Genomic DNA, 42531 nt, shown 5'->3' on the forward strand with positions numbered 1-42531 from the left:
CGGCATGTCGAGGCGCAGGTCGACCACGCCGTGTTTCAGGCGGTTGATCAGCAGACGGGTCAACTGTGGCAGTTCGACGGCGACGCCTCGGCCCAGCTCCAGGCCGTCGAGGCCCAGGCGGCGGGCGAGTTTCCAGCTGAACTGCTGCTTGAGCATCTGGCTGATGGCCGGGCGCGCGGTGGCCACCAGGTCCAGTTGCGGGTCGAGACGGGTGAGCACGCCATCGGCGGTGATCAGCGCCTTGAACAGCACCAGCAGGTCAGCCGGCAGCAACAGTTGGTATGCGCGCATCAGGCCGAGGAAGTCCTCGATCATCGCACTCATGTTCAGCGCCTTGCCGCCGTGCCGGCCCATGAATTCCCGCGCAGCCTGTTCGATGGCGGACAGGTCGCGCACCTGCTCGCCGCTCCAGTCGATCAGCACCGCCACCAGCGCTTCGGTACTGCCCTCGGTCATGGCCCGCATAAAGCCCATGACCTCCAGGCGCCGGCGCTCGTCGAGGCGCCCGACCATGCCGAAGTCGATAAAGCCGACGCGGTTGTCGTCCATGGCCCGCAGGTTGCCGGGGTGCGGGTCGCCGTGGAACAGGCCGTCTTCCAGCAGCATCTTGATAAAGGCCTGGGCCCCGCGCTGCGCCAGCAGGCTCGGGTCCAGGCCTTGCTCGATCAGGGCCTGGCGTTCCAGTGGTGTATGGCTGGGGAGGAATTCCTGGACCAGCAGGCGCTCGCTGCTGTGCAGCCAATGGATACGCGGAATGGCGATCTGCGGATGCTCGGCGAAATTCGCCGCCACGGTGTCGCAGTGCTGGCCTTCCTGGGTGAAGTCCAGTTCTTCAAGCATCGCCCGGGCCAGTTGCCGGACCATCTGCCGCGGCTGGTAATGAGCCAGGGCGGCGTTCTCTTCCACCAGCATCGCCACGCCTTCCAGCAGTTGCAGGTCGGCGCTCATCTTGCGCCGCAGGCCGGGGCGCTGCACCTTGACCACCACCGCCTCGCCGCTGAGCAGGCGCGCGCGATAAACCTGGGCGATAGAGGCCGCGGCCAGGGGCTCGGTGTCGAACTCGGCGAACACCTGGGCCAGCTCGCAGCCCAGGTCGTCGCGTACCTGGTCCTCCAGCTCGCTCCAGGGCAAGGTCGCGGCGCTGCTGTGCAACGACTCCAGTTCGCTGATCCAGTGCGGCGGCAGGATATCGCTGCGGCTGGCGAGGATCTGCCCGAGCTTGATAAAGGTCGGCCCGAGTTTTTCCAGGGCCAGGCGCACCCGTTGCGGCGTCGAGTCCTGCGGCTGCGTTTCAGTACCGGCTTGCGACTCGCCCAGCAGGCGCCCAAGGCCCAGGCGCAGCAGCACATCCTGGGCACCGAAGGCCGCGAGCACGGCGACTATCTGATGCACCCGCTTATGGTGTTTGAGTGCCGTCCAGGTGGGTTCGAGCATGGTCGGGATGATCCTTCACAAGGTGACGCCCGCGGCGTGGCCGGCGGGCTCAAGGTTGGGTGGCGCGCCTGCCGGGGACTCCGGGATCGACGACGAGCCATGCAAGGTCCGACCACAACGAGCGGCAATCATTCAGAACGCGGCAGCGCCGATTGCACGCGCCTCCTCGTCCGAGGTGCTGCCGAAGACCGCATGCCGGCGGTTGCCCATGGCGGCGCCCGCGATAAATTCGGTTACCATGGCGCCCCCCTGAAATCCGCACGCCGATAAGGACATCCGTATGGCTGTTTCAACTATTGTGGTTCTGCTCGTTCTGGCCCTGCTGGTGGTCTACGTCATCACCGTCTACAACGGCCTGGTGGCCCGCCGGAACCGCTTCAAGAACGCCTTCGCGCAGATCGAAGTCCAGCTCAAGCGCCGTTACGACCTGATCCCCAACCTGGTGGAAACCGCCAAGGCTTACCTCAAGCACGAGCGCGACACCCTCGAAGCCGTGACCGCGGCGCGCAACGCCGCGCTGGCGGGTCTCAAGGCTGTCGCGGCCGAGCCCGGCAACCCGCAGCACATGGCCCAGCTGGGCCAGGCCGAAGGCGCGCTGTCCAGCGCCATGGGCCGGCTGAACCTGAGCATGGAGGCCTACCCGGACCTCAAGGCGTCGCAGAACATGCAACAGCTGAGCGAAGAACTGACCAGCACCGAAAACAAAGTGTCCTTTGCCCGCCAGGCCTTCAACGACACGGTGATGGATTACAACAGCTACAAGCAGAGTTTCCCGCCGGTGATCCTGGCCGGCCTGTTCGGCCATGGCGCCGACGCCAGCCTGCTGCAATTCGCCGACAGCGCCCTGATCCAGGAAGCCCCCAAGGTCGCCTTCTAAGCCCCTGTCACCCTGGATGGTCCGATGAATTTTTTTGAACACCAGGCCCGGGCCAAACGGCGTACCGGCACCCTGGTGCTGCTGATGATCCTGGCCGTGCTGTGCCTGGTGACGGTCACCAGCCTGGCGCTGAACCTGCTCTGGCTGCAATTTCTCAAGGAGATGAAGCAGTCGCCGAGCTTCGACTGGCAACTGACCGCGATGATCGCCGCGGTGGTGTTCCTGGTGGTGATCGGCAGCAGCATGGGCAAGCATTCCGAACTGAAAGCCGGCGGCAAGGTGGTCGCCAAGCGCCTGGGTGGCCGGCTGATCAACCTGCACCCGGACGGCCTGGAAGAACAACGGCTGCTCAATGTGGTCGAGGAAATGGCCCTGGCCTCGGGCACGCCGGTACCGCAGGTGTACGTGCTGCCCGATGCCGGGATCAATGCATTCGCCGCCGGCTTTACCCCACAGGAAGCGGTGATCGGGGTCACCCGCGGCGCCATCATGGTGTTCAACCGTGAGGAACTGCAGGCGGTGATCGCCCATGAGTTCAGCCATATCTACAACGGCGACATGCGCCTCAACACCCGGCTGGTGGCGATTGTCCACGGCATCCTGGTTATCGGCTTGACCGGCGAGGCAATGGCCAACGGGGTCAACCAGGCCGGCCGGCTGGCACAGAACCGGGTCGGCGGGCTGGCGATGTGGAGTGGCCTGGCGCTGATCCTGCTGGGCTCGGTCGGGACCTTTTTCGGCAATATGATCAAGGGCGCCATCAGCCGCGAGCGCGAGTTCCTCGCCGATGCCTCGGCGGTGCAGTTCACCCGCAATCCGGCCGGCCTGGTCGGCGCGCTGAAAAAAATCGGCGGTTATGCCGCCAGCTCGAAACTCGACAGCGCTTTCAGCTCTGAATACAGCCACCTGTATTTCAGTGAAGGGGCCACCCTCTCCGTCTACGGCCAGTCCGCGACCCATCCGCCCCTCTCGGCGCGGATCCGCCGCCTGGAACCCGGTTGGGACGGCCGCTTGCCCACCGTCGAAGCCGTCGAACTACCGGCCGAGCCCACCCGCGCCGGCCTGGACAGTTCCGGGGAGTTCAGCCGCCAGTCGCAAGCGACCAGCGCCCTGGTCTTCGACCTGAATGCGATCAAGCAGTCGATTGCCAGCATCGGCAGCCCGAACGCGCAACATCTGCTGGCGGCACAAGCGGCGCTGGTCAGCCTCGACCCGGCGCTCCAGCGCAGCGCCCACAGCACCACCGGCGCCCAGGCGCTGGTCTATGGCCTGCTGCTGTCCGCCAACGATTCGATACGCCGCCGGCAACTCGCGCAGCTGGAGGCCAACAGCCCCACCGAGGTCTTCGGTTGCCTGCAAGCCCTGCAAAAACAGCTGGCGGCCCTCGACCCGAACCTGCGCCTGCCGCTGCTCGACCTGTCGATTCCGGCCCTGCAGCAGCTGGACAAGAAAGCCTGCAAGCCGTTCATGGACAACCTGCGACAACTGATCGACGCCGACGACCAGGTCGAGCTGCTGGAGTGGACGCTGCTGCGCATCGTGCAGCGCAATGTCGAAGGCCTGCCGGCGCCCGAATACAAATGGGGGCTGTTCCAGCGCAGCGAAGAACTGGCGATCCTGCTCGGCGCCCTGGCCAGCGCCGGGCAAAAGACCGCGCAGCAGGCCCAGCTGGCCCTGGCCCATGCCTGGACCGGCCTGCCCTTCGCCCAGCCGCAACCGGCGCAGGTCGACCTCGAACACCTGGATGCCGCCCTGGTGCGCCTGCGCCAGCTGATGCCCGAGGAACGGCCGACGCTGCTGCAGGCCATGGCCCGTTGCGTCTGCTACGACGGCCAGGTCACCGTGGCCGAAGCCGAGCTGATGCGTGCCGTGGCCGATGTGCTGGATTGCCCGATGCCACCGCTGCTGTCCTCGGCAGTCGCCGAACCCGTGTCTTCCCCGGCATCTGCCAGCGCCCCCCAGACCGCCACGCTCTGAGTACCGGTCAAGCATGCCTGCCCAGCGCCAGCCTGGGCAGGCACCGCCATCCTTACCAGAGCGCGATCTCGTAGGTGAAATAGAGGCGGTTGCTGTCGCGTCCCCGGGCGAATTCGGAACGGTACACGTAGTTGCGCAGCTTCACCCCCAGCCCCTTGAAGCGGCCTTGCTGCACCACATAGGCCAGTTCGGCATCGCGCTCCCATTCCTTGATCGCCGTGTTCGAGCGGCCGTCGCTGCCGCTCAGGTAGCGGGTGGAAAACGCCAGCCCCGGCACCCCGAGCGCGGCGAAGTTGTAGCCGTAGCTGAGCATCCAGGTTTTCTCGTCTTCCTCGATGAACTTGCCAATGCCCACGTTGCTGAATGAGTACACCGTGGCGCCGCTGATGTAAGGCAACCCGGCATCCCCGTTGAGCACCTGGTAGCCGCCGCCCAGGGTATGGCCGGCAATGGCATAGGACAGCAGGCCGCTGAGCATATCGTTGTCGATGTTGCCGCCGTAGGCCGAACCGCTGTCGCTGCTGTGGAAGTAACGCAAGTCACTGGTCAGTACGCCGGCGCCCAGCTTCAGGTCGTGCTGGATACCGGCGAAGTGCTGCCGGTAGAAGTTCTCGAGCTCGCCGTAGAAGTAGCTCAAACGCAGGTTCTTGCCGAGCTTGTAGTCGCCCCCGGCATAGGTGAAGTCCCCGGACTTGTCGCCGGCATAACCGTCCGCAACGATCGGCACGCTGTCGCTGGAATCGCGCAGCTTGAAGCGATCCAGCCGGCCAGCGGTGAGCGTCAGGTTGTCGATGTCGCTGCTGGTGAGCTGCGTGCCCTGGTAGGTCTGCGGCAGCAGGCGCGCGTCGTTGTAGATCAGCACCGGGTTCCTGGGCAGCAAGGTGCCGTACTTGAGCGTGGTCCCGGCCAGCCTGGCCTTGGCCGTGACACCGGCACTGGCGAACGCGTCGGCGGCGCGGCCGTCGTCATGCACCGGCAACAAGCCGGTACCGCTGCGGCCCCGTCCCGAGTCGAGCTTGACCCCGACCAGGGCCAGCCCGTCGACGCCCAGGCCGAGGGTGCCGGGGGTGAAACCCGACTGGAAATCCAGCAGCAGGCCCTGGGCCCACTCCGTGCGCTCGCTCTTGGCCGTGCGTGCCGCCCGGGCACTCAGGCCATGCTCGTCACGGAAGTTCTCATTGAAATAGACATTGCGCAGTTGCAGCTTGAGCGTGCTGTCGTCGCCGAAGCCTGCCGCATCAACGGTTGTCAGCGGCAACAGCGCGGCCAGGGGCAGCAACGCCCCACGGGTGATCGAAAGGGTCATATCGGACTACTCATTGTTGTTATTCGAGGTGTTGCGCGCGCCACGCCCGTGGCGCGCCGGGGAACCCTTGGTGGTTCAGGGATGGCCCAGGAGAACGGGCTCAGGAAAACAGGGTCAGCGCGCCGGTCAGCAGGGCCAGGGCGGTAATCACCAGGGAGGTCAGCACCGCCCATTTGACGGTGGCTCTCTGGAAGTCGCCGATGTCGCGATCGACCATGCCCACCAGCAGCAGGGTCGAGGCCACCAGCGGGCTCATCAGGTGCACCGGCTGGCCGAGGATCGAGGCCCGGGCGATTTCCAGCGGATCGATGCCATAGGCCGCCGCGGCATTGGCGAGGATCGGCACCACGCCGAAGTAGTAGGCATCGTTGGACAGCACGAAGGTCAGCGGCATGCTGGTGATGGCCACCACCAGCGGGAACAGGTGCCCCCACGACGGCGGGATCCACTCCACCAGGGTCTGTGCCAGGGCATCGACCATCTTGGTTCCGGAGAAGATCCCGGCAAAGATGCCAGCGGCGAACACCAGCAGCACCACCGTCATGGCATTACCCGAATGGGCGAGGATCCGCTCTTTCTGCAGCTCCAGCTGCGGGTAGTTGATCATCAGCGCCAGCACGAAGCCGATCAGGAACAGGATCGCCGAATGCATCAGCCCCATCACCAGCGCCACCATCACCGCCACCACCAGCATCAGGTTGACGTAGGCCAGCTTCGGTCGCTTGCAGGGTGTGTCCTCGACTATGGCCTTGATGTAGCAGTTGCCTCCACCGCTCTGCAGTTGAGTGTTGCCGATGCGCTTGCGCTCGGCGCGGCCCAGCAGAAAGGCGCTGAACACCACCCAGGCCGCACCGCCGATCATGGTCGGCAGCAACGGCACGAAGTACTCGCCGGCATCCAGCCCGAGGGCGGCAATGGCCCGGGTGGCCGGACCGCCCCAGGGGGTCATGCCGCTCATGATGCTCAGGGAGAGCATGGCGATGGTGGCAAGGATCATCGGGTTCATGCCGATGCGCTTGTACAGCGGCAGCATCGCCGCGCAGGTGATCATGTAGGTGGTGGTGCCGTCACCGTCCAGGGCCACCAGCAGCGACAGCAACGCGGTGCCGACGGCGATCTTCACCGGGTCGCCGTTGACCCGCTTGAGGATCTTGCGGATCAGCGGGTCGAACAGGCCCGCGTCGATCATCAGGCCGAAGAACAGAATCGCAAACAGCAGCAGCGCCGCGGAGGGGGCGACCATTTTCAGGCCGTCGAGCATCATTTTTCCGGTGCTGCCGGCAAATCCGCCAATCACCGCGAAGACGATCGGCACCAGGGTCAGGGCAACGATCGGGGACAAGCGCTTGGTCATGATCAGGAACGTGAACACGACCACCATGGCCAGGCCGAGTAATGCAAGCATGTGGGATTCTCTTGTTGTTATGGACAAGCATGGCCGACGCCCAGGCGCACGGCCCCCTTACCCGCCAGGCGGAGCCTGGCGAGGGTTGCAACCGGGTCGAACGGTGTTGTGAGGGCGCCGCGAACGGCTAGAGGTGTTTGCCGGTCTGCACCGGCTCCCAGGCTTCGTCACTGGCCTGGGTATTATTCGCCGCCTGGCCATCCAGGGCCTGCAGCAGCACCTGGCGTTCGCAGGCGTTTTCCGACAGCGAGATCACGACCGTGGCCACGGCATTGCTGGCCAGGCTGGTGAGCGCCCGGGCCTCGGACATGAAGCGATCGATGCCGATCAACAGCGCCAGCCCCGCCAAGGGGATGTCGTGGATTACCGTCAGGGTCGAGGCCAGCGCGACGAAGCCGCTGCCGGTGACACCCGCCGCGCCCTTGGACGACAGCAGCATGATCGCCAGCATCGTCAGCACCTGCCCCAGGCTCAAGTCGATGTTGCAGGCCTGGGCAATGAAAATCGCCGCCAGCGACAGGTAGATGGCCGTGCCGTCGAGGTTGAACGAGTAGCCGGTGGGCAGTACCAGGCCCACCACGCCCTTCTTGCAACCCAGCGCCTGGAGCTTTTCCAGCATGCGTGGCATCACCGGCTCGGTGGACGAGGTACCCAGCACCACCAGGAATTCTTCACGCAGGTAGCGCAACAGCTTCCACAGGCTGAACCCGTGGGCGCGACAAAGGCCGCCCAGCACCACGAAGACGAAGAATCCACAGGCGATGTAGAGGGTCATGATCAGCTTGGCCAGGGCGCCCAGGGAGGTAATGCCGTACTGGCCGACCGTGAAGGCCAGCGCGCCGAACGCTCCGATCGGGGCAAAGCGCATCAGGTAGGAGAAGATCTTGAACACCATGTGCGAGGCGGCTTCCAGCACATCCAGCACCGGCTTGCCGCGCTCGCCCAGGGACGACAGGGCAAAGCCGCAGAGCACTGCGATGAACAAGACCGGCAGCACCTCACCCTTGTTGAAGGCGCCGATAAAGGTCTCGGGAATGATGTGCATGAAAAACTCCACCACACCCAGCTTGGCCGCTGACTCGGTGTACTGCGACAGGCCCTGGGTACTCAGCTGGGTGGGGTCGATGTTCATCCCCGCGCCGGGCTTGAACAGGTAGACCGCCACCAGGCCGATGATCAGGCTGATCACCGTCAACGCCAGGAACAGCAGCAAGGTCTTGCTCAGGAGGCGCCCCAGGGAGCGCTTGTCGTTCATCCCGGCGATCCCGGTGACGATGGTGCAGAACACCACCGGCGCGATCATCATCTTGACCAGCCTGATGAAGGCATCGCCCAGGGGCTTGAGGGCAATGGCCTGCTGGGCCCAGAAGTGCCCGACCACCACGCCCAGCAGCACGGCACAGATGATCTGGAAGTAGAGCGATTTAACGACTTTCATGGCATCACCCATTTTTAGAATTGTTCTGATGCGAACGACTGTCACTGCGGTGCAGGACTATCCGGCCAGGCGTTGTGACGCCGGGGCGTAGACGAAACCGGAGAACAGCCTTCGCGCGGTGCGAACCACCGAGGCGCGAATGGTCTCTCCCTGGTTGCCGGTGTAGGACAATACGACATCGATCCCGCCACTGGGGTGCTCCAGGCGCACTTGCTTCAGTTGCGTGGCTCCGCCCAGCAGTTCGGCGGCGACACTGCCCGCGCTGACACAGGCGGTGGCCAGGCCGATGGAGCCGGTGATAGCCAGCGCGCGATGGCAACTGTGGGGCATGAAATAGCGCACCTGCAAGGTTCCGCCCGCCTTGGCCGGGGAAACCAACACCGGTTTGGGAATCACCTTGTCACTGACGTCGCCCAGTCCCATGGCCAGGCCGGCCTGCAAGCGCAAGGACTCCAGCCGCTCCAGAAAGGCTTTGTCGGCGTCCAGCTCGGCGGGAGACTCATCGCCGCGCTTGCCCAATTGCCCTGCCTCGACGATCAGCATCGGCATGGCCATGTCGATGCAAGTCACCGGTACGCCATCGATCAGGTCCAGGGTGTTCCCGGTGGGAAAGAGTTTGCCGGTCTTGCTGCCCGCGGCGTCGAGGAACGTCAGTTGCACAGGAGCGGCGGTGCCGGGCACGCCATCGATGGCGGTATCGCCTTCGTAGCTGACCTTGCCCGCCGGCGTCTGCACCAGGGAGTGGACGAAGGTGCCGGTATTGAGATTGCGGATCCGCACCTGGGTCTGCTCGCCAGTGGCCTTGACCAGGCCTTGCTCGACGGCGAAGGGGCCGACCGCGCACAGCATGTTGCCGCAGTTGGGCGCCGTATCGACCCGGCGCTGGGACACCATCACCTGCACGAACAGGTAGTCGACATCGGCCTCGGGGTGCAGCGACGGGCTGACGATCGCGACCTTGCTGGTCTGCGGACTGCCACCGCCAATGCCGTCGATTTCCAGCTCATGCCCCGAGCCCATCAGGTCAAGCAGCAGCTCATCGCGCTGCTCGATGGACACCGGCAGATCCCAGGCGAGAAACACCGGTCCCTTGGAGGTACCGCCGCGCATGAGCACACAAGGAATTCGTTGCATGGACATAGACTCTTGTTAATCAATCGGGTTAATTGATGTTCTGGGCACAAGAGTGTCAGGGAACGAACGATGTTTCCAATGCAAAGATCGTAGCGATTATTGCGTTTCACACATGAAAATTCTAAAGTGGCAGCGCCTGCCTTCCTGCCCTCGCCTGAGACGAAAAACATGGAATATGAGCTCCAGGACATAAGATCCTTCGTGAAAATCGCCGAACTCGGCAGTTTCCATGAAGCCGCCGATGCCCTGCACTTGTCCCAACCGGCCCTGAGCCGCCGGATCAAGAAGCTGGAGGAAGGCCTGGGCACCGCCCTGCTCGACCGAACCACGCGCAAGGTCAGCCTGACCAGCGTCGGCCGGGACTTCCTGCCCAAGGCCCGGCGCCTGCTGGATGACTTCGACGATTCGATCCTCAATATCCGCGAACTGGCGGAACGGCAGATCGGCCAGGTGACCCTGGCCTGCATTCCCACCGCGGCCTTCTACTTCCTGCCGTCGGTGATCCGCCTTTATAACGAGCGCTACCCGAAAATCCGCATCCGCCTGCTCGACCTCAGCGCCAACGAAGGGCTGGAAGCGGTGCTGCGCGGCGAGGCGGACTTCGGTATCAACATGATGAGCGGCCAGCACCCGGACATCGAGTTCGTGCCCCTGGTCAACGAACCTTTCGTACTGGCGTGCCGGCGTGACCATGAGCTGGCGAAAAAGACCTCAGTCACCTGGTCGGAACTCAGTGATTACCGGCTGATCGGCGTCGGCCGCCTGAGCGGCAACCGCATGCTGCTGGACCACGCCCTGTCCGGCCTGAGCTGGCGTCCCCAGTGGTTCTACGAGGTGCAACACCTGTCCACCTCGCTGGGCATGGTCGAGGCCGGGCTCGGCGTGTCGGCCATGCCCAGCCTGGCCATGCCCGCGGCCGACCACCCGACCCTGGTGAGCATTCCGTTGAGCGAACCGGTGGTCAACCGCACCCTGGGCCTGGTCTACCGGCGCGGCGCCTCGCTGTCGCCCGCCGCGGAAAAGTTCGTGTCGATCCTGCTCGAGCAGTGGCCGCATTGACGGTTCGTGGCGCAGGCAAGCCAATGTGGAATAGCACGAACACCTGAAACCTGCGCCTGACAACCTGCGGCGTATCGGCCATTAACGGCTGACTGCGCCGGGCCCAGACTTTATGCTGCACAGCCATCCCCCCATGGAACCTGCGGGCCAAACGGTTGCCTGAGGCGCAGCCGTTTTTTCCGTGCACCACCCAATACCCGTTTTCCCAGGAGTAAGCCCATGCCCCATGAAGGCAACCTGTTGCAAGCCGCTGTCGTGTTCCTGTTCGCGGCGGTGCTGACCGTCCCCCTGGCCAAGCGCCTGCAACTGGGGGCCGTGCTTGGCTACCTGCTGGCCGGGGTGATCATCGGCCCGGCGGTGCTGGGGCTGGTGGGCAACCCGCAGAGCATCAGCCATGTGTCGGAGCTGGGCGTGGTGTTGCTGCTGTTCATCATCGGCCTGGAGCTGTCGCCACGGCGCTTGTGGGTGATGCGTAAATCGGTGTTCGGCGTCGGCCTGGCCCAGGTGCTGCTGACCGGGGTGGTGATCGGCTGCGTGGCCCTGTTCCTGTTTGGCCAGCCGCTGAACAGCGCCATCGTGCTCGGCCTGGGCCTGGCGTTGTCGTCCACCGCCTTCGGCCTGCAAAGCCTGGCCGAACGCAAGGAGCTGACCAGCCCCCACGGGCGCCTGGCCTTCGCCATCCTGCTGTTCCAGGACATCGCGGCGATTCCGTTGATCGCCATGGTCCCGGTACTGGCCGGGGTCGACCACAACACCAGCAGCGCCGAAGACCTGCGCCATGGCCTGCAAGTGCTGGGCAGCATCGCCGTGGTGGTGATTGGCGGTCGCTACCTGTTGCGCCCGGTGTTCCGCGTGGTGGCGCGCACCGGCCTGCCGGAAGTGTCCACCGCCACCGCCTTGCTGGTGGTGATCGGTACCGCCTGGCTGATGGACATGGTGGGCGTGTCCATGGCCCTCGGTGCCTTCCTCGCCGGCCTGCTGCTGGCGGACTCGGAATACCGCCACGAACTGGAAGCGCAGATCGAACCCTTCAAGGGCCTGCTGCTGGGGCTGTTTTTCATCAGCGTCGGCATGGGCGCCAATATCGGCCTGCTGTTCAGTGCGCCGATCGCGGTGCTGGGCCTGACCCTGCTGCTGATCGCCATCAAGCTGCCGCTGCTGTTCGTGGTCGGACGCCTGGCCGGTGGCCTGGGGCGCTTGAGCGCGGTGCGCCTGGGCGTGGTGCTGGCGGCCGGCGGTGAATTCGCTTTCGTGGTGTTCAAGATCGGCCGCGACCAGGGCCTGTTCGAGGCGCGTCTGTATGACCTGCTGGTGCTGACCATCACCCTGTCCATGGCCCTGACCCCACTGCTGCTCCTGGCCTGCGCGCGCTTCTTGCAGCCCAAGGCCAAGCCCGTGGAGATGCCCGCCGAGTACCGCGAGATCGAAACCGACGCGCCACGGGTGGTGATCGCCGGCATGGGCCGGATGGGCCAGATCGTCGCGCGGATCCTGCGGGCGCAGAAGATCCCCTTCGTGGCCCTCGACACCTCGGTCGACACCATCGAGCTGACCCGCAGCTTCGGCGGCATGCCGGTGTTCTACGGCGACCCGATGCGTGCGGAAATCCTCAAGGCGGCCAAGGTCGGCGAGGCGGAATATTTCGTGATCGCCACCGACGACCCGCAGACCAACATCAACACCGCCGCGGTGGTGCGCAAGCTCTACCCGCACATCAAGATCATCGCCCGCGCCCGTAACCGCCAGCACGTGCACAAGCTGGTGGACCTGGGTGCCGAGGCGGTGCGGGAAACCTATTACTCGAGCCTGGAAATGAGCCGCAAGGCGCTGATCGGCCTGGGCCTGACCCACGCCCAGGCCGACTCGCGGATCAAGCGCTTCACCGCCCACGACGAACAGGTGCTCGAAGCCCAGCACGCGATCTACGACGACCACGCCAAGATCCTGCAATCGGCCCAGGAAGCCCGGGCCGAACTGGCGCGGCTGTTCGAGGCGGATGCCCAGGACGAGCAGGCCGAAGGCGTGTTGCCGCCACCGCGCTGAGCATCGAGCTATGCGGTGCGGCTGAGATCTTTCGCGAGCAAGCTCGCTCCTACAGAGAAGCACCACGATCCCTGTAGGAGCGAGCTTGCTCGCGATGGCGTCGGGCCTGACTCCATCCCCTGGGCTCCTGACACCATCTGTCAGTCAGTTGCGCTACAGTGCTCGACGCCCCGTCCCGAATGGATACGCCGATGACCGCAGCCAGCCCCAGCGCCCCCGCCCTCAAGGAAATCTTCAACGTCGAACGCCTGGAACACATCGCCCGGGAAATGCTCGCGGTGTACCCGGCGTTCGACCACCGCGGCTTTCTCGCCCAGGCGAAACAGGGCCTCGCTGACCTCTCGGTGATGCAACGCCTGGCGCGGGTCAGCGAAAGCCTGCAGGCGGTACTGCCGGCGGATTACGAGGCCAACCTCGCACGGCTGTACGACCTGGCCCCGCGCCTGAACAGCCGCTTCGTCTGCATGTTCCTGCCGCACTATGTGGCCAGCTACGGCGGGCACGCCTTCGAGCGCTCGATGCAGGCGCTCAAGTATTTCACCGCTTTCGGCTCCTCGGAGTTCGCCATCCGCCCGTTCCTCGCCAATGACCTGCCGCGCACCCTGGCGGTGATGCGGGACTGGGCCCGGGACGACAACGAACATGTGCGCCGCCTGGCCAGCGAAGGCAGCCGCCCGCGCCTGCCCTGGTCGTTCCGCCTGGAGCGGATCCAGGCCGACCCGAGCCTGGCGGCGCCAATCCTCGAACGCCTCAAGGCCGACCCCAGCCTGTATGTGCGCAAGTCGGTGGCCAATCACCTCAACGACATCACCAAGGACCATCCCGACTGGGTCCTGGCGCTGATCGAAGGCTGGTCCCTGGACAACCCGCACACCGCCTGGATCGCCCGCCACGCCTTGCGCAGCCTGATCAAGCAGGGCAATCGCCGGGCGCTGGCGATCGTCGGCGCCGGCCAGGCGCCGCAGGTGAAGTTGCAGGGGCTGCGGGTCGAGCCGGCGGTGATCCGCCTGGGGGAACGGATCAACCTGTCCTTTGCCCTGGAGTCCACCGCCGACGCCAGCCAGCGCCTGGTGGTGGATTACGCCATCGACTACGTCAAGGCCTCGGGCGGCACCAGCGCCAAGGTGTTCAAGCTCAAGGCCTTCACCCTGCCCGCCAAGGCCCGGGAACAGCTCGGCCGCGCCCAGCACATCCGCGAACTGACCACCCGCCGCCACTATCCCGGGCGTCATGAGCTGCATATCCTGGTCAACGGCGAGCGCCTGGGCAGCACGGCGTTCGAGATCCACAACTGAAACCGCAAGGAGCGACCATGCAGCCCCATCCGCTGAAAACCCTGATCGAAGCCGCCGACCGCGCGATCACCGCCGAAGACTTCGACGGCCTGATGGACTTCTACGCCGAGGACGCCACGCTGGTGGTCAAGCCGGGCCTGGAAGCCCGGGGCAAGGAACAGATCCGCCGGGCCTTCGTGGCCATCGCCGAACACTTCAACCACAGCATGGTGGTCCGGCAAGGCGCAATGCAGGTCATCGAAGGCGCCGGCACCGCGCTGGTGATCATGCACACCCTGCTCGACACCCTGGACCGCGACGGCATCGCCAGCACCCTGGAACGGCGCGCCACCTATGTCTTTCGCCATGAGCCGTCGGGCGCCTGGCGCTGTGTGATCGACAACTCCTACGGCACCGACCTGCTCGACGGCTGAGCCCGCGGGCGGCGATCTCGTAACAAATTGTTTCGCAAAATCAGCCGAGCGACTTCTTGCGAAAACAACGGAAAACCACCTGGAAGCGTTCAGCTTGCAGATATGGCTTTGCGCCATATCTGCGGGGACGAAAACCCTGTTTCGAGGAAAAATTCCAGCGCCGCGAACGCCCTCTCCCGCTGTCCAACGATCTCGACTGATCCGAATAAACCGCTCTATCTCGGGCCTTACAGCCGACACTAATTGTCAGACAATGCTGTAAATCCGTATTGCGATAAATTATCATTTGGCGCCTCCCCCGCTAGCCACCCGCCTGTCACGCGCGATTCGCCGTGTGCGAGGTGGCTGATTTCAATGATTCACCCGAGGCGCTCATGTACCGTTTTCCGCTTTACCGTCCCCTGATCTGCGCCGGTCTCGGACTGCTCTCCTGGCAAGCCCTGGCTGCCTATCAACCGCAATCGGAAGCTGCCCTGGCCGCCGACGCCGTGATGGAATGCCAGTTCAACGCCGACCACAGCAGCGACTGCACCACCACCCAGCACTACACCATCCTCACCCCGGCGGGCCGGGAAATGCTTTCGCGCATCGACTTCAGCTATGCCGAAACCGATGGCTTCGAACTGCGCAAAGCCGAATTCACCCAGCCGGGCGGCAAGCCCGTGGCGCTGGCGCCGGCGCAGATCGATACGCGTACCGCACCGAATCCGGAACAGGGTTTCCTGCGCGAGAAACAGACGTCCCTGGCCTTCCCCAACCTGCGGGTCGGCACCCGGCTCAGCTACACCGTGCAGCAGCACTACGCGGCCAAACCGCTGCTGGGGCAGTTCCACTCGGTGCTGCAATTCGGCCCCAAGCCGGTGCGCCAGGACAGCTTCAAGATCACCTACCGCGCCACGCGCCCGATCATCTGGCGCAGCGAGCAGATGGACGACTACCGCTTTACGGCCTCCAGTGACCGGAAAAAACTCACCATCGAGCAGAAGGCGCCGGTCTTCCTCAACTACATCAATGAACCCTCGATCGGCTTTATCCGGCAGGTGCCGCGGGTCGAGCTGGGCAGCAGCACCGAGGTGCAGGACTATTTCGGCCCACTGGCCCAGCGCTACCAGCAGATCCTCGCCACGCCGCTGCCGCCGGCCAGCGCCAAGGCCGTGGCCGGCCTGCGCGAGCTGCCGCCCGCCGAGAAAGTCGCCGGGCTGATGCAGCACATCAACGACAACTACCGCTACCTGGGCGACTGGCGCGCCACCGAACGCGGTTACGTGCCGTTCGAGCTGGAGCAGATCGAACAGCGCGGCTATGGCGACTGCAAGGACCTGGCGGTGCTCCTGGCGGCCATGCTCAAGGCCAGCGGGATCAAGGCCGAGACGGCCTGGGTCAGCCGCGAGAACGTCGTCGCACCACTGTTGATCCCCGGCACCCACGCGCCGAACCATGCCATCGTGCGGGCCGAGGTCGACGGCAAAGTGTGGTGGCTGGACCCGACCAACCCGGTGTTCGACCCGGGCCGCAGCATGCCGGACATCCAGGAGCGCTGGGCCTTTGTCAGCGACGCCAACGGCCAGGTGCGCCAGGACTACATTCCGCTGGAAGCGCCGGACACCAGCATCGTGCTGGACAAGCAGGAACACTTCGACCGCGCCGGCCAGGCCCGGGTCAACGCCCGTATCGAATTCAGCCATATGGAGCTGATGCGACTGATGGTGTCCGACAACCAGAACGGCATCGCCAGCAACGACCAGAGCCTGTGCGAGCGTTTCACCCGGGAACTGCGCGACTGCCAGATCGATCGCGAGCCGACCGCTTTCGTCGCCCCCAGGACCTACCGGGTCAAGGCCTCCCTGACCGACCTCAAGCCACTGGAAAACATCTCCGGCAGCTACTTCTACAAGAGCCCGGCCCTGGAGGGCGACTGGGACTTCCTGGTCAACTATCGCCGCAACGGCCAGCTGGCAGACCTGTACATCGGTGACGCCAATACCCTGCGCTACACCATTACCCTCTCCGGCGCCCAACTGGACAAAGACGTCAAGGCCTGCAACGTGCGCTCGCCCTGGTTCGACATGGACCTGCGCAGCGAACGGGTCAAGGGCGAGTACCGCTATCACTACCGCCTGAGCCAGAAAAAACGCTGGCTGAGCCATGAGGACATCGTCAGCGCGCCGTTCGAGGCCATGGTCAGCCAGGCCAAGGACTGCTCCGAGCAAGCGCGGCAGTTGGTGCAGCTCAAGGGTGCAGCGAAAAAGAGCTGATCCGCCCCCCCCTGTAGGAGCGAGCTTGCTCGCGATGAACGCAAAAGCAACGCGCTCATCCAGGTGATACGCGTCATCGTTGACGCCCATCGCGAGCAAGCTCGCTCCTACAAAAAACAATTGCCCTAGCCGGTTTCCGGCGTCGACTCGGCGAGCAGCAAGCCCTGCTCGGCCGCGCACAGCTCGACCAGGTAATCCCACACCACCCGCAGGCGCACGGATTTGTGCAGGTCGCGCCGGGTGCTGATCCAGTAGGCGCGCTGGATACTCTCGCCGGGCAGCAAGGGCACCAGCTGCGGATCGCCGGCGGCCATGTAGCACGGCAGCACGGCAATGCCCAGGCCGGAGCGCGCGGCCTGTTGCTGGGCGATCACACTGGTGCTGTGGAACACCACCTGGGGGTTGCGGCAGAAACTGTTGAGGAACTTCAGTTCCTGGCTGAACAGCAGGTCGTCGACATAATCGATCCAGGCATGTCGCCCCAGGTCCTCGCGGCTGCGCAGCGGCGGCGCGCGGTCCAGGTACGCCTGGCTGGCGTACAGGGCCAGGCGGTAGTCGGTGAGCTTGCGAGTCACCAGCATGTCGGCGTTGGGCCGCTCCAGGTGGATGCTGATCTCCGCCTCGCGGTTGAGGATGCTGACAAAACGCGGCACTGCCACCAGCTCCACCTCCAGCCCCGGATAACGCTCGAACAGACCGCGCAGGCGGCTGGCGAGAAACATGATGCCCAGGCCCTCGGTGACGCCCACGCGGATCTTGCCCAGGGGCGCGGTGGACTGGGTGATTTCCTCCTGGGCCAGCAAGGCCACGTTCTCCATGGCCTCGGCGTGCTTGAGCAAGACCTCCCCGGCCGGTGTCAGTTCGTAGCCCTGGGCGTGCTGGATGAACAGCGCGGTGCCCAGGCTTTTTTCGATCGCCTCGATATGCCGGGCCACCGTGGCGTGGGTGGTCTTCAGCCGCTGGGCCGCGGTCAGCAGGCGACCGCTGCGTTGCAGCTCGAGAAAGAACCGCAGGTCGTTCCAGTCGAACATGACTCTTCCTTGCAGATGCCGGGGGAAGCCGCTGTTTAAAAACGCACAGCGGCTGAGCAAAAACTAACATTCTTTTAACGAAAGCTAACAACTAGGATGAGCCCAACAAGAACGATAAAGCGAGGTCATGGATGCTGCCTGCCTTCGATCCATACGACTACATAGTGGTCGGCGCCGGCCCCGCCGGTTGCCTGCTGGCCAATCGGCTGTCCGCCAACCCGGCCCACCGCGTCCTGCTGCTGGAAGCCGGTGGCCGCGACAACTACCCCTGGATTCACATTCCCGTCGGCTACCTGTTCTGCATCGGCAACCCGCGCACCGACTGGTGCTTCAAGACCGAAGCCGAACCCGGCCTGCAAGGCCGCAGCCTGAGCTACCCGCGCGGCAAGGTGCTGGGCGGCTGCTCGTCGATCAACGGCATGATCTACATGCGCGGCCAGGCCGGCGACTATCAGCGCTGGGCCGCCGACGGCAATCCCGGCTGGAACTGGCAGGACGTTCTGCCGCTGTTTCGCAAAAGCGAAAACCACTTTGCCGGCGACTCGCAGTTCCATGGCGCCGCCGGCGAATGGCGGGTCGAGCGCCAGCGTCTGTCATGGCCGATCCTCGATGCCTTCCGCAGCGCCGCCGAACAGAGCGGCATCGCCAGCATCGACGACTTCAACGACGGCGACAACGAAGGCTGCGGCTACTTTCAGGTCAACCAGAAAGCCGGGGTGCGCTGGAACGCCGCCAAGGCCTTCCTCAAGCCGATCCGCCAGCGGCCCAACCTCACCGTGCTGACCGGGGTCGAGGTCGATCGCGTGCTCCTGGAAAACGGCCGCGCGGCCGCGGTCAGCGCCCGTCACCAGGGCCAGCCGCAGACCTTCAAGGCCCGTCGTGAAATCATCCTCAGCGCCGGCGCCATTGGCTCGCCGAGCATCCTGCAACGTTCGGGAATCGGCCCCGCCGCGCTGCTGCAACGCTTAGGCATAGGCGTCGCCCACGAGCTGCCGGGGGTTGGTGGCAACCTGCAGGATCACCTGCAACTGCGGCTGATCTACAAGCTGGAAAACGCCCGCACCCTGAACCAGATCGCCGGCAGCCTGTGGGGCAAGCTGGGCATGGGCCTGCGCTACCTGTACGACCGCAGCGGCCCGCTGTCCATGGCGCCGAGCCAGCTGGGAGCGTTTGCCCGCTCAGGGCCGGAGCAGACTTCGGCCAACCTCGAATACCATGTGCAGCCACTGTCGCTGGAGCGTTTCGGCGAACCGCTGCACGCCTTCCCGGCCTTTACCGCGTCGGTCTGCGACCTGCGTCCACAAAGCCGTGGCCGGGTGGAAATCCGCTCCGCCGACCCGCAGGCGGCGCCGCTGATCCAGCCCAACTACCTGAGCCACCCGGAAGACCTGCGGGTCGCCGCCGACGCCATTCGCCTGACCCGGCGCATCGTCGCCGCGCCGGCCCTGCAAGCCTTCAAGCCCACGGAGTACTTGCCGGGGGCCGAGTTGCAGAGTGAGGAACAACTGCACGAAGCCGCTGCGCGCATCGGCACCACCATCTTCCATCCGGTGGGCACCTGCCGCATGGGCCAGGGCACGGATGCGGTGGTCGATGCCGAGCTGCGGGTGCATGGCATCCCCGGCCTGCGCATCGCCGATGCCTCGATCATGCCGTACATCACCTCCGGCAATACCTGTTCGCCGACGCTGATGATCGCCGAGAAGGCCGCCGAGCTGATTCTCACTACCTCGACCAGGAGCCCTGCTGCCGAAAAACAAACCGTTACCCCCGCCTGATCGTTGAACCCTTGTAGGAGCGAGCTTGCTCGCGATGATGGCCGCAAGAGCGATGCAAGGTTCAAGGGCCTATCGCGAGCAAGCTTCGCTCCTACAGAGGCAGGCACAGAAGATAGCGACGCCACGCCGGCGCCGACAGTGGAACAACAAAAACAATCACTGTGAGGGATATCGATATGTCGGAACATGCTCAATCGCTGGACGCGGCCGCCGCCGCGCCCACCAGCCAGGAAAGCCAGAAAGTCATCTTCGCCTCGTCCCTGGGGACGGTCTTCGAGTGGTATGACTTTTTCCTCTACGGCGCCCTCGCGGCGGTCATCAGCAAGCAGTTCTTCGCCGGGGTCAACGACACCACCGCCTTTATCTTCGCCCTGATGGCGTTCGCCGCCGGGTTCGTGGTGCGGCCGTTCGGCGCCCTGGTGTTCGGTCGCCTGGGGGACATGATCGGGCGCAAGTACACCTTCCTCGCCACCATCATTCTCATGGGCCTGGCGACCTTCGCCGTGGGCCTGCTGCCGACCTACTCGAGCATCGGCATCGCCGCGCCGATCATCCTGGTCGCCCTGCGCATGCTCCAGGGCCTGGCCCTGGGCGGTGAATACGGTGGCGCCGCGACCTACGTCGCCGAGCACGCGCCCCAGGGCAAGCGCGGTTTCCACACCAGCTGGATCCAGTCCACCGCGACCCTCGGCCTGCTGCTATCGCTGCTGGTGGTGCTGGGCTGCCGCTACTTCACCGGCGACCAGTTCGAAGTCTGGGGCTGGCGCCTGCCGTTCCTGCTGTCGATCGTGCTGCTGGGCATTTCCACCTGGATTCGCCTGAGCCTGCACGAGTCGCCGGCCTTCCTGAAGATGAAAGAAGAAGGCAAGGCCAGCAAGGCGCCGATCCGCGAGTCCTTCGGTAAATGGGAAAACCTCAAGGTGGTGCTGATCGCCCTGTTCAGCATCAACGCCGGGCAAGCGGTGACCTTCTACGCCGCGCAGTTCTACGTGCTGTTCTTCCTCACCCAGTTCCTCAAGATGGACCCGGCCCTGGCCAACATGCTGCTGATCATCAGCGTGGTGATCGGCGCGCCGTTCTTCATCTTCTTCGGCTGGCTGTCGGACAAGGTCGGCCGCAAACCGGTGCTGATGGTCGGCCTGTTGCTGGCCACCGCGCTGTACTTCCCGATCTTCAAGTCCCTGGCCCACTACGCGAACCCGGCCATCGACCAGGCCAGCCGCCAGGCGCCGATCAGCGTGCTGGCCGACCCCGCCACCTGCACCTTCCAGTTCGACCCGGTGGGCAAGGCGCGTTTCGACAGCCCGTGCGACAAGGTCAAGACCTTCCTGGTCAAGCAGGGCCTGCCCTACACCAGCGTCGCCGCGCCGGCCGGCAGCCCGGTGCAGGTCAACGTCGGCGAGGTGCAGATCGACGGCTTCGACGAAGCCGCCCTGCGCGGTGCCGTGACCCTGGCCGGCTACCCGCAATCGGCCGACATCCAGAACGTCAACAAAACCATGGTCGTGGTGCTGATCGTCGCCCTGATCCTGATCGCCGCCATGTGCTACGGCCCGCTGGCGGCGCTGATGGTCGAGCTGTTCCCGACCCGCATCCGCTACACCTCCATGTCCCTGCCCTACCACATCGGCAACGGCTGGTTCGGCGGCTTCCTGCCCACCGTGTCCTTCGCCCTGGTGGTGTACACCGGCGATATCTTCTACGGCCTGTGGTACCCGGTGGTGATCACCGGGGTCAGCCTGCTCGTCGGCCTGACCTGCCTGCGGGAAACCCGCAACATCGATATCGACAAGAACTGAAAAGCCCCGGAAAACCCTCGCTGGCGATAGCGCCCCAAGGATGGTTGCAGGCCTTGGGGCCATCATCGTCAGCCAAGGGTAGCGGCCAAAAAAAACGGCGCGCCATGGCGCGCCGTTTTCGTTGCTATCGATCAGGCCACGATATCGGTGGTCGCCGCCTGGCCGATGGTGCCCACGGCGAAGTCCACCGCGCCAAGGCCAGTGAGGTCGACCAGCAGGCTGGTCTGGTCGGTCTCGGCGTAGTAGGTCAGGATCGCGTCGCCGGCGTGGCCGGTGAAGCCGCTGACGAAGTTCAGGGTCGCCTGCCCCGAGGCGAACTGCGCCAGGCCGCTGAGGTCGATCTTGTCCTGGCCGCTGGTGAAATCCATGATCCAGTCGGGCTCATCGAAGGTCGAATCGGATGCCGCGCCGAACACGAAGGTGTCCGCCCCTGCCCCGCCCCACAGCGTGTCGCGACCACCGCCGCCGTAGAGGATGTCGTTGCCGGCACCGCCTTCGAGGATGTTGGCCGCGGCGTTGCCGATCAGCAGGTCGTTGCCCGAGCCGCCAATGGCGTTTTCCAGGGTCACGCCATGGGCCACGGACACGTTGCCCACCAGGCCGCCGACGTCGGAGAACGAGCCCTCGTTGAGGTTGATCTTCTGGTTCTGGGTGAAGCCGGAGAAGTCCAGGGTGTCGTTGCCGCCGCCGTCCCACACCGAGAACACCAGCTTGGAGGCCGCCGAACTGGCGCTGTAGAAATCGCGCCCGGTGTTGGAGTTGAAGCCGTACACGGTATCGTCGGCGCGGGTCTCGTGGTTGGCGCCGTAGAGTTTCTGCACCGCGACAATGTCGTCCATCAGCGGCGCCGAGGCATAGGCGCCACCGCCGTCCTTACTGAAGTTCTGCCCGGTGTTGCTCTCGCTCCAGTAGCTCATCAGGCTGTAGCCGCGAGTGTCCTGGGCGTAGGTGGCATCGTTGTAGGTCGGGTTGCCGTTGCCGGCGTTGTAGGCGCCCGGATGGGACAGGCCCAGGCTGTGGCCGATTTCGTGGGTCAGGGTCTGGCGACCGTAGTTGCCGTTGCCCGGGGTTTCGTTGACCCGGTACTGATCGTTGATCAGGTACCAAGACTGGCCGTCATAGCTGCTGCCCGAAGGCAGGTAGGCGAAGGCCGCGCCACCGGTGCTGACGTTGTAGTTGCCGAAACTCAGGTGCCCGTCACCGCCGCTCGCGGCTTCGTTGAAGCTCACATTGGCCACGTCCGACCAGGATTGCAGGGCCAGGAACGCCTGGGCTTTCTGCAACGCGCTGAACTCGCTGAAGGTGCCCAGCTTGGGGTTGTAGTTGGCCGGTTCGCGGGTGAGGAAGCTATAGCTCAGCTCGATCTTGCCGTCGCCGTTCTGGTCGTGCCAGGACAGGTTCTTGCGCAGGATCTGGTCGGCGGCCTGGTCCGCGGTGTACGACGGCTTGCCATTCACCAGCTCCGAGCCGCCACGGTCATAGGCATGGCTGAAGGCAGTGATCAGTTGGTAGGCATCGCTGCCTGGTGCTGCCGAAAAACCGGCATTTTCTTTGGCTTTTGACATCATTTACATCCTTGTTCAACGCTGAAAATTTCCGATAGACCACGGCGACCTGTTAGCGAGATCGTCCTATCACTCGCCCTATTCAAGGCGGGGAAAAACTGACACAGAGATCGGCGCCTCGTCCACGATTTTTATTGTCCGACAATATGCCCAGACAACCTTTCATATCATTAAAATCGCCGCCAATCCCTTACCCAGGCACGCCATACGCTAAGCTTCAGCGCTAACGGAGCCCCCTGCCGCACCCGGGCTTCTGCCTGTTTCCTGAAGGAGTCCACGATGAAAAAATTCCTCCTTAGCTGCGCCCTGTCGCTGGTCGCCAGCGCCGCCCACGCCGAAGGCATCCCGCTGTTCAACGTCGACTGTCCGGGCAATATTCCAGTCAGCGCGGAGGAAGGGGGACCGGTGTTCATCAACGGCAAAGAGGCCCAGACCAAGACCGTCAACGAGCGTTATTTCGAGGCCAAGGGCGCGGGCATCATGGTGTCCATCAGCGTTGAGGATGACGATTCGGTGGTCGTGACCTACAGCGGCAAGCAAGGCGCCAGCGGCACTTGCACCTCGGTCGACGACTGAGCCCTTCCCTGTAGCCGCTGCCGAGCCCGCGAGGCTGCGATCGGCCGCGAAGCAGCCGTAATGGGGGACATCGCGATTATCCAGACTCAACGCGTTCTCAGGTTTGCGCCTGCTGCGTCGGAATGCCGCCCAAGTCGTTCGCAGCCTCGGCAGCGGCTACGACGAGATGCCTCCTAGAACAACCCCATCTGCCCACCCACCAGGGTGCTGAAGTCGTCCTGCACGAACGGCAGGATGGCATCCGCCACCGGCTGCAATTGGCGGGTCACGTAGTGATCGTAATCGATGGCCGCGGTGCGGTTTTCCAGGGGTTCGGGACCGGCCAGGGTGATCACGTAGCTGATCCAGCCGCCGTTCTGATAGCGCTGGGGCCGGCCGTGCTGCTGGTTGTATTCGTCGGCCAGGCGCGCGGCGCGTACATGGGGTGGCACGTTGCGTTCGTAGTCGTCCAGCTGGCGGCGCAGGCGCTTGCGGTACACCAGTTGCTCGTCCAGCTCGCCGGCCAGGGTGCGCCGCACGTAGTCGCGCACATAATCCTGGTACGGCTGGCGATGGAAGATCCGCTGGTACAGCTCCTGCTGGAACTGCTGGGCCAGCGGCGACCAGTCGGTGCGCACCGCTTCCAGGCCCTTGTAGACCATCTCCTGGGTGCCGTCGGCGCGAGTCACCAGGCCGGCGTAGCGCTTCTTGCTGCCCTCCTCCGCGCCACGAATGGTCGGCATCAGGAAGCGGCTGAAGTGGGTTTCGAACTGCAGTTCCAGGGCGCTTTCCAGGCCGTATTCATCGCGCAGGTGATCGCGCCACCACTGGTTGACGTGCTGCACCAGCGCGCGGCCGATGCGCGCGGCATCCGCCTCGGCGTGGGCGCTGCCGAGCCAGACGAAGGTCGAGTCGGTGTCGCCGTAGATCACCTTGTGGCCCTGCGCTTCGATAAGCTGGCGGGTGCGGCGCATGATTTCGTGGCCGCGCATGGTGATCGACGAGGCCAGGCGCGGATCGAAGAATCGGCAGCCACTGGAACCGAGCACGCCATAGAAGGCGTTCATGATGATCTTCAGCGCCTGGGACAGCGGCGCGTTGTGTTCGCGCTTGGCCACCTCGCGGCTCTCGGCGACCCGGGCGACGATCGACGGCAGGCAATGCCGGCTGCGGGAAAACCGCGCGCCGCGAAAGCCCGGCACCGACTCGTCGTCCGCCGGGTGGCGCAAGCCTTCCACCAGCCCCACCGGGTCGATCAGGAAGCTGCGGATGATCGACGGGTACAGGCTCTTGTAGTCCAGCACCAGCACCGACTCGTACAGACCCGGCCGCGAGTCCATGACAAAACCGCCGGGGCTGGCCTCCGGCGGCTTCTCGCCGAGGTTCGGCGCGACGAAGCCCTGGCGGTGCATCAGTGGCATGTACAGGTGGGTGAAGGCCGCCACCGAACCGCCGCTGCGGTCGGCCGGCAGGCCGGTGACCGTGGCCCGCTCGAGAAGAAAGGTGAGCAGCTCGGTCTTGGCGAAAATCCGCGTCACCAGCTCGCAGTCCTTGAGGTTGTAGCGCGCCAGGGCGGGCTTGTCCTCGGCGAACATACGGTTGATTTCGTCCATGCGCTGGTAAGGGTTGTCGATCGACTTGCCTTCGCCGAGCAGGGTCTGGGCGACGTTTTCCAGGCTGAAGGACGGGAAGCTCCAGGTCGCCGAGCGCAGGGCTTCGATGCCATCGATGATCAGGCGCCCGGCGGCCGCGGCGAAATAATGGGTACGGCTGCCGTGTTCGCGCCACTGCATCTCCTCGCCACCACGCCCCAGGCGCAAGGGCACCGCCAGGCGGCGCGCGTGTTCGTGCAGCACCCGCAGGTCGAACTGCACCAAGTTCCAGCCGATGATCGCGTCCGGATCGTGCCGCGCCAGCCACTGGTTGAGCCGCTCGAGCAACTGCTCGCGACTGGCGCAGAACTCCAGGTCGAAGTCCACCGCGCTGTCGTCCTCGCGAGCACGGCCGAGCATGTACACCTGGCGCTGGCCACAGCCTTCCAGGGCGATGGAATACAGCTCGCCGGTCTCGCTGGTCTCGATATCCAGCGACACCAGCTTCAACGACGGTCGGTAGTCCGGCGCCGGCTTCATCTGCGCCTCCAGCAGCATCCCGCCCTCGCCCGGAGTACCGCCGAACCACACCGGCGCGGTGATGAAGCGCTCCATCAGGTAGCGCTCGGGCGGCCGCACATCGGCCTCGAACACCTCGACGCCGGCGCGGCGCAAGGTCTTTTCAAGGCGGATCAATTGATTGTGCTGCGGGCAGTACAGGCCCAGCACCGGGCGGTGCTGGAAGTCGCACAGGCCCAGGGGGCGCAATTCGACATCGTGATCGTCGGCCAGCAGGCGCCGGGCCTGTTCCTGCTGTTCGGCGGGAATGAAGGCCACGGAGGTCTGCACCGGCAAACGGATCTGGCGCGGCCCGGCATCAGTCGCCAACCAGAACTCGACTTCCGTGCCTGCCGGCGTGTCACGCCAGTGCCGGGTCAGGACGAAGCCCTGCTGTAAATCCACCACTGCAACCTCAAGAACCTGTTTCAAGGCCTTGATTCTACCTGCCTTCGGTCGCGATAGCCCGTTCCGGGCATGTGCCGAAAGGTTTTGTCGGACAATATGTAGTACTTGAAAATTTTCACTACAAAACCGTTGACGAGGCGAATTTGCCCTTGCATGATGCAGGCGTCTCCCCGATCGGGAGACTTGGCAAAGGTGTTATGAGCAAGCTCGTCTGACCGCCGAGCTGTTAACCCGGATGTGTACTGCCCACAAGGCAGATTGATGAAACTGACCTGGCATGAACGTCCAGTACAAAGGGCGGGAAGCTGGCGAAAACTCCTCAAGATGCTTGTGGCCGAAACTGAAAACTTCGGCAGCTTGATCCAGGTTTACGCTGCTTCTCTTCGTTGTGACGCTATTGCGTAGCAGTTAATCAAGACGACTACACGCATCAGGCTCTGGGCCTTATCTGTATCCGACAGACACCCTCTGTCGCCCTGTTTCCGGTATCAGGGTTCAACTTACCGATGTAGCGATATCAATTAGCGACTCAACTAGATAGATCGAAATGGTCAAGGGGCTTACAAATGAATCTGAACAATCAACCTACTATTGATGAACTGGCTCGTATGTTCGCGGCACAGAAAGACAAACATGACAGCCACATCCTGTGGATTGCCAAGTCTGGCCAGGTCCATATCGACTGCCTGTCGCCCCACGCCCATGAAGAAGAGTTCGACAAGAACAACCAGGACCTGCTGGCCCGCCTGAAAATGTACCGCCGTGGCCAGGGCTACGTCGGCAAGAAGGCCGCCGCCGACAGGGACTTCATCGGACGGGTACTCGATACCCTGAAGAATGAATGGCAATCGCTGCAGAACAAGTCGGAAGTTCGGGTGATTGACCGGTTCTGCTAAGTGCAACTTGTCGTTGTCGCTGATCAACCGTTGATTCATTAAACAAGAAGGGACGCTCCAATAAGAGCGTCCCTTTTTTATTGCAACTTGCCGGTTATTTGGATGACGCGGTGCTTCTGCTAAACCGCGTTATCGTTGGTCGCTGGCTTACTTGACCTGACGCTGCGGCGCCTTGTGCACCATGGTGTAGGCATAGTCCACGCCCATGCCGTAGGCGCCGCTATGCTCACGCACCAGGTCCATCACCGCGTCGTAGGTTTCCTTGTGCGCCCAGTCGCGCTGGAATTCGAGCAGCACTTGCTGCCAGGTCACCGGCACCGCGCCGGCCTGGATCATGCGCTGCACCGACATGTCATGGGCTTCCTGGGTAGTGCCACCGGAAGCGTCGGTGACGATGTACACCTCATAACCTTCGGCCAGGGCTTCCAGGGCCGGGAAGTTCAGGCAGACCTCGGTCCACAGCGCGGCCATGATCAGCTTCTTGCGCCCGGTGGCCTTGACCGCTTCCACCAGCTTCTTGTCTTCCCAGGAGTTCATCGAGGTGCGCTCGATCGGCTGGTGGTCCGGGAACACGCTGAGCAGTTCCGGCCAGATGTAGCCGCTGAAGCTCTCGGTTTCCACCGAGGTGAAGATGGTCGGCACGTTGAAGATCTTCGCCGCCTTGGCCAGGCCCACGGTGTTGTTCTTCAGGGTCTGGCGGTCGATCGACTGCACACCGAAGGACATCTGTGGCTGGTGGTCGATCAGGATCAGGGCGGAGTTGCTTGGGTTGAGCAGTTCACGAATAGACATGGCGCGTTCCTTTTGATGTCGATAGCTAAGTGGGTAAAAGCGTTGAGTTGCAAAATTCGGGGGCTCGGCGCGGGTTCCGCTGGGGAGGCTTTGCTGCCGGCTTGGTGGCTAATTTAGGGCTCAAAACAAAAAGGGACAATCCAGCAAAACCGAGAATCATTGATTCCAAAACAGTGACAATTCAAGAACTGCCGCAACGCCCACCGCGAACGGCATCTGCAGCCTGCCTGCCCGCGCAAACGGCCGAATGCAGCACAGCCGTACAATCCCCGCGCCCTGTAATAGGCAACCATGCTTCGCCTCGATCCGATGGCCACGCCGAGCGGACGCCGATTGACCGAAGGCATACCGGCAGTTGCCGGAACCGCGGCCAGCCGCGTCCTGGGCCACCCACCTTGACGCGGGACATAAGCATGCTGCTTGCCTCGAAACACCTCTCCGCCCCCGGGCCGCTGCGCCTGCGCCTGAAGCCGCTGTGGCTGCTCGCCTTGCTCAGCGGCGGCGCCCCGGCGCTGGCGGCGCAGAGCGCGCAAGACACCCACGGCTTCCTCGAGGGGGCGAGTCTTGAAGTGCTCAGCCGCAACTTCTACCTCAACAACGACTATCGCTCCCCGACCCCGGCCGGCAAGAGCTACAAGCAGGAATGGGCCCAGGGCTTCATCGCCTCGTTCGAGTCCGGCTTCACCCCCGGCACCATCGGCGTGGGGGTCGATGCCCACGGTTTCCTGGGCTTGAAACTGGACGGCGGCAAGGGGCATTCCGGGACGGGCCTGTTGCCGCTGGATCATGACGGGCGCAGCGAAGACAGCTACTCCAGCGCCGGCGGCGCGCTGAAGTTCAAGGCTTCGCGGACCACCCTGGCGCTCGGTGAAATGACCGTGGCGACCCCGGTATTCGACACCGCCGACAAACGCCTGCAACCGGAATACGCCAGCGGCCTGCTGCTCTCCAGCCGTGAGCTCGAGGGGCTCGACCTGCAGGCCGGTCACTTCAGCGCCTTCAAGAACCAGGACGCTTCGACCGCCAAGGGCGACTTTTCCGGCTACGGGGCAACCACCCGCCACGCCAGCATCGACTTCATCGGCGCCGACCTGTTCGCCGGCCAGGCGCTGGGCGGCGCCCTCTACGCCTCGGAGCTGAGCGACACCTGGCGCCAGTACTACGCCAACCTGCATGCCAGCCTTGGCCAGCTGTTCCTCGACGGCAACCTGTACCGCACCCGCGACCAGGGCCAGGCCGTGGCCGGCGCCATCGACACCACGGCCTACAGCCTCTCCGGCAAATACCGGATCGACGCCCAGGCATTCACCCTGGCCTATCAGAAAATCCACGGCGACACGCCCTTCGACTTCGTCGGCGGCGACTCCATCTACCTCGCCAACTCGATCAAATACGCCGACTTCAACGGCCCCGGCGAACGCTCCTGGCAGGCGCGCTACGACCTCGACCTGGGCGCCCTGGGCATTCCCGGCCTGAGCTTCATGGCCCGCTATGTGAGCGGCCGCGGCATCGACGGCAGCCACGCGCCCCAGGGCGGCGCCTACAACCCCTTCGACAGCGCCAGCGGCACCTACAGCCCGCAACAGGGCCGGGGCGGACGCCACTGGGAACGCGACCTGGACCTGCACTACATCGTGCAGTCGGGCCCGGCCAAGGACCTGTCGCTGCAACTGTCCCACGTCAGCCACCGGGCCAACGCCGCCCAGGCCGGCGACGACATCGACAGGCTGTACATCGTCATTCAGTACCCGCTCAAGCTCGGGCCGTTCTGATCCTGCGCGGCGGGCCGAGCCTGCTCGGGCCATGCGCCGGGAAGCGCCGTTGGCAGCAGCCACATGACGGCTAACCCAAGGCATGGGCCACCTGCGCGTCTGCCACCGTCGCGTCCCGCAACACCCGCGCCAGCAGGACGCCGGGCTGGGCGCCCGAGACCCGGGTGTCGCCGATGCGAAAGGCCGGCAGCACCCCGCCCGACCAGTCCGCGGCATCGCATTTGTGGCGCTGCAACGCGGCCAGTCCTTCACCACCGCACAGGTAGTCGAGCAGCCGCTCCTGCTCGCGCTTGCCGTCCCCGCCCAGCTCCGCGAGCACCCGCGCATCGCCGATATCGCGGCCCTCGCAGAAATAAGCGCGGAAGATCCGCGCGAACAGCGCGGCGCAGTCGCCACCGCGCGCAGCCCGCTCGAGCATCAGGCTGTGCGCCGGGTCGCTGTCGACCAGGCGCTCGATTCGCTCGAAGGCAAAACGCAGCCCCAGCGCCTGGCCGGCCCGGGTGATCTGCGCTTCGAACAACCGGCTGCGCGCCAGGCTGCCGAACCGGCGCCGGGCGTACTCGCCCTGCTCGATGCGGCTGGCGGGAAGGTCGAACGCGCAGCGGCTCGGCACATAGACGATCGGCCGTGGCCGGTGCGCCGCCGCCATGGCCTGGCGCAGGTTCAGCTCGCCGATCCAGCACCAGGGATTGATGAAGTCGTACGCCAGATGAATGACGTTACCCATAGCGACCACCTTGCTTCTACCCATGATGGCCAGACTCTAGGCGCGCACCTGCCGGACGAGTAGCCACAGGCCGCGCAACACTGTCTTGCTCGAGACCCGAGCGAGGCTCAGGCGGCGAGGATTTCCTCGAGGAACTCGATAAACACATTGATGCGGCTGGAGCCGCGATGGTTGGGCAGGTACAGCGCGTTGATGCAGGTGCTGGCGGTGCCGGGATTGACCTCGTACTGCTCCAGCACGCGGGTCAGGCGGCCCTGGCCGACATCGTCGCGCACCAGCCAGTCGGCCAGCAGCGCCACGCCGCCACCGGCCAGCGCCGCCTCGCGCAGGATGTCGGCGTTGTTGCTCTGCAAGCGGCCCTGCACCCCCAGGCGCTGGGGCTCTTCGTCGCCCTGGAAGGTCCAGTCCTGGTGCACGCCGCCATAGTCGAACCGCAGGCACTGGTGCTCCAGCAGGTCGCTCGGCTGGCGCGGCAGGCCGGTGCGTGCCAGGTAGTCGGGGCTGGCCACGACCCAACGCTGGAAGTCGCCGATCTTCTTGCTGACGATGTCATCGCTGACCACCGAGGAACCGAGGCGCACCGAGACATCGATGCGCTCGCTGATCAGGTCGCTGACCCGGTCGCTCAACGACAGGCTGATCTCCAGGCCCGGATGGCGTTCGAGCAGGCGCCCCAGGTGCGGGGCGATGATGCGCCGGCCGAACTCCACCGGGACGCTGGCCCGCAGATGCCCCTGGGCCTCGCTGCCACGGTCGGCGACGCTGGCGTCGGCTTCGTCGATGGCCTCGAGAATCGCCACGGCCTTGTCGAAATAGGCCTGCCCGGCGAGCGTGACACTGGTGTTGCGCGTGGTGCGATTGAGCAGGCTGGCGCCCAGCTCGCTTTCCAGCCCCGCCACCTGCCGCGTCACCGACGACGTCGACAGGCCGAGCTTGCGCGCCGCCGATGAGTAGCCGCCACAGCGCACGGTTTCAACGAACATCTTCAGCGCCAGCAACTTGTCCATAAGCCGATTCCGCGAGCGAAAATTGAAGCCAGGAACTATGCCTGAGCACGCACCGAGTGTCTTGTACGGTTGTGCTCAAGCACCGTGACCTGCGCCTGCTCCTTCGCCCCGGACCCTCAGCCCTGACGGTAGTGACGGAGCAGAAACAGCAGCAGCGCCAAGCCGGGAACCGCGGCAATCGAGGTCGCCGACAGGCTCCACCCCACCTGCTCATACAGCGGGCTGGCCACCAGCGAACCCAGGGCGCCGCCAACGAAGATGCTGGTCATGTACACCGCATTCAGGCGCGCCCGGCTGTGCGGGTCGATGGCATACACCTCACGCTGGCCAAGCACCATGTTCAGCTGCACGGCAAAATCCAGCAGCACCGCGCACACCACCAGCCACAGGTAGCCACTGCCCGGCAGCGCCCCTATCAGCAGGGACAGCGGCGCCAGCAGCAAGGCCACGAGAGTGCCGCGCTGGCCATGCCCGGCGTCGGCCAGCCGGCCGGCGATCGGCGCCGCGATCGCCCCCACCGCGCCCACCAGGGCGAACACCGCCACCTGCGCCTGGCTGAAGCCGTGCTGACGAATCAGCTCGATGGGCACGATGGTCCAGAACAGGCTGAAGCTGGCGAACAACAAGCCCTGGTACAAGGAGCGCTCACGCAGGCCGGCATGGCGGCGCGCAAGGGCGAAGACCGAGCCGATCAACTCGCCATAGGAGGACTGATGCGTCGGCATGCGCCGTGGCAGGGCAACGGCCATCACGCAGGCGATCACCGCCATCAGGCCCGCGGCGCTGAAGAACACCCCGCGCCAGCCGAACGCCTGGGCCAGCAGGCTCGACAGCGGGCGCGACAACAGAATGCCCAGCAGCAGCCCGCTCATGATGTTGCCGACCACCCGCCCGCGACTTTCCTCGGGCGCCATGTGCGCGGCCAACGGCACCAGAATCTGCACCGCCACCGAAGTCAGGCCGATGAGCAACGACAGCGCCAGGAACAGCGAAGGTGACTCAGTAAAGCCCGCGGCGATCAGGCACAGGCTCACGGCGAGCGTGAACCCCACCACCAGGCGGCGGTTTTCCATCAGGTCGGCCAGGGGCACCAACAGCAGCAGGCCCGCGGCGTAGCCGAGCTGGGTCAGCGAGACAATCAGGCTGGCATGGGCGTTCGACAGGCCGATCTGCGGGGCGATCAGCTCGACGATCGGCTGGGCGTAGTAAAGGTTGGCGACGACCGCGCCACAACAGAAGGCCAGCAAGGCCACCAGGGCGCCAGAGAGGGTGGCGGGCCGCTCGCCCTTCAGCGCCGTGCTGGCCGTCCTTGCAAAGTTGCCGGTAGGCATGATGAAACCTCGTTCGCGTGGAGAAAAGTTTCGCCAAGGCTAGGCGCGACGTTCAATCGGGAGAATCCACCGCCGGGGCAATTGAGCGATGCGCATCACGCAACGATCCCGGCGTTGCCGATGACGCAAAAGGTCTTTGCGCGGTTTGCCAATACCGCCGTCCACCCCCCTTCTCTACCCTTGGGCACTTGCCACGGGGCGGTCCGTCACCGCTCTCCTCAGCGGCTCAAGGAGACTTCCATGACCTCGACTGCATCACTGTCCGCCCGCGCGGATTCCACGGACCAATGAAGGGTGACCCGATGAACGCCAGGCAGTTGTGGCTGGGCGCCGTGGTGCTCGCCACGGCAGGCGCGATAGGCGCCGCGCTGTTGATGTGGCGCCCGGCGATCGCGCCGGCCGAACCGCCACAACGCTTCGATGCCGCCCAGGTGCAACGCGGCGCGCGGGTCGCCGAAGCCGGCGATTGCGCGGTGTGCCATACCCGCCCCGGCGGCCGCTACCTAGCCGGTGGGCTGGCGCTGGTAACGCCCTTCGGCACGCTCTACAGCACCAACATCACCCCGGACGCCGGGACCGGAATTGGCCAATGGTCATTACCGGCCTTCGAGCGGGCGATGCGCGAAGGGGTCGCCCGCGACGGGCACTTGCTGTATCCGGCCTTCCCTTACGCCTACTACCGGCGCATGACGGACGGGGACATCGCAGACCTCTACGCCTATCTGATGAGCGGCCCCGCCGTGCATGCGCCGGCCATGCAGAACCGGATGAACTTCCCGATGAACATCCGCCCGCTGGTGTCGTTCTGGAACCTGCTGTTCCTGCACGCGGAGCCCTTGGCGCCCGTGGCGCAGCAGTCCGCAACCTGGAACCGTGGCCGCTATCTGGTCGAAGGCCCCGGCCACTGCGCCGGCTGCCATTCTCCGCTCAACCCGCTGGGCGCCGAGCAGTCCGCCCAGCATCTTGCCGGCGGCAGGGTGGACGGCTGGCAGGCGCCGTCCCTGCTGGGCCTGGCCGACCGCGCCGCGCCCTGGAGCCGCGAGCAACTGGCGGGCTACCTGCGGGCTGAGGTGGTCGAGGGCCATGGCACCGCCGCCGGGCCGATGCGCCCGGTCAGCCTCAGCCTGGGCAACATGCCGGGTAGCGACGCCGAGGCGATTGCCGACTACCTGCTGAGCCTCGAGGGCCCCGCTCCCGCCGCACCCGCTGCAGCCACCGCACGCCCCGCCGGGGTGGTCGAGCAGGCGCCTGGCGCCCAGCTGTTCCAGAGCGCCTGCGCCGGTTGCCATGGCCCGGCCGCGCCGATGCGCCAGATCGATGGGCGCCCGGCCCTGGAGCGGACGTCGGCGCTGCATGCCTCAAGCGCGCGCAACTTTCTCAAGACCGTGCTCGAAGGCGTGCCCGCCACCCCGGGGTTGCCCGGCCCGGCCATGCCGCCCTTCGCCGCCAGCCTGGACAACCAGCAGCTGGCGGCGCTGGCCTCGTTCCTGCGCGAACAGGCCAGCCCGGGCCAGCCGTGGGCCGACCTTTCTTCCACCCTTCACGAATTACGCCAGGAGGCGCAATGACCCACATGACCCTCAACGTCAACGGCTCGCCCCATGCGCTGGAGCTGGAGCCCGACATGCCGTTGCTGTATGCGCTGCGCAATCACCTGGGGCTCAACGGCGCCAAGTACGGTTGCGGCCTGGGCCAATGCGGAGCCTGCACCGTGCTGGTGGATGACCAGCCGGTCTTTTCCTGCCTGACGCCCTGCAGCGGCCTAGAAGGCAAGGCCGTCCGCACGGTGGAGAGCCTGGGTACGGCGGAGCGCCCGGGGCCTTTGCAAAAGGCCTTTATCGAGGCCCAGGCCGCCCAGTGCGGCTACTGCATCGCCGGCATGCTGATGCGCGCCCAGGCGTTGCTGGAACGCGCCCCTCATCCGGACGAAGCCACCATTCGCGAGCATATGGCGAGCAACCTGTGCCGCTGCGGCACCCACCTGCGGATCATCGACGCCATCGGCCGTGTGGCCAGGCAAGAGCGGAGCGCGCCATGACCCGGCACCATGAAGTCGATCAGGGGCGTCGCGCGTTCCTGCGCGGTGGCGCGCTGGTGCTGGCGTTCACCCTGGTCCCGGCGGCGCGCCAGGCGCTGGCCGACAGCGAAGTCGATACCCTCGGCACGGTAGTACTGGCGCCCGATCTGCCGGGCAGCCTGCGCACCAACCCCTACCTCGATGCCTGGATCCGCGTCGCGGCCGAAGGCGTCACCGTCTACACCGGCAAGGCCGAATTGGGGACGGGGGTGAAAACCGCGCTGTTGCAGATTGCCGCCGAACGCCTGGACCTCGCGCCAGGCGCGATCACCCTGCTCAGCGCGGACACCGCCCTGACGCCCAACGAAGGCTACACCGCCGGCAGCCACAGCATTTTCGACAGCGGCACGGCCCTGTTCAACGCCGCGGCCCAGGTCCGGCAATTGCTGCTGGCGTCGGCCGCGCGCAGCTGGGCCGTGGACGCCGCGCTGCTGACCACGCACGAGGGCCAGATCCAGGGCCCGGCCGGGCAACGCATGCCTTATGCCGAGGCGGTCAAGGGCGTGGACCTGCACCACTATGCGCAGGCGCAATCGCCCTCGATGCCACCGTCTGCGTTCAAGCTGATCGGCCATTCGCTGCCGCGCCTGGATATCCCGGCCAAGGTCAGTGGCGGCGCCGCGTTCGTCCAGGACCTGCGCCTGCCGGGCATGCTGCACGCCCGGGTGATCCGCCCGCCCCGCCCTGGCTGCCGCCTGGAAGCCTTCGATGCCGAGGCGATCAAGGCCCTGCCCGGCGTGGTGCGGGTGGTGCAGGACGGCAACTACCTGGCGGTGGTCGCCCGGGATGAGTGGCAAGCCATCAAGGCGATGCGCAGCGGCTATGAGCAGGCCCGCTGGAGCGCTGGAGAAGCGATCCCCGAAGCGCGGGACATCCACGCGCTACTGACCCGCCTGCCCGCGCGCCGCTACCCGATCAGCCATGAAGGCAACCCGGCGGCCGGCGCCCGCGCCAGCTATCGCGCGCGGTTCAGCAAGCAGTACCTGATGCACGGCTCCATCGGCCCGTCCTGCGCCGTGGCCTGGTTCAAGGACGGTGTGCTCACGGTCTGGACCCACACCCAGGGGGTCTACCCGCTGCGCGCGGGGATCGCCGAGATGGTCGGGCTGGCGCCGGAGCGGGTGCGCTGCATCCATACCGAGGGTTCCGGGTGCTACGGCCACAACGGCGCGGACGATGCGGCGGCCGATGCCGCGTTGATCGCGATGCGGCTCGCCGGCACGCCGGTGCGGGTGCAGTGGATGCGCGAGCAGGAAAACCTCTGGGAGCCCTACAGCAGCGCCATGCTCACCGAGGTCCAGGCCAGCCTCGACGCCCAGGGCCGATTGCAGGACTGGGCCTATGAGCTGTGGACCACGCCGCACAACGAACGCATCGTCAATGCCGGCCGCTTGATTCCCGCGCGGCTGTTGGCCCGGCCGTTCGTTTCCGCGCCGTCGATCCCCATCGCCCAGCCCGAAGGGGATGGCGATCGCAATGCCGTGCCGCTGTACAGCCTGGCGTCCACCCGCATCGACATGAACTTCGTCACCCGCATGCCGTTTCGCACCTCCGCCATGCGCTCGCTGGGGGCCCACATCAATATCTTCGCCATCGAAGCCTGCATCGATGAACTGGCCGCCCGGGCCGGCACCGATCCGGTGGCCTTGCGCCTCGCCCACCTGAGCGACCCGCGGGCACGGGCGGTGGTCGAACGGGTGCGGGACGCCAGCGGCTGGCCGCACAAGGGCAAGGAGCCCGGCGCGGGCATCGGCTTTGCGTTTGCCCGCTACAAAAACATCATGGGCTACTGCGCCATCGCCGTCCTGCTGCGGGTGCATCCGCAGACCGGCGAGGTGCAGCTCGATCGAGTGGTCACGGCAGTGGACGTGGGCCAGATCGTCAACCCCGATGGCCTGCGCAACCAGGTGGAAGGCGGCATCGTGCAGTCCGCCAGCTGGACCCTGTTCGAGAAGGTCGGCTACGACCCGGGGGGTGTGCGCAGCTACGACTGGAGCGGTTATCCGATCCTGCGTTTTCCACAGTTGCCCCGGCAGGTCGAGGTGCATCTGCTCGATCAGCCGGGACAGCCGTTCCTCGGCGCCGCCGAGATCGTCCAGGGCCCCATGGCCGCCGCCATCGGCAATGCCGTGGCCAATGCCACCGGCCGGCGCTGGCTGAACCTGCCGCTGACCCGCTCCGAGCAGCCGGCCTAGCCCGGAGTCCAGCCGCCGCTTCGGCGGCGGTCCTTTCGCACGCTGCCAAGGCATCGAGGAGCGAGCGGGCCAATCGCCGCGCCCGCCGTCGACTGCCCGCTCGCCGCGTCATGCATCCGTCGCCGTTCAGGGCGTTGCGTTTCACGCAATGCAGCGTAGAGCGGCGGCTGGATTATCACGCGCGGCCCGGCGGATTAGGTTAGTGCCCAACAGGAGGAACACCCCATGCCAGCCACCCGATCGCATCATCCACGTCGCGCCATTGTCATAGGCGGTTCGCTCGGCGGCCTGTTCGCCGGCAATTTGTTGCACGCGGCGAAATGGGACGTCGAGCTGTACGAGCGCTCGGCCCACGACCTCGACAGCCGCGGTGGCGGCATCGTCTTGCAGCCCGAGGTGGTCGAGGCGCTGCGCCAAAGCGGGCGCGAGCTGCCACTGGGCGAACTGGGCGTGCGCTCGGAGTACCGCACGGTGTTTCGTCCCGATGGCTCGATCCGCAGTCATCTGTACATGCCCCAGGTCCAGACGTCCTGGTCACTGCTCTACACCACCCTGCGCGATGCCTTCGGCCCCGGGCACTATCACCGGGGGCAGACGCTGGCAGGCATCGACCAGAGCGAGCCCGGGAGCGTCAGCGCGGTCTTCGACAGCGGGCACCAGGCACAGGCGCAGCTGTTGCTGGGCGCCGACGGCGGCAGTTCGACGGTGCGTCGATTGCTCTGGCCCGACAGCCAGCCGAGCTACGCAGGCTATGTGGCGTGGCGAGGTCTTGTGCCCGAGCGCGCCGTGCCCGCCGAGGTGCGCAATGAGCTGTTCGGCACCTTCGGCTTCGCCAACCACCAGGGCTCACACATCCTCGGTTATCTGGTGCCGGGCACCGACAACGATTTGCGCCCGGGCCACCGGCTCTACAACTGGGTCTGGTACCGGGTCGCCCCGCTGGCCATCCTGCCGCGCATCATGACTGACGCCGATGGCCGTGAACGCGGCTTCTCGGTGCCGGAAGGCCGGCTCGCTCCCGCCTGGCGGGACTACCTGATCGAGCAGGCCGAGGCCTTGTTGCCGCCGCAGTTTCGCGCCGTCGTCCAAGCGACCCAGGCGCCTTTTGTCCAGGCCATCCGCGACCTGGCCGTCGAGCAGATGGTCGAGCGCCGGGTAGTGCTGCTCGGCGATGCCGCCGCCATACCGCGGCCGCACACCGCGGCGAGCACCTCAAAGGCCGCCACCAATGCCCTGGCCCTGGCCGCGGCCCTGCGCACCTTTCCCAACGACCTCGAGCGTGCCCTGCGCAGCTGGCAGCCCGCGCAACTGGCACTGGGCCAGAGACTGCGCAGGCAAGGCACGCAAATCGGCAATCACCTGTTGTTCAACCAGGCACCGTCCGCCTGAGCACCCACGGCATCCCGATCGATGCCCTCATAAGGAAATACCCATGACCCAGCACCTGTTCCAACCCCTTGCGGTCGGCCCCTACACCCTGGCTCACCGCGTGGCCATGGCCCCCCTGACCCGCTCCCGCGCCGGCCAGCCGGGCGACCTGCCGACCGCCATGAACGCCGAGTATTACCGGCAACGCGCGAGTGCCGCGCTGATCGTTACCGAGGCCACGCAGATTTCCCGCCAGGGCCAGGGCTATGCCTGGACCCCGGGGATCTACAGCGATGCCCAGGTGGCGGCCTGGCGCCAGGTGAGCAGCCAAGTGCACGAAGCCGGCGGGCTGATTTTCATGCAGCTGTGGCACGTGGGGCGTGTCTCTCACCCGAGCTTCCAGCCCGATAACGCCCTGCCGGTGGCGCCCAGCGCCCTGCCGGTTCCAGGCAAAACCTTTATCGTCGACGACGAGGGCAACGGCGTCTGGGGCGATGTGCCGGTGCCGCGCGCCCTGCAAGTGGCGGAGATCGCGCAGATCGTCGACGACTATCGGCGCGCGGCGCGCAACGCCCTGAAAGCCGGCATGGACGGCGTGGAAATCCACGCGGGCAACGGCTACCTGCTCGACCAGTTCATCAACAGCAACAGCAATCAGCGCACGGACCAGTACGGCGGCAGCGTGGAAAATCGCGCCCGGCTGTTGCTGGAGGTCGTGGCAGCCGTCGCCGATGAGGTGGGTGCCGAACGCGTGGCGGTACGCCTCACTCCCATGGGGCGCTTCATGGGCATGGGCGACGCAACGCCCGAGGCCACTTTCGGCCATATCGTCCGCGCCCTGAACCGCTGGCCCCTGGCCTATCTGCACCTTGTGGAACCGGCCGTGGTCGGCACCGTCAAGGACGAGAACTTCGACCCGCGCTGGGACGCGATCATCGGGCAACTGCGCACGGAGTGGAACGGCGTGCTGATGCTCGCCGGCGGCTACGATCCGCAATCGGCGGAGCAGGCCCTGGCCGCCAACCGCGCCGACCTGATTGCCTTTGGTCGCCCCTTCCTGGCCAACCCCGACCTGCCCCGGCGGATCCGCGACGGGCTGGCACTGAACACGCCAGACCCAAGCACCTTCTTTGGCGGCGACCAGCGTGGATACACCGACTACCCCGTTCATCCATAAGGAGCGATCCCGGTGACCCCGCTCCCGGGCTTATCGAATCGGCCGCGCTTGCGGGGGCGGCCGATACCCGGCGTGCAAAGGGCCGCTTCGGCTTATCGGGGTTCCTCGGGGCCGGTTCCGCCCGCCGGGCCGGACGCGATAGCCTGCCGCAGCGTTTCCAGTGTCGCGGGCTTGAACAGAATCTGGTCCATCCCGGCGGCCATGCATCGCTCCACCGCACTCGCCTCGATACTGGCCGTCAGGGCAATGATGCGACAGCGTGGCAGGCTGCTGTGGGATTCCTCCCAGCGGATCCGCCTGGCGAGTTCGAAGCCGTCCATCCTCGGCATCATGCCGTCCGTGAGCACGATGTCGAAGTCCGCGCTCAACCAGCGCTTGAAGGCTTCCTGCCCATCTTCCGCGACCACCACTCGATGCCCCAGGGTTTCCAGCTGGGTGTTGAGGGTCACGCGATTGAAGGCATTATCTTCGGCCAGCAAGATGGACAACGGAGGCACTTCGGCAGAAACGGTCGGGTCCTGCTGCGCCGCTTCGCCCTCGACAGCGGCTGGAGGGTCACAGATGGGCAGGCTCAATTCGAGGCTGAAGCAGGATCCTTTGCCAGGTTCGCTACGCGGCTTGATCTGGCCCCCCATCAATTGCACCAGGCGGCGGCTGATGTTCAGCCCCAGGCCGCTTCCGGACGCCTGCCCCGCGCCTGGCACGCCCACCTGGGAGAAGGGTTTGAACAGCTTGTCCATGTCTTCGGCGCCAATGCCGATGCCCGTGTCGACGACATCGAGGTCCAGGCGCAAGCTGTGCCCTTCACGACGGGTGCGGGCCTGGAGGATGACGCCTCCGCGCTCGGTGAACTTGATGGCGTTGCTGAGCAGGTTGAACAGCACCTGCTTGAAATGCAGCGGGTCCAGCAGCACCCATGCCTGCAGATCGCCTTCGACCTTGACGTCCAGGGTGAGGCCTTTTTGTCGCGCCATGCCAGTGACAACCGAGGCGACGCCTTCGATCTGCTGGTTGATGAGCACCGGCTCAGGAAACGAATCGATCTTTCCGGACTCGATGCGAGCAATATCCAGCACATTGCCCAGCAGCGACAAAAGCCCCTGGGCCGCTTCCTGGGCCACGGACAGGGATACGCTGTCGGCCTCCCCCTGTTTCGCCCGCAGCAGCGCGAGCTCCTGCATGCCGATGATCGCGTTCAGCGGCGTGCGTATCTCATGGCTCATCGTCGACAGGAAGACACTCTTGGCCTGGTTGGCGGCCTCGGCGCGCTCCTCGGCGGCCCGGGTCCTGCGGACCTGGCGTCGCAGGTAGAACGCCCAGATCAGCGAGATGGCGATCAGGGTCGCGAAGAGCCCGCCCAGCTGGAGAATCTTGTCGCGATGGTCGCGCCAGAAGTCGCTCCCGCCCCTGGCGAAGCGCGGCGCCCAGGCCTGGACTATGTCCGCGACCTCTTCCGGCGTGATTGCCAGCTGCGCCTTCTCCAGGATGCTGCGCAACTCCGGCTGGTGCTTCGCCACCCCGATGCCGATGGGCGTGGAGATGTTCTGCAGGATCCCGGTGACCTGGATGCGATTGTCGAAATACTGGGCCGACAGATAGCGACCGGTGTAGTCGCTGCTCAGGTACACCTCGCTCTGCCCCGAATCGACCGAGCGCATGGCCTCGAGGAACGTGGGGTATACCTTGAGCTGAATCGCCGGATAGTCGCGTCTTATCGTATCGATGAAAAAGTAGCCCTCACCCGTCGCCAGGGTCTTCCCATTCAGATCGGCAAGCCCGGTGAAACGCCGGCCGGCGTGACGACCAGCACTGGTCGCGGTCATCAATACGGTGGAGCTGCGCAGGTACGGCGACAAGACATCCAGTGGCGTCTCGAACAGCTCGGACTGAGGCATGGCCGGGGTCAGAAGCGCGCGCCCCTCGGCGATGAGCCTGTTGGTTTCGAGGGTGTTTGGCGTGCCCAGGTAGGCGAACTTCAGGCCACTGCGCTGGCTGATCAATTCCAGGTAGTCGCGGCCAATGCCGGTGACGCTGCGGTCCCGTCCCAGCTCGCCCAGCGCCCCGAGCGAGTAATTGATGGCCACGGGGACCTGCGGGTGGCTGTCCAGCCAGCGCTGTTCCGCGGGCGTCAGCTTCACGCGCGCTTCGTCGATGCTCAAGCGGCGGCCGGCGCTCCAGCTGCGCAGGATGTCTTCCCCATAGCGCCTGGATATCCTCGGTATCGCCCGGTCGATGATGCCCCTCAGCGTCTCGTCTCCCGGACGCAGCAGGAAGCGAAAGCCCTGGCTGTCGACGGGAGCGAAGTTGTCGATGCGCAGGCCCAGCAGGTAATGGGTTTGCATCAGGTAATGCGAGGACAGGGCATCCCCCAACACCGCATCGACGTCCCCCAGCACCAGCGCTTCGAGCGCGCGTTGAGGCGAATCGAAAAACTCCACCTGGCTATGGGGGTAGGCCTCCCGTACCGCCTGTTCCTGAAGATAGCCGACGGTCATTCCCAGCACGGTACCGGCTTGATTGGGGTCGAAGGGCTGGGCCTGCGACGTCACCAGCACCGGGCGGTCGGGCAGGTAGGCCTCGCTGAGCAGCAGGCCATTTTCCCGGCCTTCGACATCGCTGCCCGCGCCCAGCAGGTCGATCTCGCCACTGCGCAAGGCCGCCAGTGCGGATGCCCGCGACGAGTAGGCGCGCACCTGCGGCGGCCATTCGAACATCAGGGCCAGGTAGTCGGCGGTGATGCCCTGGTAGCGATCGCCATAGAACACCGACAGGGGCGGATAATCGAGAAGCACCACCCCGACCCTGAGCGGCCCTCGCCCTTCCAGCCACTGCCGCGCCTTGGCGTCCAGCCACGGGTGACTGCTTGTGGTCATGCGACCGGACAAGGTGATGTCTTGCGCATGAACCGGAAATATCGGTGAAAGAATACCCAGCAACAGAATGCCAATAGCTGCGAGGGACCTCAGTAGCATGGGGAACCTTCCTTGAGGTACTTGCGAAACCTGGGGCGGCGGACGCGACCCGGCAGGCAGCCCCTGGGAAGTCGTCGACAGTCTTGGGTATTTGCCGGGAATTTTAGGCCTTAGTGGCGCGCAGCGACATAGAAACCAGCAGACAGCGGATACGGCTGCGTTTGTTTTCTGTCATACACGATAGCCGCGGCATTGCAGTCCCCCCCCCCATTGCGAGAGGCTGCGCCGTCAAGGCACAGCCCCCCGCCGCAAGCTCATGGCCTCAGGACAACTCGTATTGCTGACGGTTGTTCAA

30 protein-coding genes are annotated in these 42531 nt (G+C 65.4%); 17 read left to right on the forward strand and 13 right to left on the reverse strand.

The features are described from left to right. On the reverse strand, positions 1-1434 hold a 1434-nt coding region (locus tag DK261_RS08475), incomplete at its 3' end, for an AarF/ABC1/UbiB kinase family protein (RefSeq protein ID WP_110175579.1). Between the two features lie 280 nt (positions 1435-1714). Here DK261_RS08475 and DK261_RS08480 point away from each other — a divergent pair. Both DK261_RS08480 and DK261_RS08485 read left to right on the forward strand, forming a co-directional pair. After that, positions 1715-2311, forward strand: a complete 597-nt coding sequence (locus DK261_RS08480) for a LemA family protein (protein WP_009048388.1) — start codon at positions 1715-1717, stop codon at positions 2309-2311. Positions 2312-2335: 24 nt separating this feature from the next. Continuing rightward, complete coding sequence (locus DK261_RS08485; RefSeq protein ID WP_110175561.1) at positions 2336-4288, forward strand: M48 family metallopeptidase; 1953 nt, start codon at positions 2336-2338, stop codon at positions 4286-4288. Positions 4289-4340: 52 nt separating this feature from the next. On the opposite strand, the gene DK261_RS08490 is transcribed toward DK261_RS08485, so the two are convergent. From DK261_RS08490 to DK261_RS08505, 4 genes are all read right to left on the reverse strand, one after another. After that, the gene (locus DK261_RS08490; RefSeq protein ID WP_110175562.1) at positions 4341-5594 is read right to left on the reverse strand and encodes an OprD family porin; all 1254 of its coding nucleotides are present in this window, start codon (positions 5592-5594) and stop codon (positions 4341-4343) included. Positions 5595-5694: 100 nt separating this feature from the next. Further along, a complete protein-coding gene (locus DK261_RS08495) occupies positions 5695-6999 on the reverse strand; it encodes a CitMHS family transporter (protein WP_009048385.1) in 1305 nt (434 codons plus the stop codon). A 127-nt stretch (positions 7000-7126) separates the two neighbouring features. After that, complete coding sequence (dctA, locus tag DK261_RS08500; protein WP_016702814.1) at positions 7127-8449, reverse strand: C4-dicarboxylate transporter DctA; 1323 nt, start codon at positions 8447-8449, stop codon at positions 7127-7129. Positions 8450-8494: 45 nt separating this feature from the next. Further along, positions 8495-9571: a 4-oxalomesaconate tautomerase gene (locus DK261_RS08505; protein WP_009048383.1), complete on the reverse strand. Its 1077-nt coding sequence runs from the start codon at positions 9569-9571 to the stop codon at positions 8495-8497. Positions 9572-9739: 168 nt separating this feature from the next. Here DK261_RS08505 and DK261_RS08510 point away from each other — a divergent pair, with 168 nt between their 5' ends. The 5 genes from DK261_RS08510 (at position 9740) to DK261_RS08530 (ending at position 16636) form a co-directional block, all read left to right on the forward strand. Further along, positions 9740-10630, forward strand: coding sequence for a LysR family transcriptional regulator (locus DK261_RS08510; RefSeq protein WP_009048382.1), 891 nt, complete (start codon positions 9740-9742; stop codon positions 10628-10630). 219 nt (positions 10631-10849) lie between these two features. Beyond that, on the forward strand, positions 10850-12673 hold the full coding sequence (locus DK261_RS08515) for a monovalent cation:proton antiporter-2 (CPA2) family protein (RefSeq protein WP_110175563.1): 1824 nt from the start codon (positions 10850-10852) through the stop codon (positions 12671-12673). 191 nt (positions 12674-12864) lie between these two features. Further along, a complete protein-coding gene (locus DK261_RS08520) occupies positions 12865-13968 on the forward strand; it encodes a DNA alkylation repair protein (protein WP_110175564.1) in 1104 nt (367 codons plus the stop codon). A gap of 17 nt (positions 13969-13985) precedes the next feature. Continuing rightward, positions 13986-14381: an SgcJ/EcaC family oxidoreductase gene (locus DK261_RS08525; RefSeq protein WP_038631608.1), complete on the forward strand. Its 396-nt coding sequence runs from the start codon at positions 13986-13988 to the stop codon at positions 14379-14381. Positions 14382-14755: 374 nt separating this feature from the next. Beyond that, complete coding sequence (locus DK261_RS08530; RefSeq protein ID WP_110175565.1) at positions 14756-16636, forward strand: DUF3857 domain-containing transglutaminase family protein; 1881 nt, start codon at positions 14756-14758, stop codon at positions 16634-16636. A 125-nt stretch (positions 16637-16761) separates the two neighbouring features. Here DK261_RS08530 and DK261_RS08535 read toward each other — a convergent pair whose 3' ends face one another. Next, positions 16762-17667 (reverse strand): LysR family transcriptional regulator, encoded by a 906-nt coding sequence (locus tag DK261_RS08535; protein WP_110175566.1) that lies wholly within the window; start codon positions 17665-17667, stop codon positions 16762-16764. Between the two features lie 131 nt (positions 17668-17798). Here DK261_RS08535 and DK261_RS08540 point away from each other — a divergent pair, with 131 nt between their 5' ends. Together DK261_RS08540 and DK261_RS08545 are read left to right on the forward strand one after the other, a co-directional pair. Further along, entirely contained in the window at positions 17799-19445 is a 1647-nt protein-coding gene (locus DK261_RS08540) for a GMC family oxidoreductase (RefSeq protein ID WP_053268737.1), read from the forward strand. A gap of 176 nt (positions 19446-19621) precedes the next feature. Continuing rightward, positions 19622-21244, forward strand: coding sequence for an MFS transporter (locus tag DK261_RS08545; RefSeq protein ID WP_038631602.1), 1623 nt, complete (start codon positions 19622-19624; stop codon positions 21242-21244). A 131-nt stretch (positions 21245-21375) separates the two neighbouring features. On the opposite strand, the gene DK261_RS08550 is transcribed toward DK261_RS08545, so the two are convergent. Continuing rightward, positions 21376-22809 (reverse strand): serralysin family metalloprotease, encoded by a 1434-nt coding sequence (locus DK261_RS08550; protein WP_016702821.1) that lies wholly within the window; start codon positions 22807-22809, stop codon positions 21376-21378. Between the two features lie 279 nt (positions 22810-23088). On the opposite strand from DK261_RS08550, the gene DK261_RS08555 reads away from it, so the two are divergent. Beyond that, on the forward strand, positions 23089-23385 hold the full coding sequence (locus DK261_RS08555; protein ID WP_028682788.1) for a hypothetical protein: 297 nt from the start codon (positions 23089-23091) through the stop codon (positions 23383-23385). Positions 23386-23558: 173 nt separating this feature from the next. Here DK261_RS08555 and DK261_RS08560 read toward each other — a convergent pair whose 3' ends face one another. Next, complete coding sequence (locus DK261_RS08560) at positions 23559-25919, reverse strand: DNA polymerase II (protein WP_009048372.1); 2361 nt, start codon at positions 25917-25919, stop codon at positions 23559-23561. Between the two features lie 569 nt (positions 25920-26488). On the opposite strand from DK261_RS08560, the gene DK261_RS08565 reads away from it, so the two are divergent. Further along, the gene (locus tag DK261_RS08565) at positions 26489-26818 is read left to right on the forward strand and encodes a hypothetical protein (protein ID WP_009048371.1); all 330 of its coding nucleotides are present in this window, start codon (positions 26489-26491) and stop codon (positions 26816-26818) included. Between the two features lie 147 nt (positions 26819-26965). Here the strand turns inward: DK261_RS08565 and DK261_RS08570 are convergent, their stop codons facing one another. Next, complete coding sequence (locus tag DK261_RS08570) at positions 26966-27610, reverse strand: hydrolase (RefSeq protein WP_016702824.1); 645 nt, start codon at positions 27608-27610, stop codon at positions 26966-26968. Between the two features lie 413 nt (positions 27611-28023). On the opposite strand from DK261_RS08570, the gene DK261_RS08575 reads away from it, so the two are divergent. Continuing rightward, the gene (locus tag DK261_RS08575; protein WP_110175567.1) at positions 28024-29382 is read left to right on the forward strand and encodes an OprD family porin; all 1359 of its coding nucleotides are present in this window, start codon (positions 28024-28026) and stop codon (positions 29380-29382) included. Between the two features lie 70 nt (positions 29383-29452). Here the strand turns inward: DK261_RS08575 and DK261_RS08580 are convergent, their stop codons facing one another. From DK261_RS08580 to DK261_RS08590, 3 genes are all read right to left on the reverse strand, one after another. Then, positions 29453-30109, reverse strand: a complete 657-nt coding sequence (locus DK261_RS08580) for a DsbA family protein (RefSeq protein WP_110175568.1) — start codon at positions 30107-30109, stop codon at positions 29453-29455. A 107-nt stretch (positions 30110-30216) separates the two neighbouring features. Beyond that, positions 30217-31116, reverse strand: a complete 900-nt coding sequence (locus tag DK261_RS08585; protein WP_016703082.1) for a LysR family transcriptional regulator — start codon at positions 31114-31116, stop codon at positions 30217-30219. A 116-nt stretch (positions 31117-31232) separates the two neighbouring features. Beyond that, complete coding sequence (locus tag DK261_RS08590; RefSeq protein WP_110175569.1) at positions 31233-32447, reverse strand: MFS transporter; 1215 nt, start codon at positions 32445-32447, stop codon at positions 31233-31235. A gap of 302 nt (positions 32448-32749) precedes the next feature. Between DK261_RS08590 and DK261_RS08595 the strand changes: the two genes are divergently transcribed. From DK261_RS08595 to DK261_RS08615, 5 genes are all read left to right on the forward strand, one after another. Then, on the forward strand, positions 32750-34015 hold the full coding sequence (locus DK261_RS08595) for a c-type cytochrome (protein WP_110175570.1): 1266 nt from the start codon (positions 32750-32752) through the stop codon (positions 34013-34015). Next, the gene (locus DK261_RS08600) at positions 34012-34485 is read left to right on the forward strand and encodes a (2Fe-2S)-binding protein (protein WP_110175571.1); all 474 of its coding nucleotides are present in this window, start codon (positions 34012-34014) and stop codon (positions 34483-34485) included. The genes DK261_RS08595 and DK261_RS08600 overlap by 4 nt, the downstream gene beginning before the upstream one ends. Next, the gene (locus tag DK261_RS08605; protein ID WP_041986015.1) at positions 34482-36719 is read left to right on the forward strand and encodes a molybdopterin cofactor-binding domain-containing protein; all 2238 of its coding nucleotides are present in this window, start codon (positions 34482-34484) and stop codon (positions 36717-36719) included. Before DK261_RS08600 ends, DK261_RS08605 begins: the two co-directional genes overlap by 4 nt. A 225-nt stretch (positions 36720-36944) precedes the next feature. Beyond that, entirely contained in the window at positions 36945-38108 is a 1164-nt protein-coding gene (locus tag DK261_RS08610; protein ID WP_110175572.1) for an FAD binding domain-containing protein, read from the forward strand. 43 nt (positions 38109-38151) lie between these two features. Then, the gene (locus DK261_RS08615; RefSeq protein ID WP_009049607.1) at positions 38152-39264 is read left to right on the forward strand and encodes an alkene reductase; all 1113 of its coding nucleotides are present in this window, start codon (positions 38152-38154) and stop codon (positions 39262-39264) included. Positions 39265-39356: 92 nt separating this feature from the next. On the opposite strand, the gene DK261_RS08620 is transcribed toward DK261_RS08615, so the two are convergent. Further along, a complete protein-coding gene (locus tag DK261_RS08620) occupies positions 39357-42236 on the reverse strand; it encodes an ATP-binding protein (protein WP_053269352.1) in 2880 nt (959 codons plus the stop codon). Positions 42237-42531 lie beyond the last annotated feature (295 nt).

The sequence above is a fragment of the Pseudomonas sp. RW409 genome (assembly GCF_003184125.1).
Taxonomy (GTDB): Bacteria; Pseudomonadota; Gammaproteobacteria; order Pseudomonadales; family Pseudomonadaceae; genus Aquipseudomonas; species Aquipseudomonas chlororaphis_I.

What these genes read in the sequence shown, in the direction of transcription:
- DK261_RS08570 (WP_016702824.1), bottom strand. Translation starts at nt 27,610, where the DNA reads ATGTCTATTCGTGAACTGCTCAACCCAAGCAACTCCGCCCTGATCCTG.
- DK261_RS08540 (WP_053268737.1), top strand. Translation starts at nt 17,799, where the DNA reads ATGCTGCCTGCCTTCGATCCATACGACTACATAGTGGTCGGCGCCGGC.
- DK261_RS08595 (WP_110175570.1), top strand. Translation starts at nt 32,750, where the DNA reads ATGAACGCCAGGCAGTTGTGGCTGGGCGCCGTGGTGCTCGCCACGGCA.
- DK261_RS08490 (WP_110175562.1), bottom strand. Translation starts at nt 5,594, where the DNA reads ATGACCCTTTCGATCACCCGTGGGGCGTTGCTGCCCCTGGCCGCGCTG.
- DK261_RS08510 (WP_009048382.1), top strand. Translation starts at nt 9,740, where the DNA reads ATGGAATATGAGCTCCAGGACATAAGATCCTTCGTGAAAATCGCCGAA.
- DK261_RS08530 (WP_110175565.1), top strand. Translation starts at nt 14,756, where the DNA reads ATGTACCGTTTTCCGCTTTACCGTCCCCTGATCTGCGCCGGTCTCGGA.
- DK261_RS08580 (WP_110175568.1), bottom strand. Translation starts at nt 30,109, where the DNA reads ATGGGTAACGTCATTCATCTGGCGTACGACTTCATCAATCCCTGGTGC.
- DK261_RS08520 (WP_110175564.1), top strand. Translation starts at nt 12,865, where the DNA reads ATGACCGCAGCCAGCCCCAGCGCCCCCGCCCTCAAGGAAATCTTCAAC.
- DK261_RS08555 (WP_028682788.1), top strand. Translation starts at nt 23,089, where the DNA reads ATGAAAAAATTCCTCCTTAGCTGCGCCCTGTCGCTGGTCGCCAGCGCC.
- DK261_RS08590 (WP_110175569.1), bottom strand. Translation starts at nt 32,447, where the DNA reads ATGCCTACCGGCAACTTTGCAAGGACGGCCAGCACGGCGCTGAAGGGC.
- DK261_RS08545 (WP_038631602.1), top strand. Translation starts at nt 19,622, where the DNA reads ATGTCGGAACATGCTCAATCGCTGGACGCGGCCGCCGCCGCGCCCACC.
- DK261_RS08610 (WP_110175572.1), top strand. Translation starts at nt 36,945, where the DNA reads ATGCCAGCCACCCGATCGCATCATCCACGTCGCGCCATTGTCATAGGC.
- DK261_RS08515 (WP_110175563.1), top strand. Translation starts at nt 10,850, where the DNA reads ATGCCCCATGAAGGCAACCTGTTGCAAGCCGCTGTCGTGTTCCTGTTC.
- DK261_RS08565 (WP_009048371.1), top strand. Translation starts at nt 26,489, where the DNA reads ATGAATCTGAACAATCAACCTACTATTGATGAACTGGCTCGTATGTTC.
- DK261_RS08585 (WP_016703082.1), bottom strand. Translation starts at nt 31,116, where the DNA reads ATGGACAAGTTGCTGGCGCTGAAGATGTTCGTTGAAACCGTGCGCTGT.
- DK261_RS08495 (WP_009048385.1), bottom strand. Translation starts at nt 6,999, where the DNA reads ATGCTTGCATTACTCGGCCTGGCCATGGTGGTCGTGTTCACGTTCCTG.
- DK261_RS08615 (WP_009049607.1), top strand. Translation starts at nt 38,152, where the DNA reads ATGACCCAGCACCTGTTCCAACCCCTTGCGGTCGGCCCCTACACCCTG.
- DK261_RS08605 (WP_041986015.1), top strand. Translation starts at nt 34,482, where the DNA reads ATGACCCGGCACCATGAAGTCGATCAGGGGCGTCGCGCGTTCCTGCGC.
- dctA (WP_016702814.1), bottom strand. Translation starts at nt 8,449, where the DNA reads ATGGGTGATGCCATGAAAGTCGTTAAATCGCTCTACTTCCAGATCATC.
- DK261_RS08525 (WP_038631608.1), top strand. Translation starts at nt 13,986, where the DNA reads ATGCAGCCCCATCCGCTGAAAACCCTGATCGAAGCCGCCGACCGCGCG.
- DK261_RS08600 (WP_110175571.1), top strand. Translation starts at nt 34,012, where the DNA reads ATGACCCACATGACCCTCAACGTCAACGGCTCGCCCCATGCGCTGGAG.
- DK261_RS08535 (WP_110175566.1), bottom strand. Translation starts at nt 17,667, where the DNA reads ATGTTCGACTGGAACGACCTGCGGTTCTTTCTCGAGCTGCAACGCAGC.
- DK261_RS08575 (WP_110175567.1), top strand. Translation starts at nt 28,024, where the DNA reads ATGCTGCTTGCCTCGAAACACCTCTCCGCCCCCGGGCCGCTGCGCCTG.
- DK261_RS08485 (WP_110175561.1), top strand. Translation starts at nt 2,336, where the DNA reads ATGAATTTTTTTGAACACCAGGCCCGGGCCAAACGGCGTACCGGCACC.
- DK261_RS08505 (WP_009048383.1), bottom strand. Translation starts at nt 9,571, where the DNA reads ATGCAACGAATTCCTTGTGTGCTCATGCGCGGCGGTACCTCCAAGGGA.
- DK261_RS08620 (WP_053269352.1), bottom strand. Translation starts at nt 42,236, where the DNA reads ATGCTACTGAGGTCCCTCGCAGCTATTGGCATTCTGTTGCTGGGTATT.
- DK261_RS08480 (WP_009048388.1), top strand. Translation starts at nt 1,715, where the DNA reads ATGGCTGTTTCAACTATTGTGGTTCTGCTCGTTCTGGCCCTGCTGGTG.
- DK261_RS08550 (WP_016702821.1), bottom strand. Translation starts at nt 22,809, where the DNA reads ATGTCAAAAGCCAAAGAAAATGCCGGTTTTTCGGCAGCACCAGGCAGC.